The sequence below is a fragment of the Simplicispira piscis genome (genome assembly GCF_054783455.1).
Genome location: NZ_BAAGQN010000007.1, coordinates 1 through 56,931, shown reverse-complemented (window position 1 = coordinate 56,931; position 56,931 = coordinate 1). Strand labels below are relative to the sequence as shown.

Below are 56,931 nucleotides of genomic sequence, written 5' to 3'. Positions count from 1 at the left end.
CCTGCAAGAGGCCGAGCGCGTGCGCCTGCTGGGCTGGCGCGGCCCCATCTTGCTGCTGGAGGGCGTGTTCGAGCCGCGCGACCTGGAACTGTGCTCGCGCCTGGGCCTGTGGCACGCCGTGCACTGCGACGAGCAGATCGACTGGCTTAGCCGTCACAAGACGCAGGTGCCGCACCGCGTTTTCCTGAAGATGAACTCGGGCATGAACCGACTGGGGTTTACGCCCCAACGCTTTCGCAGCGCCTGGGCACGCCTGTCTGCACTGCCCCAGGTGGACGAGATTTCGCTCATGACGCATTTCTCTGATGCCGACGGCCCGCGCGGCATTGCACACCAGATGGCGGCGTTTGCCACCGCCACGCAGGACCTGCCCGGTGAGCGCAGCGTGTGCAACAGCGCCGCCACCCTGCGCCACGCCCAGGACGCGGGCGTGCGCGCCGACTGGGTGCGTGCGGGCATCGTGCTCTACGGCAGCGCGCCCGACTTTCCCGAGCACAGCAGCGCCCACTGGGATGTACAGCCCACCATGACGCTGGCCACCCGTCTGCTGGCCGTGCAGGAGCTGCAGGCGGGCGACACCGTGGGCTACGGCTCGCGCTTCACGGCCGAGGGGCCCATGAGCATTGGCGTGGCCGCCTGCGGCTATGCCGACGGCTACCCGCGCCACTGCGACACCGGCACGCCCGTGCTGGTGAACGGCGTGCGCACCCGCCTGGTGGGCCGCGTGAGCATGGACATGGTCACGGTGGACCTCACGCCGCTGCGGCGCGTCGGCATGGAGGTGGGCTTTGGCAGCGAGGTCACCCTGTGGGGGCGCGCGGGCAACGGCGCCGTGCTGCCCATCGATGAGGTGGCGCAGGCGGCTGGCACGGTGGGCTATGAGCTGATGTGCGCGCTGGCCCAGCGTGTGCCCGTGGTGGCCGACTGAAGCCCCATGACCCAGCCGCGCAGCACCCGCAAAAACAAGTCCAACTGGCGCGCGGTGCGCATGCCGCACCAGGACATCGAGCGCACATTGCACCAGCGCTACAGCCTGCGCTTGCACGGGCTGTGCATTGGCAGCTTCACACTGCTTCTCATGTGGACGACCGCGCACCTGCAGTTGCAGCTGGGCGTCGAATCCCTGGCGCTGCGCTATCTGGTCACGCTGGCCGTGGGCTATCTGGGCTACCTGCTGGTACTGCGCGTCTGGGCGGCGCGGCTGCTGCGCCGGCGCACGGCCCAGGACAGCGGCTTTGACCTGGACCTGCCCGACATCGACTGGCCTAGCGGCGGTCCATCCGGCGGCGGGGAGCGCGTGCCGCTGCCGCGCACCGGCGGGGGCGACTTCGGCGGCGGCGGTGCCTCGGGCGATTTTTCCGAGGGACTGGGCAGGTCAGCCGATGGCAGCGCACTGGGCGACGTGGCAGGCGGTGCACTGGAAGCCGTCGGCAGTGCCGACGAGGGCGCTATCGTCGTCGTGCCCATCGTGGCGATCTTCCTGATCGGCTCTGCCGTGCTGCTGGGCGCCGGCTCGCTGGCCATGGCATTTTTTGGCTGGGACGCCCTGCTGGCCGTAGCAATAGAGCTCGCCTTCTCCGTGGCCACCGCCCGCGCGGCCATGGGCGTCGAGCGCGAGGGCTGGCTGGGCGCCGCCGTACGCCTGACCTGGAAGCCGCTGCTCGGCGCCCTGCTGTGCGCCGTGCTGCTGGGCGCCAGCATCGACCATTTCCTGCCCGACGTGCATTCGCTGCCCGAAGCGGTGCGGCTGCTGCGGCGCTGAGCCGCCCCGCCACAAGGCCTTGGCGCCGCCACCTCACGCACACCAGGCTAGCGCAGGCTTTTCCATAGGGCAGTCCCCCATTCACGGGTGATGGCCCTTGGCCTACGCTCGGAGCGCACATACCAGAAAGCCGCGCGCCACGGACTTTTCAGCCCTTCTTTCACCGCAGACCCCACCATGCCGCACCGCCCAGACACTGCCGACACCGCACCGCCCGCAGGCACGGTGCTTTCTTTGCAGCAACAGCGCCTGCGACAGATTCTGTGGGCCATCATCCTGGCGCTGGGTGTGGTTGCTCTGCTCAGTTTTGCCAGGGGCGCCTACACCAGCGTCGCTCTGGAGCTGGCGGCCATGGGTTTGGTGGCTGGCGCCTTCCGCTGGAATGAAGGCGGTCAGCAGGCGCGTGCAACGGCGCTGATGCTGTCCACCCTGATGGTGATGCTGTGCGCCCTCATGGCCGTCAGCGAAGGGCTGTATGACGAAGCCATCATGGCATTTCCCGGTCTGCTGGTATTTGCCGGCATGTATGGCTCGCGGCGGATGTTCATCGTGCTCCTGGGCTGCATGCTGGTAGCACTGGTCGCGTTGTTTGTGCTGCACCAGGCGGGCGTGCTGCGCAGTGTTGCAGACCCCTTGGGCCTGGGGCGCGCACTCATCCTCTGCACTGTGCTGGCAGTGACGGGATTTTTTGTCTGGCTGCTGTCGGGTGATCTGCGCCAGGCGATGGCCCAGCTCGAATCTGAAAAGCAGGCGCTCATGAACTCCCACGCGCGCATTGAGGTGCTCGCGCACCGGGACCCACTGACCCAACTGCCCAACCGCACCTTGGCCAAGGACCGGCTGGAGCAGCTCCTGCTGCAGGCCCGGCGCGACCGCAACATGGTGGCCGTGATGTTCCTGGATCTGGACAACTTCAAGACCGTGAACGATTCGCTGGGCCACGGGGCAGGCGACCGGTTGTTGTGCATGGTGGCCGAAAGACTGGGCTCCAGCCTGCGCGCCTCCGACACGCTGGCGCGGCTTTCGGGCGATGAGTTCCTGATCCTGCTCGGTGGCATCAAGAGCGAGGAGGCCATCACGGCGGCCACTTCGCACGTCATGCAGCTGCTGGAGCAGACTTTCCCACTCCAGGAGCTGGACGTAGTGGTAACCGGATCGCTGGGCATCGCTGTCTTCCCGCGCGACGGCGTCGGGGTGGAAGACCTGCTCAAGCACGCCGATCTGGCCATGTACCAGGCCAAGGATGCGGGTCGAAACACGTTCCGCTTCTTCGACGCCAGCATGAACGAGAGCGTGGTCGAGCACCTGCACATGGCCTCTGGCTTGCGCACGGCGCTAGACCGCGGCGAACTGCAAGTGCATTACCAGCCCCAGTTCGACCTGCGCAGCGGCGCCATCATCGGCGCCGAGGCCTTGCTGCGCTGGCGGCACCCGGAACTGGGCTTCATTCCCCCCAACAAATTCATTCCCGTGGCGGAGCGCACCGGCCTGATCAACGAAGTGGGCGCCTGGGTGCTGCACCGGGCGTGTAAAGATGCACAGTCTTGGCGCAGCCAGGGGCTGGGCGATCTCACGGTGGCCATCAACGTCTCGCCGGTGCAGTTCCGCCGCGACAACATCGAGCGTGAAGTCGCCAACGCGCTGGCCGCCTGCCAATTGCCACCCAGCGCCATCGAGCTGGAACTGACGGAGTCCTTGCTGGTGGCCGACGCACAGCACCTGAGCGAAGTGCTGCAGCGCCTGCGGGAACTCGGGGTGCAGATCGCCATCGACGACTTTGGCACCGGTTACTCCAACCTGGGCTACCTGCAACGCTTTGCAGTGCACCGCCTCAAGATCGATCAGTCTTTCGTACGCAAGATGTGCACCAGCGCGCATGACGAGGGCATCGTGCGCGCCATCATCGAGATGGCCCACTGCCTGGGCCTGGAAGTGGTGGGCGAAGGCGTGGAAGATCTCGCAATGCTGGACAAGCTGCAAAGCTTCGGCTGCGAATTTGGCCAGGGCTTCCATTGGTCTCCCGCCTTGCCGCTCGATGCCTTCACGGCCTTTGTGCGCCAGCACCAAACCACCGCCACCTGAACGGGGCGGCGGTCTATGGGCCACCGATGGCCCATTAAGCTATTAAAAATATAGCTTGAAGCGCTTATCATATAAGCCTTAGTGGCCATTTTTACCTTAAAATATTTCTGGGCGATTTACGGCCCAAACCTCCCCTGTGCGAGAGCCCAACCATGCCCCAGTTTGCCGCCAACTTGAGCCTGATGTACACCGAGCTGCCGTTTCTGGAGCGCTTTGCTGCGGCCGCACGCGATGGCTTTACGGGCGTGGAATACCTTTTCCCCTACGCATTCGATCCCGTGGAACTGGCCGCGCGGCTGCGCGACCTGGGTTTGCGCCAGGTGCTGTTCAACGCCCCGCCTGGCGGCCACCAGCGCGAGGACATGGCGTCGGCCTGGGACACGGGTGCGCGCGGCACGGCCGCGCTGCCCGGGCGCGAGGCCGAATTTCGCGCCGGCGTGCGGGAGGCACTGCGCTATGCCGAGGCATTGGATTGCCCCCACATCCATCTGATGGCCGGTTGCCTCCCCGAAGGAGCCGACCGTGCGGCGCCACGCGCGTGCTACGTGGACAACCTGCGCTGGGCTGCGCACGAAGCCGGCGCACAGGGGCGCATGGCGTTGATTGAGCCCATCAACCCCCGCGACATACCAGGCTACCTGCTCAACCGCCAGGACGAGGCGCATGCGCTGATCGACCTGGTGGGCTCGCCGCACCTGAAAGTGCAAATGGACCTGTACCACTGCCAGATTGTCGAGGGCGATGTGGCCACCAAACTGCGCCAGTACCTGCCCACAGGCCGTGTGGCGCACCTGCAGATCGCCGGCGTGCCCGAGCGCCAGGAGCCCGACCGGGGAGAGCTGCACTACCCTTACCTGCTGGACCTGATCGATGCACTGGGTTACACCGGCTGGATCGGCTGCGAGTACCGGCCCGCGTCCGGCACCTCCGAGGGACTGGGCTGGCGCGACCGAGCCTGCCTGCCCAGCGCCGCTGCCGTCACGGCGGTACGCGAGACTGCGTAAGGGAATTCGTGTACTGATGTAACAAGCGAACGGCTTTAAAGTCTTGACGTTACGGAAACCTCCGTAATGGATATGGACGTCAGGAGAACCGCCGCATGGCTACACCCACCACCAACAACCGATCCGTCGCACGCCGGGTGACCACCCTGGCCATTGCCCTGGTGGCTCTGGTGTTGATCGTCGTGGGCCTGGCCATCTCGGTGCTGACCGAACGCAGCACGCGCGCCCAGGTCGTGGGCAGTGTGGGCGACACCGCCCGCAGCGTCGCCCAGTCGCTGGACGCGGCCGACGCCACCAACCGCGAGCTGGTGCACCTCAATATGACGGGTTTCCAGCGTAACTTTGAAGCCACCATGCAGCTGGACGAGGGCACAGGCGAGTTGCGCAGCTTCGGCGGCCTGGTCAACGAAGACTACAGCCCGGTCGACAAGTTCACCAAGGAAACCGGAGGCATTGCTACCGTTTTTGCCCGCAAGGGCGATGATTTTGTACGCATCTCCACCTCGGTCAAAAATGCCCAGGGTCAGCGCGACATGGGTACCCCGTTGGAAGCTGGGCCCACCCTGGAAAAAATGCGCAAGGGTGAGCCGTACACCGGCCGCACCGTGGTGGAGGGCAAGCCCTACATGGGTTACTACCTGCCCAGCAAGGATGCAGCGGGCAAGGTGATCGCGGTGCTGTTCATCGGCAACGACATCAGCGTGTTCGAGGGCATGCTGGAGAAGCAGGTGGCGCAGACCAGGTTTTTTGAAAACGGCGGCGCCTACGTCATCGACCCGCGCAGCGGGCTGGACGAGGCCGTGTTTGTGGCCCACCCCACGGCACGCGGCAAGAAGGTGCTGCAGACCTACCCGCAGGCCCGGGCCTTTTTTGATGCCCTGTCAGCGTCGCCCGATGGCTTTGTGCGCACAGCGGCCAGCGTGCTCGACGGCTCGGACCGCGACCCTTGGGCGCTGATGCGCAAAACCCAGGCCGACGGCTGGTGGGTCGTGGCAGAAGTGCCCGACGGCGAGGCCATGGCCAGCCAGTCCCAGGTGGTGATGGCGGTGTGGGCCATGATGGCCGTCGCCGTGGCGCTGCTGGCTGCCGGCCTGTTTGTCATGCTGCGCCGTGGCGTCAGCCAGCCCTTGCGCCAGCTGACCGATGCGGTCACGCTGGTGGCCCAGGGCGACCTGACACAGGCCTTCCACACCACGCAGCGCGACGAAATCGGCGCACTGGTGCAGGAAGTCGATGGCATGCGCCTGCGCTACCTCGAGATGCTGCAGGAGGTGCGCACCGCGGTGGACAACATCAACACCGCCAGCGCCGAAATCGCCAGCGGCAACCAGGACCTCTCGGCCCGCACCGAACAGACCGCCAGCAGCCTGCAGACCACCGCCCAAAGCATGGAGCAGCTCACGGCCACGGTGCGCCAGTCGGCCGACGCAGCCCGCCAGGCCAATCAGCTGGCCGGTTCGGCGGCCGAAGTGGCGGCGCGTGGCGGCCAAGTGGTGGGCGAGGTGGTGACCACCATGGGCGAGATCAACCAAAGCTCACGCCGCATTTCCGACATCATCGGCGTGATCGACAGCATCGCGTTCCAGACCAACATTCTCGCGCTCAATGCAGCCGTCGAAGCCGCCCGAGCCGGCGAACAGGGCCGGGGCTTTGCGGTGGTGGCCAGCGAGGTGCGCAGCCTCGCCGGCCGCTCGGCCGAAGCCGCGCGCGAGATCAAGCAGCTCATTGGCGCCTCGGTCGAAAAAGTTGAATCCGGCGCGCGCCTGGTGCAAAACGCCGGCACCACCATGGATGAGATCGTGGGCTCGGTGCAGCGCGTGGGCGACATCATTGGCGAGATCACGGCAGCAGCCTCTGAACAGTCCGACGGCATTGGCCAGGTGAACCAGGCCATCAACCAGCTCGACCAGATGACGCAGCAAAACGCCGCCTTGGTCGAAGAGTCTGCCGCTGCGGCCCAAAGCATGCGCGACCAGGCGCAGCGCCTCTCGGGAGCCGTGCAGGTCTTCAAGCTGGGCGATGGCGGCGCTAGCAGCATGCCTGCCCTGGGCACTGTGCGGCACACCGCCATTGCGGCGCCCCAGGACATGGAGACCGACGAGCGCTGACCTCCAGGGCGGGGTTCCACGGGCCCGTTGAGTGAGGGTTTTATGACACATGGCCCCCAAAGGCCCGGCAGTGCTGTGAAAATCGGGGCACCATGGAATTGGACGTCCCCACCCTCCTGATGATGCTCGTGCTGACGCCCGTGCTCATCGCACTGGCCATGGTCACCGTGGCCTGGGGGGAACGGCACGAAGGGCTGCAGTTCTGGGCGGCAGGCCTGGGGATCAATGCCCTGGCCTATGTTTTCTTTGGTTTGCGCAACGATATCAGTCCACCCATTTCCATCCTTTTGGGCAATGGACTGACCTCCCTCGCACTGAGTTACCTGCTCGCCGCCGTGCTGCGCTTCCAGCGCCGAGCACTGCACTGGCCGATGCTGTTGCTGCCGCCGCTGCTGCTCTCGTTCGCTTTGCTGGGTTTGCTCGACAACTTCCCACTGCGCGTCGTCGTGGCCAACCTGGTGCTCGCGGGGCAAACAGCGGCCATCTTGCAGGCCCTGTATGTCCGTCGCAGCAGCACGGCCGGGCGCGGTGTGGCACTGGTCATGGCGGGCACGGCACTGCAACTGCTGGTATTGCTGCTGCGCGCCGGGTCGGGCATCACCGGCGCACTGCTGCCACAGTCATTCTTGCAGCCCGGCCTACTGCAAAACCTGACCTTCCTCAGCACGTTTGCCGCATCGCTGATCACATCCCTGGGTTTCGTTTTCATGACCAAGGAGCGCGCCGACGAAGCCAATCGCCGCCTCGCAGCACTGGACGAACTGACCGGCGTGGCCAATCGCCGCTCCATCATTGCTGCACTCGACCGGGATGTGGGCCGCGCCATCCGGACCCGTGAATCCATGGCGGTGATGATGGTGGACATCGATCACTTCAAAGCGGTCAATGACACCCACGGACACCTGGCCGGCGACCAGGTACTGCGCTGCGTGGTGGACGTGATCCAGCACCGCATTCGTGCCCAGGACATCGTTGGCCGTTATGGCGGCGAAGAATTTCTGGTCGTGCTGACCGACACCAGCGCCCAAGGCGCCCAGCAGCTGGCCGAACAACTGCGCGCCGCCGTAGAGGCCACGCACTGCACCTACACCGGTGCAAGCATTTCCGTCACCGTCAGCGTGGGGGTTTTCGGCGGACGCCTGGAGCCTGGCGACAGCTGGGATCAGCTCATCCATGCTGCCGACCTGGCACTCTACCGCGCCAAGCAAGGGGGCCGCAACCGGGTGGAACTGGCGCAGTCGCTTGGCCGGGTCACCCGCGAAGGCGTCACCAGCAGCTCGCCAGAGACCTATCCACCGCCGCTGGCTTAACCGCTGGCTTAAAACGCAAGCGGGCTGCCTGTGTTGGAATAATGATTCTCTGAAACCCCGAGGAGCCTTGTGATGAACGCCCGAATCCCTAGCCACACCCTGCAGCCGGCCCCTGCGCTGGAACGCATTGGCCACGTCTGGGACGAGCGCATCCTGCCGCAGCTCACGGACTACATCCGCATTCCGGCCAAATCGCCCCTGTTCGCCCCTGACTGGGAGCAGCACGGCCTGCTCGAGACCGTGGTGCGCAATGCCGCCGCCTGGGTGGAAGACCAGAAGGTGGCAGGCCTCACGCTGGAGGTGGTGCGCCTGCCGGGCCGCACGCCAGTGCTGTTCTTTGAAATCGCCGCCACGCAAGCTGCCTCGCCCCAGACGGTGCTGATGTATGGGCACCTGGACAAGCAACCCGAATTCTCCGGCTGGCGCGCCGACCTGGGCCCCTGGACCCCGAAGTATGAGGATGGCAAGCTCTACGGCCGCGGCGGCGCCGACGATGGCTATGCGGTGTACGCCAGCATTGCCGCGGTGCAGGAACTCCAGCGCCAGGGCGTGCCGCACCCGCGCATCGTCGGCCTGATCGAGACCAGCGAGGAAAGCGGCTCGCGCGATTTGCCGCCCTACATTGATGCGCTCAAAACCCGTTTGGGCGATGTCGCCCTGGTGGTCTGCCTCGATTCGGGCGCTGGCAACTACGACCAGCTCTGGCTCACCACCAGCCTGCGCGGCATGGCCAGCGGCACGCTGAAGGTGGAAATATTGACCGAAGGCATCCACTCGGGCGACGCCTCGGGCCTGGTGCCTTCGTCGTTTCGCATCATGCGCCAGGTGCTCGACCGGCTCGAAGACAGCGCCACAGGCCGCCTGCTGCCCGCCAGCTTCCACTGCGAGGTGCCGCCCGAGCGGCTGGCGCAGGCCCGCGCCACCGCGGCCATCCTGGGCGAAGAGGTGTACCGGCGCTTTCCCTGGGCGCACTATGACTGCGGCGGCTCCACGGCGTTTGCGCTGCCCACCACGCAAGACCCGGTGCAGGCGCTGCTCAAACGCACCTGGGAACCCACGCTCAGCGTGACCGGGGCCGACGGCTTTCCGGCCCTGCAGGACGCAGGCAACGTGCTGCGCCCCTACACCGCGTTCAAGCTGTCCCTGCGGCTGCCGCCGCTGGTGGATGCCGCAGGTTGCGTGCAGGAGATGAAGGCACTGCTCGAAGACAACGCCCCCTACCAGGCCAGGGTGACCTGGGAGAGCGCCAGCGGTGCCAACGGCTGGAACGCACCCGAGACCGCGCCGTGGTTTGAGAGCGCGCTCAACGCCGCCAGCCAGGCGCATTTCGGCGCGTCCTGCGGCTTCATTGGCCAAGGCGGTACGATCCCGCTGATGGGCATGCTCAGCCAGGGTTTTCCCAAAGCACAGATGATGGTGTGCGGCGTACTCGGCCCCAAAAGCAACGCCCACGGCCCCAACGAATTCCTGCACGTGCCCTACGCCAAGAAACTCACGGCCGCCGTGGCGCAGGTGATTGCGGCGATGCCCTGACGGGTGCCCGTGGCTCGGCTGAACACGCCGGGCCTGTTACATCTATCATGCCAACAGTCTGCATTCACCTGCCCCATGAACCCTGCTGCGCATCCCATGTTCGATACCGCCGACTTCACCCTGACCGCCTACACCGCCAGCGACGGTGAGAACCTGGCGGTGTATGACTGGCCGTTGGCCGATGCCCGGCCCCAGCGCGGCACCGTGCTGCTGGTGCACGGCCTGGGTGAATATGCGGGGCGCTACCACGCAGTGGCGCACCACCTCAATGCCTGGGGTTTTGCCGTGCGCGCCTATGACCAGTACGGCCACGGCCAGTCGGGCGGGCCGCGCGGCGGACTGAACCACGACATGCGCCTGCTCGACGACCTGGCCGACATGGTGGACGCCACACGTGCCCGCACACCCGAAGGCCTGCCGCTGGTGCTGTTGGGCCACAGCATGGGCGGCCTGGTGGCGGCACGTTTTGTTGCCATGCACCTGCGGCCGGTGGACGCACTGGTGCTGTCCTCCCCCGCGCTCGATCCGGGGTTGAACGCAGTGCAAAAAGTCCTGCTGGCCACGCTGCCGGGCGTCGCGCCCAACCTGCGCATCAGCAACGGGCTCGATGCCCAATACCTCTCGCATGATCCGACGGTGGTCGCGGCTTACCAGGCCGACCCGCTGTGCCACGACCGCATCAGTGCACGCCTGGCCCGCTTTATCGCAGACGGCGGCCCCGCCACCGTGGCACGTGCAGCGCACTGGAGCGTGCCCACGCTGCTCATGTGGGCGGGTGACGACCGTCTGGTGCAGCCCGCCGGCAGCGCGGCCTTTGCCGCCGCAGCACCGCGTGGCGTGGTGGAATCACGGTGTTTTGAATCGCTCTGGCACGAACTGTTCAACGAGCAGGATGCCGCGCCGGTCTTCGCAGCGCTGCGCCAGTGGCTGGACGCGCGCTTTCCACTGAAAACAATACAAAAATAAGGCTCCAGCGCTTTATAGACAAGCGCTGACAGCTATTATTTTTGCAGCAAACCACCCAACACCCCCATCAGGTCTGCGGCATTGCCCACCCCCCCTGCCGGTGCCTGGCCGTGCGGGGTCAGCTGGTCGATCAGACCCGGCAGCACCTGCGAGAGCTGGGACGCGGCCTCGCCCGATCCCACGCCCATCCGGGCACCAAGTTGCGAAAACAGGTCGGGGCCCAGGGCACGCGTGAGCTGGTCACCCGTCACGCTCTGGTTGGCACCATTGCCCAGCCAAGAAGCCATCACCTCGCCCAGCCCCGCCTGCTGAAATTTGGTGATCAGCCCGCCCAGACCGCCGTGCGGGCCGTCGTTGGCCAGCATGCCCATGACGGCCTGCACCAACTGGGGATTCTGGGCAGCCATGGCCACCAGGCCACCCAAGGCGCCCAGACCACCTTCGTTGCGGCCGCCTTGCCCTTGCGCATTGATCACGGAACCCAAAACAGAATCAAGCAAGCCCATGGCTCTCTCCAGATAAAAAAAATGCTTCGATAGCGCGACCCGGCGACACCGGTAACGCACACTTCAATGCCATCGACTGCTTGCGCCCAGCGAAGCTTTCGACAGAACTTGCCAGTATGCGCCTGGAAGCGCGCCAACGCAGCCGCTCAACTTGAGGCGCCCGCCGCCGTGCGGCGCTGGCGTGCGATAAGCCACAAGAGCGCGCCGCCCGTGAGCAGCAGCGGCGGCAGCGAAGCCAGGTTCAGCCAGGACCAGCCACTGGTGGTGACCAGCGCCCCCGAAGCCAGCGAGGTCACCGCCATGGTGGCAAAGACGAAGAAGTTGATGGCACCCTGGGCACGGTCCTTTTCTTCGGGACGGTAGGCCGTGATCGCCAGCGTCGTGCTGCCGGTGAACAGAAAATTCCAGCCCACGCCCAGCAGGAACAGGGCGGCGGTGAAGTGCATGATGTCCTGGCCTGACAGCGCAATACCGACACACGCCAGGTTCAGGACCACACCAATGAGCATCACCTGCAGCGTACCCAGGCGTTTAATCAGATGGCCGGTGAAGAAACCGGGAGCGAACATGCCGATCACGTGCCACTCGAGCACCAGCGCGGCCGCATCGAAGCCAAAGCCGCACACCTGCATGGCCAGCGGCGTGGCGGCCATCAACAGGTTCATCACCCCATAGCCCAGCGCAGCGCCCAGCACTGCCACGGCAAAAGCGGGCTGGCGCAGCAACATCCCCAAAGAACGGCCGACGGGCGGTGCGGCAGCACTGGGCGCCGGTGGCGCCATGTCTTCAAAGCGCACTGCGGCCATACAGACCATGGACAGCAAGGCCACCAGCATGAGCGCGATGTAGGCGCCCGCAAACGGTATGGCAAACAACGTGCGCGTGCCACTTGCCAGATTGGGCCCCGCCACGGCACCGATGAGGCCGCCGGCCAGCACCAGCGACACCGCTTTTTCACGGAACGACGGTGCGGCCAGCTCGGCGGCAGCAAAACGGTAGAGTTGGCCGTTGGCGTTGTAGTAACCCGCAATCACCGTGGCCGCGCACAGCAGCCAGAAACTGGCGCTGAAGGCCGCCCAGGCGCACAACGCAGCCGACAGGAAGGCGATGGCCAGCCCCAGTTGAAAAGAGGCACGCCTGCCCCACCGGGCCTGGCTTGCCGCCACCAACGGTGTGGAGAGCGCGCCGCCGACCACGTAGCCCATCACGGGCAGCGTCGCCATCCAGCCAAAAGGCGCCAGTTGCAGCCCGACCAGGCCGTTGATGGCGATAAAGACCACGTTGTTGGTCAATAGAAGGCCCTGGCAGAGGGCAAGCAGCCACAGATTCTTGTTCATAGTGTGTGCACTTATTGTCCGCCACTTCCCTGGAAGCTGCCATCGCTGCCGCGCAGCGGAAACATGTCCGATGCAGGTCATCGGGCATTGCCGGTGATCTTGACAAATGTCAGGACATGGGTATTTGCCGCAGCGTATCGTTGCGCGCTGTGCGATGGCGCCTTTCTGTGCGCCCGCGTCCAAACCCCGACCGCATGCAAACTTTGACCCCCTCCCCCAGCGCACCCGCCCCTGAAGGGGCTGCCGCGCCCTTTGAACTGGTCTGCCCCGCAGGCAGCCTGCCCGCCCTCAAGGCCGCAGTGGACAACGGCGCCAGCTGCGTCTACCTGGGCCTGCGCGACGCCACCAATGCCCGCAACTTCGCCGGACTGAACTTTGACGAAGCCGCCATCGCCAGCGGCATTGCCTACGCCCACACCAAGGGCTGCAAGGTGTTCATGGCGCTCAACACCTACCCGCAGGCCGCCAACCCCGCGCCCTGGCGCGCGGCAGTGGACAAAGCCGTGGACCTGGGCGTGGACGCCGTCATCCTGGCCGACCCAGGGCTCATGCAGTACGCCGCGCTGCACCACCCCCAGCTGCGCCTGCACCTGTCGGTCCAGGGCTCGGCCACCAGTGCCGACGCCATCAACTTCTACCGCGAGCAGTTCGGCATCGTGCGCGCCGTGCTGCCGCGCGTGCTGTCGATGGAGCAGGTGCGGCGTGTGATCGACCGCACGCCGGTGGAGATCGAAGTTTTTGGTTTTGGCAGCCTGTGCGTGATGGTGGAGGGACGCTGCGCCCTGTCGTCCTATGTGACGGGCGAGTCGCCCAACACGCACGGCGTGTGCTCGCCGCCCAAGTCGGTACGCTGGCAGGAAACGCCCAAGGGGCTTGAGTCGCGCCTGAACGGCGTGCTGATCGACCGCTACGCCTCCGGTGAAAACGCGGGCTACCCCACGCTGTGCAAAGGGCGCTTTGACGTGGCCGAAGACACCAACTACTACGCCATCGAAGAGCCGACCAGTCTGAACACGCTGGAGCTGTTGCCCGAACTGATGAAGATCGGCGTGCGTGCCGTGAAAATTGAAGGCCGCCAGCGCAGCCCCGCCTACGCCGCCCAGGTCACCAAAGTCTGGCGCGAAGCCATCGACAACTGTCTGGCCGACCCCTTGCGCTATGCCCCCAAGACCACCTGGATGGCCAGCCTGGACCAGGTCGCCGAGGGCCAGCAGCACACTCTGGGTGCTTACCACCGGCCGTGGAAATGATGAACACTCCCGCTTTGAAACTCTCCCTCGGTGCGCTGCAGTACTACTGGCCGCGCCAGACCATTTTTGATTTCTATGAGGCCATCGCCGCCTCGCCGGTGGACATCGTCTACCTGGGCGAAACCGTGTGCTCGCGCCGCCACGAGCTGCGCTTTTCCGACTGGATCGACATTGCCGACCTGATGCGCGACGCGGGCAAGGAGGCCGTGCTGTCCACGCAGGTGCTGCTCGAATCGGGTGTCGAAGTGGGTGCCATGCACAAGGTCACCGGCAACCTGGATTACCTCATCGAAGCCAACGACATGGGCGCCGTACAGCGCCTGGCCGGTCAGCGCCCTTTTGTCGGCGGCCTGCACCTGAACATCTACAACCAGCCCTCGCTCTCCTGGCTGGCCTCGCTGGGCGCCACGCGCTGGGTGGCGCCGCTGGAGATGAAGCACCAGGACCTTTCCGCCCTGATCGAGGAAGGCCCGAAGGCTCTGCAGACCGAAGTGTTCGCCTATGGCCGCATGCCGCTCGCCTTCTCGGCACGGTGCTTCACCGCGCGCCAGCGCAACCTGCCCAAGGACGACTGCCAGTTCGCCTGCATGGACCATCCCGACGGCCTGATGCTCAAGACGCGCGAGAGCGAGGATTTTTTGGTGCTCAACGGCATCCAGACGCAATCGGCCCGCGTGCACAACCTGATCGACGAACTGCCGCGCATGCAACGCATGGGCGTCGCCGTGGCGCGCATCAGCCCGCAGGCGCAGCACACGGGTGCCATCGTCGCCCTGTTTGATGCCGTGCGCCGGGGCACCCTGGCGCCGCACGAAGCGCGCACGCAACTACAGCCCCTGGTGCCTGACCAGAGCTGCAACGGCTATTGGCACGGCCTGCCCGGGCTGGATCTGGTGGATGCCGAAGCAATGGTTGCAACCTGAAGTCCCTTCTGACACCATTGAAAACACAAGCAAAAACCGCCTCTAACGCATACTGGTAAAGCGCAAGCAGCTATCAAATGTGATGCAACACATCCACAGCAAAGGAACGCCATGAACGCCCCCACCCCCTTCACCCTGCCCGCACCGCTGGCGGCGCTTACCGGGCGGCTGCCGGCGTATCCGGGCTCGCTCCTGCTGGTTACCGCGCTCAACCTGGGGGTGGCGCGCCAGTTGCCGCGTGATGTGGGCGAGATGCTGCTGAACAAACGCCTGCGCATCCAGGTGCGCGATGCACACGTCACTTTTGACTTCACCTGGACAGGCGGCGCCTTTGCTCCCCGCGCCCGCCAGATGGAAACCGACCTGTGTATCAGTGCCAGCGCGCACGATTTTTTGCTGCTCGCACAGCGCCAGCAAGACCCCGACACGCTGTTCTTCAACCGCCGCCTGGTCATGGAAGGCGACACCGAGCTGGGCTTGGTGGTGAAGAACACGCTCGACGCGCTGGAACTGCCCGTGCTCGACCTGCAGCAGTGGGCGCCGCGCCAGGTGCTCTCGCGCCTGGCGAAACTGCGCCCCGGCACGCGCGCCGCCGACCCACTCTATCCCGGTGCCCGGCCATGAGCAGCGCCACCGACCCCCGTCCCCTGGTGTATTCCTGCTCGGGCTGCTCCAGCGCCGCGCAGCTGGCCAACCATGTCGCGCTGCGCCTGGACCGTGCCGGTGTGGCCGAGATGTCGTGCATTGCCGGTGTCGGCGGCGACGTGGCCAGCCTGGTGCGCACCGCGCGCTCGGGCCGCCCCATCATTGCGCTGGACGGTTGCCCGCTCAACTGCGTGCAAGGCTGCCTCTCGCGCCACGGCATCACCGCCGACCGGCATTACCAGCTGCAACAATACGGCGTCAAAAAACGCCGCCACGAAGACTTTGACCCCGTACAGGCGAACACCGTGCTGGAGCAAGTGCAGGCCGACCTGTTGGCGCATCCGCTCGGCGGCCCTGCGGACTCCACCACGGCGGACGCACCCGCCTTGCGGGTCGCATGAGCGCGGCCCAGGCCAGCGCAGCGGCCAGTCCCCAGCGCATCATCGTCGGCATCTCGGGCGCCAGCGGCGCCATCTATGGTGTGCGCCTGCTGCAGGTGCTGCGCGAATGCCCAGGCGCCGAGTCGCACCTGGTCGTGTCGGACGCCGGCTGGCGCACGCTGCGCCACGAGCTGGGCATGGAACGCCCCGCTGTCGAGGCGCTGGCACACCAGGCACACGACGCGCGCAATGTCGGCGCCAGCATTGCCAGCGGCTCGTTTCAATGCGCGGGCATGGTGGTGGCGCCGTGCTCCATGCGCACGCTCGCTTCCGTAGCGCACAGCCTGTCGGACAACCTGCTCACCCGCGCCGCCGACGTGGTGCTCAAAGAGCGCCGCCGCCTGGTGCTGATGGCGCGCGAAACCCCTCTGCACCTCGGCCACTTGCGCAACATGGTCAGCGTGACCGAGATGGGCGCCATCGTCTGCCCTCCCGTGCCCGCCTTCTACCTGCACCCACAAAGCATTGCCGACATCGTGGATGCCAGCGTGGCGCGCGTGCTGGATTTGCTGGGCGTTGCGCACGCGCTCAACAAACGCTGGGAAGGACTGGCCCTCCCCACGAACTGACCCGCCGCAGTCCCTTCACAGGGGCGGCGCCGGCTCCCGCTCCAGGCCCGCACCATCGCCCTCTGCCGGGGGCCCCGAAAGCCCATCGACAGTACCGCCTGCGACCCGGCACCATGGCCCAGCACCGAGCAGCAGCGTGGGCAGGCGCCCTCACAGCAGGCCCATTGCGGTATCGGCATGCAAACGTTCAGCCACGATGCTCCCTCACAATCGCCGCAGGGCCTTTCGCACCCCACGCAGCAACCCGACCACACCAGGCAAGAGCAATCCATGGTGACAACGGGGCTCCAGCGCCCGCTTCGGCAGCTTCCCATGAGGTGAATCAAAAAGAATAGCTGGCCGCGCAATCCACACCGACGCAAAAGCCTGATTTCATCTGAGAATCACCCCATGCCAACGCACGACCTCCGCAGCTTCCTCTCCCAGCTCGAACAGACCGGCGAGCTGCGCCGCATTGCCGAGCCTGTCTCACCGCACCTGGAGATGACCGCCCTGTGCGATCGCGTGCTGCGCGCGGGTGGCCCGGCGCTGCTGTTTGAAAACCCCACGGGCCACAGCATGCCGGTGCTGGCCAACCTGTTCGGCACGCCCGAGCGCGTGGCGCGCGCCATGGGAGTGGACAGCATCGCCGGGCTGCGCCCGTTTGGCGAACTGCTGGCGTCGCTCAAGGAACCCGAGGCGCCCAAGGGCTTCAAGGAAATGGTGGGCATGGGCAGCCTGCTCAAAACGCTGTGGAACATGGCACCCAAGGAACGCAGCAGCCCACCGTGCCAGGAGCTGGTGTGGGAAGGCCAGGACGTGGACCTTACGCGCCTGCCCATCCAGCACTGCTGGCCGGGCGACGTGGCGCCGCTGGTTACCTGGGGCCTGGTCATCACGCGCGGGCCGCACAAGGCGCGGCAGAACCTGGGAATTTACCGCCAGCAGGTCCTGGGCCGCAACAAGCTCATCATGCGCTGGCTGGCGCACCGCGGCGGCGCGCTCGATTTTGCCGAGCATTGCCGCCTCCATCCCGGCGAGCCCTACCCGGTGGCCGTCGCCATTGGCGCCGACCCGGCAACCATCCTGGGCGCTGTGACCCCCGTGCCCGACAGCCTGTCCGAATACCAGTTCGCCGGCCTGCTGCGCGGTGCGCGCACCGAGGTGGCGCCCGCGCTGGGCGTGCCACTGTCGGTACCAGCACATGCCGAGATCGTGCTCGAAGGCCACATTGACCCCGATGCCGCGCATGCCAGCGGCTGGCAGCACGCGCTCGAAGGACCTTACGGCGACCATACCGGCTACTACAACGAGCGCGCAGAGTTCCCGGTGTTCACGGTGGACCGCATCACATTGCGCCGCGACGCGCTCTACCACTCGACCTACACCGGCAAGCCGCCCGACGAACCGGCGGTGCTGGGCGTCGCGCTCAACGAGCTGTTCATCCCCCTCTTGCAGCGCCAGTTCCCGGAAATCATCGACTTCTATTTGCCGCCCGAAGGCTGTAGCTACCGCATGGCATTGGTGCGCATCAGGAAGGCATACCCCGGCCACGCGCGCCGCGTGATGATGGGCGTGTGGAGCCACCTGCGCCAGTTCATGTACACCAAGTTCATCGTGGTGGTGGACGAGGACGTGGACGTGCGCGATTGGAAGGAAGTCATCTGGGCCATGACCACGCGCATGGACCCGGCGCGCGACACCATGATGGTGGAGCACACGCCCATCGACTACCTCGACTTCGCCTCGCCCGTGAGTGGCCTGGGCAGCAAGATGGGCCTTGACGCCACGAACAAGTGGCCCGGCGAGACACAGCGCGAATGGGGCCGCACCATCGCCATGGACGCCGATGTGGCAGCGCGCATGGACGCGCTGTACACCTCGCTGGGCTTGTAATCCGCTACTGTGGCGGCACGGCCGGGGCCGCCATCACGAAAGCATCAGAGAAACAGGCGTCCTCACCCAGGCCCTGGGCAATGAAAGCCGGCACAGCGGTCTCCACCATCTTCACGGAGCCACACAGGTAGACCTCGTTGCCGCTGAGGTCAGGAAAGTCGGCCAGCATGGCCTCGTGCACCAGGCCTGTGCGGCCCGTCCAGCCGTCGCCCTCGGCAGGCTCTGAAATGACCGGCACCACGGTAAAGTTGGAGTGATCGCGCGCCCACTGCTCGCACAGCTCCAACAGGTACAGATCCTTGCGCTGGCGCACGCCCCAATACAGGCGCATGGGGCGCTGCACGCCACGCTCGAAGGCATCCTCGACGATGCTCTTGATGGGGGCAAAACCCGTGGCGCCAGCCACGAACAGAATGGGGTGCGGGCTCTCGCGCAGCGTGAAACTGCCCCGCGGGCCTTCGAAGCGCAGCGTGTCGCCCACGCGCATGCCCTCGAACACATGGGTGGTGAAGCGCCCGCCGGGCACCAGACGGATGTGCAGCTCGATCTGGCTGCTGGCGTGGGGCCGGTTGGCAAACGAAAAGGCGCGGCGCTGTCCGTCTTCGAGCAGGATGTCGATGTACTGGCCCGCAACAAAATCCAACGCCTTGCCCTCGGGCAATTGCAGCAGCACGCGCATGACATCGTCGGCGAGGCGCTCCAGGTGAGCAACGGTGGCGGTGTGCACCTCGGCCGCCTTGGCTGCGGCACCGGTGAAGCCCTCAACGTCAATCACAACATCGCCACGCGGCACAGCGCAGCACATCAGCGCCTTGCCCTGGCCCTTTTGCGCATCCGACAGTGCGCTGCGCTGGTAGGGGCGGTGCTCAATATCGCCATGCTCCACGCTGCACAGGCACAGGCCGCAACCGCCGTTGCGGCATTCATAGGGCAAAGCCAGTCCTTCGCGCAGTCCGGCATCGAGTATGGTTTCCCCCTCGCGCACACTGAATTCGGTGCTGGCACCGTCCACACCGTGCACTACCACCTGGTGGCGGATCTGCTCTCCCCGGCGAAAGCGCGGCGGCCACCAGGGCAGCAGCGCCAGCAGCAGCGACCCGCCCACCACCAAAGCCCAGACGCGGCCCAAGGGCCATTCCGTCAGCAAGGGGAAGATGGCCAGGTAAAACCAGTCAAGTTCGACACTCGTCACGGCCCGGGCCAGGTTGCTGATGCCCCCCTGGCTGTGCACGGGCCACACCAGCGACAACACGAGCATGGTCAACAGCAAGCCAATGACGATGGGGCGCGGCGGCGTGGTGCGCGCCTTGGGCACACGCTGCACGTGGATCCACATCACCATCAACACCACCAAGGGCAGACCCAGGTGCATGAACGACAGCAGGGTGAAAAACCGATCGCCCACGGCCGAGGAATAAATGAAGTTGCGCATCAACGTGCCGCCAAAGCTGGGCAGCCAGTCGAGCCACTCGAAGCTGGTGACGGTGACGTATTGCGCCAACTGGTCCCAAGGCAGCATGTAGCCGTTGATCCCCGTGGCGTAGACCATCCAGACCAGCATCACCCCGGTGATCCACGAGAACCAGCGAAAGCCGTGGTACAGGTTGAAAGCGAAGTAACGCAGCATGTGCAGCACCATGGTCAACACCATGGCGTCGGATGCATAGCGGTGCACGCTGCGCATGATGCCGCCGGCGAACCACTGGTTTTCGGTCAGGGCCACCACCGAGGGGTACGCTACGGACAGCCCGGTTTCAAAAAAAATGTACAGGTACAAGCCACTGGCCCCCACCACCCAGAACAGGAAGAAGGTAATGGACCCCAGGTGGTAGAAGGGATTGATGCGGTCGCCAAAGGCGGCGTTGAACAAACCCTCGACGCGCAGAAAAACCCACTGCAACAGGGCCTGGAATCGTTTGATCATCGTGTCATCCCTTTGGAGCCCGCGGCAGCGGACGTATGTCGCATGGCCTGGGCCACCACCACCACGAACAGCAGTCCGCCGATGATGGCAATCAATCCTCCCAGACCCATCAGGCCCATGCCCGCCACTTCGGCTGTGCTGCGCAGCACCTGCTCTGCGCCCGCCACTTTGCGCTGAACGCCATAGCCACCGGACCAGACGAGCCCGATGATGTGCATGAGCTGGCCCGCTCCATACAACCAGGGCTGGTAAGTGGCCAGGCGGCCCTGGGGCGCCTGGTAGCCCAGGGCGGGCAAGGTCTTGTAGACCACACCCATCAGCGCCAGCGTAACGCCCACGATGCAGCCGTGGTAGTGCGCAGGGATGCGCACATTGCTGCCCTGGATAAAGATACCAATCACCCCACCGGCTGCAAACAGCAGCACCGATGCCAGCAGCGCCGCACGCAGCGGGTGCATGGTGTCGTTTGCCAGCCGCGTCGTGGCGATGGCATAGACCACGGCCATGCCCACAGGCACGATGGCGGGCCCGCCCCCTGCGCGCATGGCCCAGGTGAGCAGGTTGCGGTGCTCTACCGAGGTGATGTCATGTGCCAGGTAGGCATAGGGTGTGATGAAAACGCCCACCAAGGCCAGAGCGAACATCAGCACCACCACGCGCGGGCTCAGCGGGACACGCGCGCCACAGGCGCTGGCCAGCCAGAGCCAGCCCACCAGCATGAGCAAGGTCCAGGTGAACTGCAAGGCATGGCCACCACCCCAGAACAGGATCTCGTAATAGGCCTTGCCATGCAGCGCGGTGGGCAGCACAGCATACGACCAGCCAAAGGCCAGCAGGCCCACCGCAGTGGCAATGGCGGCGCTGCTCAGGCCAAAATCCAGCGCGCCACGGCCGTCATATTCAAGACCCAGCCGGGGGGCAGACAGCAAGCTGCGCAACACCAAAAGGGCCGTGCCTGCACCAAACACCACCAGCCCCCCCAGAAACAGCGGCGACTCCAGCACAGGAATGTAGTTCGCCATGATGGGTTCGCCCCGGTTCAGGAAAGGCGCCAGCGTCATGGCCAGCGTGCCGGCCGCAGCCACTCCCAACGCAAGCCAGCCCCAGCGCACACCACGCTGCGTACCGTGGATGCTCCAGAGCATGCCCCCCTGCGCCACAAACCACACCAGCACCGACAGGTCGACGTGCAGCACCAGCGAAACCTGGAAGAAGTTGGCCGCCGGCAACCATTGGTTGACATAGGGCGTGCGCGAGAGCACCAGCAAAATGGAAAACAGGCCCGAGCCCACCAGGGCCAGCAGACCCAGCCAGAGCCAGCCACGCGCCAGCGCACGCCGCGCATCCTGTGGCACCGTCAGTTCATAGTCCAGCCCCGGCATGGCGGCGGGCAGCGGGCGCCCTACGGCGGCATGCACACCCAGTACGTGAGAAGGCAGCGTACTCATAGCAGAACAATCTCCCCTTTGTCCGGATTGAAATCGATCACCATGACCTGCGCCGGTTGCAGCGTGACGATGGAGTCACGCACATAGGGGAAGTCGGTCAACTTCATGTTGTCCTTCATACGCACGGTGATGCGGTGCTCGCCCGCGGGGACATTGAGCCGCTGGTACACCGTCGAAGCCCCGTCGCGGGAAAAGCCCGAAGGCGTGGCCGTATGCGCATAGACCGAAACGCCATCAATTTCAACTTCGATGCGCACCGGCGAGCGCTCGCGCTCGCACTTCATGGGGGCGCGCATGTTCGGCGCCAGCTTGGCCAGTTCCTCGGCAGTGTAGGGACGGCATTCGGCAAGGCGCGCGCCGTGGTGAATGAAGCTGACCTTGATCTGAGCCTCATTCTGTGCAAGGGGGTGGTAGCTAGGCCAGCGCGAGAAGACGCCAACCACCAGGGCAAAACCGCCATAAAGCAGGGCTTGTCCCGTCCAGTTGAGGACTCGATTCATGGGGTTTTCTCCAAAGAGGGGGTGGATGCGCCGTGCGTGCAATGCACGCGCATTTCATTCAGTGCGGTGACAAGCTGGTTTTCATCGCCCGGGTCGGTCCAGACAAAACGCCAGCGGTCTACAGAAACCGAGGCGCGCAGATGCGGTTCACGTTCGCCAGTCAGGCGCTGCTGCGTCCAGCGCTGGCCCAGGCGAAATTCACACCCCCCCTCGCGGCAGCCGTTGACAAGCACACCGTCGGCGCCACCACGCAAGGCATATTCAATGAAAGAGGGGGGCAACATACCCGCGCAGACCATGCCCAGGTGCAGCACATCGGGGGCATCCAGACGGCTGCGCACGCCCTGGTCGCAGCCAAAAACAACCAGCTTGCGCGGCCCCGGCATGGCAGCGAGGCCCTGCAAGAGGCGCTCACGCAAGGCATCGATGGGCCACTGCGGCATGTCGATGCCAGTCAGCAGCACCTCGGTGCTGCGAAACGGCGTAGAGGATGGGCACGACCCCACACAAATGCCGCAGCTGGCACACAGGTCGGCGCGTACCTCGGCCAATTGCATGCCCCGTCGCCCATTGGGGTGAGGCACCATGGTGATGGCCGAATAGGGACAGTCCTCAAAGCAGCGGCTGCAGCCACTGCAATGGTCGGGATTCACCACGGCCACGGGTTCACGGCGCACCGGCGTGAAGGGCAGTAAAAGCAACCCGGCAAAGACCATGGCCAGCAGTGCCCACACCGCTTGCGCCGAAGTGGCTTCCATCAGCGGGTGAATAAACAGCAAAAACCAGTCCAACGACAGCGACACAGGCACCGACATGAGGTCGGCCGACCCCTGGCTGCGCACCGGCAGCGCCAGGGCAAGCAGCAGCAGCATGACCAGCGTGCCCCACGCCAGTGCGCGCGGCGGAAACACCCGGGCCAGGCTGATGCGCTGGATATGAAACCACAAGGCAAACACCATCAACAGCGGCACGCCCAGGTGCACGAAGACAAACAACGTGAACAACCGTGCGTTCAGGCTGACCCCGCCCAGAAAGTTGCGCGCCAGGGGCGATGCCAGGAACGGCAAGGTATCGAGCCATTCCGCCGTGGACACGGCAGAGAACTGGCCCAGCCGATCCCAGTTCAGCCAAAAGCCGCCAATCGCACTGACAAAGGCCAGCGCCACCAGTGGCACACCGGTCAGCCAGGGCACCCGGCGAAAGCCTTTGAAACGGCCCAGCATCCATTCCCGCAGGAGATGGGCAAACATGACGATCACGAACCCATCGGCCGCGTAGCGGTGCACGCCGCGCAGCATGACGCCCAGCATCCAGGGCACCTGGGCCAAGTCATTGATCGAGCGGTAAGCGCCCTCCACCGAGGTATCGAGCACGGCGTAAAGCACCACACCCGTGGCAACCAGCAGCCAGAAAAACAGAAAACCCAGGGCGCCCAAGTGCTTGAGCGGGTTCAGGGCGGCCCCAAACGGTATATCAAAGGCATGCTCCACAAGCCGATAAATAGCCGCACTGCGGGTAACCGGCGAGAGCGTCAGCGAAACAGGGGACCCTTCGGGAGCGAAGGCTGAACCAGGCAAAGACATGAAAGCGGGCGGGCGTCAGGCGCGGCGCGCCTCCTTGCTGCGGGCATTGCGCCGAACCGAGCGCCATTCGTTGAGAAAGAACAACAACATGGCGATCAGAAAAGTGATACCCCCTGCAATCTGGATAGGCAAGGTGTAGTCGACCCGGTACTGGCCCGTTTTGGGGTCGTAGACCGTGCACAGAATACGCACACGGTCCATCAGACTTTCCAACGCCAGGGAGGGCTCTACCGGCGTGCCGTTGAGCAGCAGCTTCAGGGGCTCTCCGATGTCGCCAGGGCGAATGCTTTCCCCATACACCTGCCGCACGATGCGCCCCTGCGCATCGACCAGCGACACCTGCAGCACATGGTCAAAGCCGGCCGGAGTGGCTTCGTAGACAAAACCAAAATCGCGCGCGAGTGGCCCTACGGTGGTCATGGAGGGGCTCAAAAAATCCCAACTGGGCTGGTTGATGCGGTATTGGGCCGCAAACGCCTTGAGTGCCTGTGGCGAATCATCGGGCTGGTTGAATCCAATGCTCACCACATTGAACTGGTTGGGGCCAAAAGTCTTTTGCAAACCCTCCACCGTTTCCTGCAGCGAGCGCGTGGTGGTGGGGCACACCTGAAAGCACCCCGTGTAGATGAAACTCACCAGCAACGGCTTGCCCCGGTAGGAGGAAAGCCGAACCGGCCGCCCTTCACGGTTCAGCAAGACATGCTCACCCACTTCCCGTCCCAGCGCGGCCTGGCTGGTGCGCAAGGCCTGCTCACGGTCCAGTCCCAGATCAGATCCATGGGAGGACGCCTGCACGAAGGTCGGCGCCAGCAGACCCAGTGCGAGGCACAGCACGACCCCAGGCATCCTTGCAAAACGTACTGTGGCGCGCATCAGCATCCGTCCTGCGGGCCCTAGCGCATGAAAGCGTCAATGCACGCCGCCACGAGCAGCACACTGAGCTGGATCAGCGAGGCAAAGAACGAACCCATGGCGGTGGAGCGGCTGGGCTGGCGCACCAGAAGCCACGACTTGTGCACGAAGTGCAGGCCCCCAGCCAGTGCACCCACGGCATACACCGGCCCGGCACCAAACCCCAGGGGCAGCAGCGAAGCCACGAACAAGGCCACCGTGCTGCCCAGGACGATGCGCGCAGCACGCTCGGTGCCCACGACGACCGGCAGCATGGGCACGCCCGCGTCGGCATAGTCGGTCTTGTTGGCAATCGCCAGACTCCAGAAATGCGGCGGCGTCCACAAGAACAGCACCAGAGCCAGCAGCACGGGCAGCGGACCCAGGCCCGGATCGATGGCAGCAGCCCCGGCGAGCACTGCAAAGCTGCCCGCCAGACCACCGATCACAATATTGAGCGCCGTGCGCCGCTTGAGCCACAGGGTGTAGACCACCCCATAGAAAAAGGCACCCAGAAAGACATACAGCGCTGCCGCTGCATTGAGCACCAGCCAGGCTGCCGCCACAGCCCCTGCCAGCAGCACGGCCATGAGGACGAGCCAGGCAGGATGGTGGGGCAGTGCACCCGTGACAAACGCACGCTTGCGCGTGCGCGCCATCAGGCGATCACTCTCGTGCTCGACATACTGGTTGAACGCACCCGCGCTGGCGGATGCGACCAGCACCGACAGCGCCAGCACGAGCACCTGTGCCAGGCCAGGTGCCGGGCCTGGCGAGACCGCCATGCCCACAAGCGCCGTAATCATGATCAGCACACCGATGCGCAGCTTGAACAGCGAGATGACGTCGCGCGTCAACTGCGCTGCACTGCGCCCGGCGGGATGGAGCGTGGTGGTGTGCATGGCGCAGTGTCCCGCTTAGCTCAGGCCCCAGAGCTGGCCCAGGTACTTCCAGTTGATGAAGTAGTACAGCACGAAGGACACAAGGAAGAACATGGCCAGCACGAAGGTGCCAGGGGCCACGAACCCTGCCGAGCCGTAGGTTTGCGCGGCGGCGGTAGGCGCTGCGCGACCCACCGGGGTGAACTTGGGGCTCACGACGCCGGTATCGAGCTTCTTGCCCCACAGAATGGAGCCGACCGTGACATAGATGTAGATGCCGCCGCCCACGATGGCTGCAATACCCCCGATGCCGACCAGGCCCATCATCAGATACGCCGCGCCGGGCCATTCATAGGCCAGGGCTGCGCCGCTGAAGGCCATGTCCCAGTGCCGACGGGACACACCCAGCGTACCGGCGCCCATCATCACGAGGCAGAAGAAGTACATCGAGAAGCCAAAGAGGTACGGCTGGATCTTGGCCAGACCGGGCGAGATCATCTCGCGGCGGAACAGCACCGGAATCAGGAAGTACGTCAGGGCCATGAAGGTCAGCGTGGTACCAATCACCACCGTGGCGTGGAAATGGCCTGGCACGTAGATGGTGTTGTGGATCAGCAGGTTGAGCTGTTCCGTGCCCATCATCACGCCGGAGATGCCGCCCAGGAAACCAAAGCCGACGAGCGATATGAACACACCCGAGAAAGCCGGGTTACCCCACGGTGCCTTGCGCAGCCACTCGAACAGGCCTTTGTTGTAGCCTTTGGCACGCTGCGCGACTTCCATGGCGCCCGGGATGGACAGCGCGTGGATCATCGAAGCGAGCACGGCGAAGTACATGAAGTAGCTGGTGTTCACCACTTTCCACTCGGTGCTGATGCCGGGGTCGGCCAGCAGGTGGTGGGCACTGGCGAGCTGCAGGAACAGGATGTACAGCAGGAAGGCGCCACGGCTCACGCGCTCAGACATGGGCTTGGCACCGAAGGCGATGGCCGCCACGGCGTACCAGATCGAAATGTGCGCTGCCACGTTGATCTGCTGCGACGAGTGGCCAAAGGCCCACCAGATGGTGCGATAGATCAGCGGATCCACTTCATTGACCAGACCAATGGCCATCAGGTAGGTGGGAATCAGGATGATGGCACCCGAAACGATGGTGAACACTGCAATGATGGCGGCCGTAATGGCGCCAAAGGTCACCAGGGGCACCGAGCCTTCGTAGGTTTTTTCGCGTTTGGCGACCACCAGCGTTCCAAAGAACACAAAGCAGGCCACCAGAGCACCCACGGCGAACAGGATGAGCCCCAGGTAAAACCAGGACGATGCCATCATGGGTACGTAGGACGTCATCATCACGCTGGAGCCACCCTGGAACACCGTGAGGTTGTTCATCACTGCGCCGATGAGCATCAGCGCAAAGCCTGCCCAGGCGATCTTGGGTGTGGCAATGCGGCATCGCAACAGCGTGGAAGAGGCGAAGTACAGGACCGCGACCTCGAAGAAGATGATCCAGAAGATCAGCATGTCGATGCCGTGGGCGGTGAGCACCATGTAGAAGGTGTCGGCCGCCAGCCAATGCACGGCAGGCCAACGGGTCAGCACCACGCCAATGGCCAGAAGGCCGCCCACGAGTAGCGCTACGACAGCGGCGACGGCGTTGGCGATCATCAGCTTTTCAGCCTGGGATTCGAATTGCAGGCCCGAACGCGGGCAGGTACGGTAAGTGGTTGCAGTCATGTCCTTGCTCCTGCTACTTCACGTACATGCGGCCCACCATGGTGTGGTGGTTGATACCGCAGAATTCGTTGCAGACAATGGAAAAAGTGCCGGACTCGTTGGGCGTGACCTTGATCACATGCTCATATCCCGGCACCACCTGGATGTTGATATTGGTGGGTTGCAGCGAGAAACCGTGGTTGTAGTCCAACGAGGTCAGGTGCAGCTTGTAGGATTTGTTTTTTTCCAATTCCAGAATCGGCCACCAGTTCCACAGGCGACCAATCAGGTAAATGTCACTGCCCTCAGGCGGGTGCACTACAGGAATGTTCTGGTCGGTTTCCGTACGAACGGTGTATTTGTCCACCATGGCCTGGGTCGAGACGGTGAACTTTTCCGGCGTGGTTTTGTAGGTCTCGGTCGCAAGGTTCTGCTTACCGTAGACGTGCCAGAAAACCATCATGAAAAACATGACCATGCACCAGATGAAGGCGATCACGATCCAGACGGCTTCGAGACGGTCCAGCGGGTGTTTCCACCACAACCGCTCTGAGGGGGGAAGAATGGCGCTCATGTGCGTTGCTCCCTTATTTGGCCACCGGAATGGTCAAAATATCGATAACGCCCCAGAGCGAATATACGATCATGGGAATCATCACACCTAAAAACAGCAATAGGAACGGGTTGTCCAATAGCTGTTGCATAAGCGGAACTTTTTCGTTCTCGTCGTCGTGCTGGCTCATGTCTTCTCCTTGGTAAAGCGGACAGTACCTGACATTTTTTATCGACTACTCCGACTTAAACATGATTTCAATCAATAGTTAAGAGGCCCCGGGTAAGGGTAAACGCTTGGTTTTTGAATATTCGGGTGCTTTTAATCGCAGTTTTCGTGCGCCATCCGGGTTTTCCCGTACTCTGATTTATTTCTTTCCAAATCGGCACCTGATTTCGTTTGGTGCGTTTTTATCTCGCGCTGTTATGGTTTCTCACCACATGACCTCTTCTGATCAGCCCATCACAGCAGCTCCAGCAATTCGACGGCTACGGTTACTGCAGCGCATGGCCTGGGTCTGTGCCGCGCTGGTGCTGGCCATCACCAGCCTGAGTGCGTATATCCGCCTGTCCAAAGCGGGCCTGGGCTGCGAGCCCTGGCCGCAGTGCTACGGGCAATCACTGCGCGCACAGCAGCAGGGCGAACCGCCCCTGCCAGCAGCGGATCCCGCCATCGCCAATGCACGGCTTGCGCACCGGGTCATTGCCTCGACGGCGCTGCTGCTTGTCCTGGTCATGGTGATGGCGGCGCTGGCGTCAAAGCCGGTGTTGTGGTCCCAGGGACGGCTGGCGCTGGGGCTGTTGGTGCTGGCACTGTTCCTGGCCGTGCTCGGGCGCTGGACGGCACAAGCCCGCATGCCTGCGGTCACCCTGGGCAACCTGCTGGGCGGATTTGCCATGTTCGCCTTGAGCGTACAGATGGCGCTGGCCAGCAACACCGTCACCGCACCGGGTGGCACGCCTTCGCGCCTGGCGCGCTGGGCCTGGTGGGGCGCGGCCCTCCTGCTGGTGCAGGTGGCGCTGGGCGGGCTGGTCAGTGCCGGGCAAGCCGGGCTGAGTTGCACCGGCTTGTCCGGCTGTGACCTGAATGCAGGCACCTGGGGCGCCTTCAACCCATGGCAGGAACCTCAGGTCGGTGCCGCATTGCCGCATAACCCGGCAGGAGCCTGGGTGCACCTGCTGCACCGCATGGGTGGACTGGTGGTCGTGGCGGTTCTGTTTCCGCTGGCGGTTGCGGCCTGGCGCAATGGGCTGCGCGCCGTCGCTCTATGGCTTCTGGCAGTGTTGGCACTACAGTGGGCACTGGGCGTGGCTTTGGTGACCCTGGGTCTCCCGCTGGGCGTGGCGCTGGCGCACAACATGGCGGCAGCGGTGTTGCTTGCTGTGCTGTTGAGCATTCCCGTGCTGGTGCGCCAGCACCCGCTGTCGCCTGCGTTGTGACGACGGCGCCGCGGCCGCCCACAATGCCGTATGGACTTTGCCCCATCCCCCCGCGCACAGGATCTGCACCAGCGCCTTGACGCCTTCGTGCGGCGTTACCTGTTGCCACACAACGCAGCATGGCACCGTTCTGTGCAGGACGGAGTCTTCCCTCCCCCCTTCCTCGATGACCTGAAGGCGCTGGCACGCGAAGAAGGGCTATGGAACCTGTTTTTGCCCGGCCTGCGCCCGCAGGACCCGGGCACGCGCCTGTCCAACCTGGACTATGCGCCCCTGGCCGAGTGCATGGGCCGCCTGCCGTGGGCATCAGAGGTTTTCAATTGCAGCGCACCCGACACCGGCAACATGGAATTGCTCCACCGTTTCGCGAGCGATGCGCAGCGGGCCCAATGGCTGCTTCCCCTGCTTCACGGCGAGATCCGCTCGGCGTTTGCGATGAGCGAGCCGGATGTCGCGTCGTCTGACCCCACCAACCTGCAGACGACCGTACGCCGCGAGGGCGACGGCCTGGTGGTAAGCGGCCGCAAATGGTTCATTACCGGTGCGGCGCACCCGCACTGCAGGCTGCTGATTGTGATGTGCCGCAATGCCGAGGAAGACACCGGCGAAGGCAACGGCGCCCACCGTCGCCACAGCATGGTGCTGGTGCCGCTCGACGCGCCGGGCGTGCAGGTGCTGCGCAATATTCCCGTGCTGCACCACCACGCTCCTGAAGGGCATTGCGAGATTCTGCTGCAGAGCGTTCGTGTACCGCAGGAATCATTGCTGGGCGAATGGGGAGCCGGTTTTGCGATGGCGCAGGCGCGCCTGGGGCCCGGGCGTGTGCACCATTGCATGCGCACGATTGGCCAGTGTGAGCTGGCCTTGCAACTGGCCGCCGAGCGCACGCTGGAGCGCCAGATGTTCGGCCGCTATGAATCTGAGTTTTCCAACGTGCAGGACTGGCTGGCCGAGTCGCGCATCGAGATCAACCAGGCGCGCTTGCTGGTGCTGCACACGGCCTGGCTGCTCGACCAGGGTAGCGCGGTGGACGCCGCGGCGACACGCGCCCAGGTCGCAGCCATCAAGGTCGTGGCCGCACGCCTGCAAAGCCGTGTGGTCGACCGTGCCATGCAGGTCTTTGGTGCCATGGGCCTCTCACCCGACACCCCGCTGGCGCAATTCTGGAGCTGGGGCCGGGCACTGCATCTGATGGATGGGCCGGATGAAGTGCATTTGCGCAGCGTGGCGCGGCACGAAATCGCCCAGGCGCGGGCCCGGATGGGTGAAAGCGCCGCATGGTTTACGACGCCAGAGCAGATGCAGGCTGTGCCGCGGATTCGCTGATCAGCTATAATTTTTATAGCTGATGGCGCTTTACCGATAAGCTCTAAAGGCCATTTTTATATATAAGGCCGGTGCCCCACCACGGTTCGCGCTGTTTCCTCGTGTGCTTCGCCGTCGTACACCACCTGGTTGCGCCCTTTTTCCTTGGCGCGGTACAGGGCCTGGTCAGCACGCTCCAGGGTGCGTTCGACGGCTTCTCCCGGCTCGCCCAACGCCAGCCCTGCGGAAACCGTAACGCTGAGCGTGCGAGCGCCTACGGTCACCTCCATCGCCTCCACGCTGGTGCGCACCCGCTCCAGCAGATGGGCAGCGCCACGTGCGTCGGTGTCGTACAGCATCAGTATGAATTCCTCACCGCCCCAACGCGCCAGCACATCGGTACTGCGCAAAACGCCTTGCACACAGGCCACAAACGCTCGTAGCACCTCGTCGCCTGCCGCGTGGCCATGGCGGTCATTGACCAGCTTGAAGTGGTCCAGATCCAGGAGCGCCAGCGCAAGCGGGCGGCGGCCGCGCTCGCAGCGCTGTCGCTCGGCCTCCATCAACTCGGTCATGCGGCGGCGGTTGATCAGGCCCGTGAGTTCGTCATGCGTCGCCAGGTGGCCGATCTGTTCGAGCGCTACGGTCAGGGCGTTCTTTTGCTCCGTCAGGCGACGCCGGATGTGCTGCATGCGGATGGCAATGAAAGTGCTTCCCACGAGCACCAGAAAGACCATCACGGCATAGGCCATCTCCACCCAGGGATTGCCCGCCAGACCCAGCCAGAACACCACGGCAATGGCAGCGCCAAAGCTCAGCAGTGCAAACAGCATATTGATGGTCATCTGCCGGATCGACATTCCGAAGATACCGAACATCAGAATCAGCGACAGAATGACCGGCGTGATGCCCCGCGCCTCGCCCAGGATGACATACCCCACCGCATTCGAAGCCAAGGCATAACGGATCTGAAACTGCGTCAGCGCTGGGTCGGGCAGTCGCAGCGACCAACCACTGCGGATCAACACCAGCACAGCGACCAGTACCGTCACGGTGACCAGTGTCCACCAGCGCACGCCGTCGGGGCGTGCCAGCCCGGCCAGTGCCAGGAAGTTGAGCAAGGCGGCGCAGGCCAACATCAAAAACGACGCTACAGCCGCCATAGACATGCGGATGCGCATGTGTGGATCGCTCCCCAGCACCCCATTGACCCACGCCTTGCAGCGGGCACCCAGACCCATGTTGTTGCCTTTCAACGACCCCCGGGCAGAAACGCCACCCGCACGTCCACGCTCCTCAGCCCATTCTAGGTGGCAGCGGCCTCTTTCTGGATGCGTATAGCCGCACACAAAACCCTAAACCCCCAACCCTGACGAACGCAAGGGCTTCCCAAAATGCTTGCCTATCAACAAACACATCTCTTAAGATAGTAATCAATTACTTACTGCCAAATAAATCTGATCCATGTCCACCCGTGCCAAGCCCCTGCCTGCGGACGAGCGCCGCGCCGCCACCGTGGAGGCGGTCGTGCAACTGGCCGCCACGCAGAACCCCAGCGACATCACCACCAGCGCCATCGCCAGCCACATGCATTTGACGCAAGGCGCGCTGTTCCGGCACTTCCCCTCCAAGGACGCCATCTTGCAAGCCGTGATGGAGTGGGTGGCTGAGCAGTTGCTGGCCCGTGTGGAGCGGGCTGCACAAGATGCCCCCACGCCCCTGGCGGCGCTCGAAGCCATGTTTCTGGCCCACGCCGGTTTCATCGCCGAGCATCCTGGCGTACCGCGCATGATGTTTGGCGAACTCCAGCGCACTGGCGACAGCCTGCCACGGCGCATGGTGCGTACGCTGCTGGGGCGCTACGGCGAGCGCCTGCAGCAATTGTTCGCGCAGGGCAAGGCACAGGGCCAGATCGACCCCGATCTGGACACCGAAGCCGCAGCCACGCTGTTCATCGGCACCATCCAGGGCCTGGTCATGCAATCGATGCTGTCCGGCGACGTAGAACGCATCCGCCGCGATGCGCCGCGTGTGTTTGCCATTTACCAACGCGGTATTCGGAGCGTGCCATGAGCCGACTCCCCCTGCAACGCCGCACCCTGGCCCTATTGGCCGTGGTGGTGCCCCTCGCCGCTCTGTTTATTTATGTTGTGCTGCGCTCAGGCCCACTCGCCCCGGTGGCCGTCACTGTGGCCACGGCCCGGCAGCGCGCCATCACGCCTGCCCTGTTCGGCATTGGCACGGTGGAAGCGCGCACTACCTACCACGTGGGTCCCACAGTAGCCGGGCGCGTGCTGCGCCTATCGACGGAAGTGGGCGAGCGCGTTACGGCAGGCCAGGTGCTGGGCGAAATGGATGCGGTGGATTTTGACGAACGCCTGCGCGCCCAGGCCGCCGCCGTACAACGCGCCCAGGCCAGCCTGAAGGACGCACAGGCCCGCCAGCAGCAGGCACAGACCCAGGCCACGCGCTACGCCGAGTTGCTGGCCGTGCGTGCCACCAGCGAAGAGACCGCCACCGCGCGCCAGCAAGACTTGGCCAGCGCCAACGCCGCTCTGGCAGGTAGCCAGGCCGAGGTGGCGCGCCTGCGCGCCGAGCTGGAAGCCTTGCGCACGCAGCGTGGCCAACTGCGCCTGCGCGCCCCGGCGGACGCCCTGGTCACCGCCCGCCTGGCCGAACCCGGCAGCACCGTGGTGCCCGGGCAGGCCGTCGTGGATTTGGTAGACCCGGCCAGCCTGTGGGTCAACGTGCGCTTTGACCAAACCAGTTCTGCGGGCCTGCGCGCCGGCCTGCCCGCCCAGGTGCTGCTGCGCTCGGACACTGGTACGCCGCTGGCCGCCCGTGTGCTGCGCGTCGAGCCTCTGGCCGATGCGGTGACCGAAGAGACGCTGGCCAAGGTGGTACTGGCCACCCTGCCCACGCCCTTGCCACCGCTGGGCACGCTGGCGGAAGTGACCATCACCCTGCCGGAACTGGCCGCCGCGCCCACCATTCCCAACGCCGCCCTGCGGCGCGTGGGCGGCAAGATGGGCGTATGGGAACTGGGCGCGGACGGCCTGCGCTTTGCCCCCCTGGTGCTGGGCCAGGCTGATCTGGACGGCCAGGTGCAGGTGCAGAGCGGTTTGAAGGAAGGCGCGCGCATCGTTGTCTACAGCGAGAAAGAACTGAGCGCCCGCAGCAACACCCACGTGGTGGACCGCATCACCAAGGGGGCGCCGTGATCAGCCTGGCGGGCCGCGACATCCTCCATGCCTGGGGCAAGTTTGTCTTCACCGGCATTGGCCTGGGGCTGCTGATCGGCGTCACGCTCACCATGGCCGGGGTGTACCGCGGCATGGTGGACGACGGGCGCGCGCTGCTGGACAACAGCGGCGCCGACATCTGGGTGGTGCAGCAGGGTACGCTGGGGCCGTATGCCGAGCCATCGAGCCTGAACGACAGCACCTGGCGCAGCCTGCGGGCGCTGCCCGGCGTGCAGGACGCCGCCAACGTCACCTACCTCACCATGCAGGTGCAGCGCCTAGCGGGCAACACTGGCGCTGCGGGCGCCGCCGGAGCCGTCAGCGATGTGCGCGCCATGGTCGTCGGCATCGCACCGGGCGGCAGCGGCACACCCGGCTGGCCGCCCTACCTGGTGGCGGGGAGACAAATTACGCGCAGCCACTACGAGGCCGTGGCAGACATCGCCAGCGGCCTGGCGCTGGGCGAGCGCATCCAGATCCGGCGCAATAGCTACACCGTGGTCGGGCTCACGCGGCGCATGGTGTCTTCGGGGGGCGACCCGATGGTGTTCATTCCGCTCAAGGATGCGCAGGCCGCGCAATTTCTGCGCGACAACGACGCTCTTTGGCAAAGCCGCCACCGCACCGCCGCCAACCCCGTATTCAACCGCCCCGGAGTACCCGGCCTGCTCGACGCAGTGATTGCCTCGCAAAGCAGCAACCCTTCGGTCAACGCCGTGCTGGTGCGGGTACGGGCCGGGCACGATGCGCAAGAGGTGGCGGATTCCATTCACCGCTGGCAGCGCCTCACAGCCACCACGCGCGCGCAGATGGACGGCATCCTGGTCGGCAAACTCATTGCCACCTCGGCCAAGCAGATCGGTATGTTCCTGGCCATTCTGGCGCTGGTCAGCGCGGCCATCGTGGCCTTCATCATCTACACGCTCACCCTGGGCAAGATCCGCGAGATCGCGGTGCTCAAACTCATCGGCACCAAGAACCGCACCATCGTCGGCATGATCGTGCAGCAGGCGCTGGGCCTGGGGTTGATCGGCTTCGTGGTGGGCAAGATCTCTGCCACGCTGATGGCGCCCGCCTTCCCCAAATACGTGCTGCTGGTGCCGCAGGACACCGCCGCCGGGCTGGCGGCCATTCTGGCCATCTGCGTGCTGGCCAGCGGCGTCGCCATCCGCGCCGCGCTGCGCGTCGATCCCGCCGAAGCGGTGGGAGGCTGACATGGCAGGTCGAGGGATTCTCATCGAAGGCGTGCGCAAGCGCTACGGGCAGGGCGATACCGCCGTGGACGCGCTCAAGGACGTCAACATGGTCGTCGCGCCGGGCGAGGTCGTCGGGCTGATCGGGCCATCCGGCTCGGGCAAAAGCACGCTGCTCAAATGCCTGGGCGCGGTGATCGAACCCAGCGCCGGGCGCATGACGCTGGGCGATGAAGTCATCTACGACAACGGCTGGAAGATTCGCGACCTGCGCGCGCTGCGGCGCGACCGCATCGGCTTCGTGTTCCAGGCGCCCTACCTGATTCCGTTTCTGGACGTGACCGACAACGTCGCCCTGCTGCCCATGCTGGCCGGGGTGCCGAACGGCGAGGCGCGCCAGCGGGCACGTGACCTCCTGGATGCGCTGGACGTGGGCCACCGCGCCCGCGCCATGCCCGCGCAGCTGTCGGGCGGCGAACAGCAGCGCGTGGCCATTGCACGCGGCCTCGTCAACCGCCCGCCCGTGGTGCTGGCCGACGAGCCCACGGCGCCGCTCGACAGCGAACGCGCCATGGCGGTGATCCGCATCCTCAACGACATGGCGCAGCGGTTCGAGACCGCCGTGATCGTAGTCACGCACGACGAGAAGATCATTCCGACCTTCAAGCGGATTTACCACATCCGCGACGGCGTGACGCACGAGGAAGCGGGCGAAGGACGCGCACCATGAATTTGCAACATCTCCCGGAGGCCACCCCTATGAATGCCCTTCTGCAACGCAATCCCTGGCTGCGCGGTGCCAGCGTGTTCGCTGTGCTCTTTGGCCTGCTGACCCTCAAGGAGGGCGGTACCGTGCTGTTCGGCGGCGAAGCCGCACGCACCGCTGCCGGGGCCTATGTGCCGTTTGTGCTCTGGTTCAACTTTCTGGCCGGTTTTGCCTACGTGGCCGCAGGCCTTGCGCTGTGGCGGCGCCTGGGCTGGGCAGCGTGGCTGGCGCTCTGCATTGGCCTGGCCAGCGCCCTGGTGTTTGCGGTTTTCGGAATCCATGTGCTGACGGGCGGCGCCTTTGAGGTGCGCACCGTCGCCGCCATGGCACTGCGCACCGCGGTGTGGCTGGGCATCGGCGCCCTGGCTTTGCGCCTGCGGCCCGGCCGATCTGTCCGGCGGGAGGCCACGCCATGAAGACCCCTTTGCTGCACCGGCTGCCCGGCGGGCACCCTGCCTGGGCCCTGTTGCTGACTGCCCTGCTCACAGGCTGCGCGGCAGGCCCGGATTACCAAGCCCCTGGGCCCCTGGCAGACAACGCACTGCCGCACCCGGCCCCAGCCGTACAGAACAGCGCCAGCGAAACCGCTTTTGGCGCAGCGCAGACATGGCGCGCCGACATGGACCTGGAGGCGCCCTGGTGGCAGCAGCTCGGCGCCCCCGGCCTGGACGCGCTGATCGCCGAGGCCCTGAAGGCCAGCCCGACGCTGGCAGCGGCGCAGGCCCAACTGCGACAGGCGCAGGAGCTGCAAGGTGCGCAGGAGCGCGCCACGCAGCTACCGCGCGTTGACCTTGGTGTGGGCAGTGGGCGCCAGCACATTTCGCCCAGCGCGCAGGGACTGCCGGGCGACGGGCGCACCTTCAGTCTGCACAGCGCCAGCGTGGGCGTGCAGTACCAGCTCGATCTGTCGGGCGGCAACCGGCGGGCCCTGGAAGCCCTCGCGGCACGCACCGACTACCGTCGCTACCAGCTCGCCGGAGCCCGTCTGGACCTGGCTGCACGCCTGGCCAGCACCGCCATCACCCAGGCCCGTATCGCTGCCCAGGCCGAAGCACTGGAGGCGATTGCACGCAACCAGGAGGCGCAAAGCGCCCTCGCCCGTGAGCGCGTGCGTCTGGGCCAAGCCATGCCTGCTGATGAGCAAGCCTTTCAGGCCGCGCTGGAGCAAACCCGCGCGTCCATTCTGCAATTGCGCAAACAGGCAGTGCAAAGCGGCCACCTGCTGGCCGTGCTGGCCGGGCGCACGCCCGGCTCAGTACCGCTGCCCGCCTTCACCCTGCACGATTTCACACTGCCCGCTGCGCTGCCGCAGGTGCTGCCCTCTGAACTGGTGCGCCAGCGTCCTGACATCCAGGCTGCCGAAGCGCTGGTGCAGGCGGCCAGCGCAGACCACGGCGTGGCCGTGGCGCGCATGTACCCACAGCTTCGCCTCAGCGCCAGCCTGGGCAGCCAGGCGCTGACCGCGGGCGCCCTGTTTGGCGGCGGCTCCGCCGTGTGGGGCCTGATTGCCCAACTCACCCAGCCCCTGTTCGACCCGGCCCTGCCGGCGCAGCAGCGCGCCGCGCTGGCAGGCCTGGACGCCGCTGCCGCCCAGTACCAGGGCGTGGTGCTGGACGCGCTGCGCAACGTGGCCGATGCCCTGCGCGCCACCGAGGCCGATGCGCAAGTGCTCGCCACGCTGGAGCGCGCCGATGCCGCCGCGCAAGCCAGCCTGCAGGCCACGCAGCAACAACTGGCGCTGGGCGCCGCCAGCCACCTGCAATGGCTGGTGGCCCAGCAACAGGCCCTGCAACTGCGCAGCAGCCTGGTGGCCGCGCAGGCGCAGCGCCTGGCCGACAGCGCGGCGCTGTTCCAGGCCGTGGGAGCGGGCGGGCGCTTCGCTATGTCTATGTAATGGCCGACGGGGGGAAACTGCGCTCGCTGCTCAAGCGCTCGAAATGGCGGCTGATATGGCCGCAGACGCCGTCGCACAGCACATCCACCGACGGGTCGGCGCGCCGGTACCAGGCGCTGTGACCGCGCATCTCGCGCTGCACCAGGCCATGGCGCGTAAGCAAGGCCAGGTGGCGCGAAACATTGGCCATGCTGCAACCGCACAGCACGGCCAGCGCCCCCACTGTGTGCTCGCCTTCGCCCAGCCACTGCAACAGCTGCAGCCGCGTGGGTTCACCGAGCACCCGGAAGTACGCAGCCACCGTCTCCAGCGCCGCATCGGGCAGCTGGCCCATGCGGTCACCACTGGCAGGCGCAGCAATGGATTTCATGGCATTTAAAAACGGTCAAAAATCAACTTGTTGACTATTTAGTTAGTTGCGCAAATAATAGTCCAACACTTCCTGATTGACCAGACCCGCCTTGTAAAGCGGGGCGTGCGAAAGAGAACCATGCAGAAAATCCACCCCCTCATGAAGGCATTGGCTGTAGTGCTGGCACTGGCCGGCACGGCCAATGCAGCCGATGTGCAGACCGCTCCGGCGCAGGCGGCGGCCCTGCAGGGCCGCACCGGCTTTGACGGCGTGGTCGAGGCCGTGCGCCAGACGGTGGTGGCCGCGCAGATGCCCGGCGCCGTGGTGGAACTGAACGTCAAGGCGGGCGACACCGTCAAGGCGGGGCAATTGCTGCTGCGCATTGACGCCCGCGCCGCCGACCAAAGCGCCGCCGCCGTTGATGCCCAAGTGCAGGCGGCCCGTGCTTCGCTGGACGTGGCCACGCGGGAGTACGAACGGCAAAAGCAGCTGTTCCAGAAGAAATACATCAGCCAGTCGGCACTCGACCAGGCCGAATCCGGCTACAAGGCCGCCCGCGCCCAGGTGGCGGCCCAGGCGGCACAGGCCGGCGCGGCGCGCACCGGGGCGGCGCTCAACATCGTGCGTGCGCCCTATGCCGGCGTCGTGGCCGAAGTGCCCGTACAACTGGGCGACATGGCCATGCCGGGCCGCACCCTGCTCTCGCTCTACGACCCCAGCAGCCTGCGCGTGACGGCCGCCGTGCCGCAGTCGCTGGCACCGCGCGTGCAAGCAGACGCCGTGCGCGTGGAACTGCCCGGCCTGCCCGCCGCGCAACAGTGGCCCCAGGCCGCACGCGTGCAGGTGTTGCCCACCATCGACGCCGCCACGCACACCGTGCAGGTGCGTGCCGAGCTGCCCGGTACCGTGCAAGGTGTGGTGCCCGGCATGTTTGCCCGCTTGTGGCTGCCAGCCGCTGGCGGCAGCGAGCAGGCCAAAAGCGTGACGGTGCCGGTGTCCGCCATCGTGCGGCGCGCCGAGATGACCGGCCTGTATGTGCAGGACGCCCATGGCAAACCGCTGCTGCGCCAGGTGCGCCTGGGCCGGGTCGATGGCGACCGTGTGGAAGTGCTGACGGGCGTGGCGCCCGGCGAAGCGGTGGTGCTCGACCCGCAGTCCGCCACCCGCGCACGCTGAAAGGCCCGACATGCAAGAGCAGAAACACAAGAGCATGGGCATTTCGGGGCGCATTGCGGCGTTCTTCCAGAGCGCGCAAATCACGCCGCTGCTGGCGCTGCTGGCGCTGCTGCTGGGCGCTTTCGCCGTGATGGTGACGCCGCGCGAAGAAGAACCGCAGATCAACGTCACCATGGCCAACGTGCTGATTCCGTTCCCTGGCGCCAGCGTGCGCGACGTGGAGCAAATGGTCGCCATTCCCGCCGAGCAGGTGCTCTCGCAAATCACCGGCGCCGAGCATGTGATGTCGCTCTCGCACCCCGGCATGGCCATTCTCACGGTGCAGTTCAAGGTGGGTGTGCCGCGCACCGAGGCACTGGTGCGCCTGTACGACACCGTCAACTCCAACGCCGACTGGCTGCCCCAGGGCCTGGGCGTAATGGCCCCCATCATCAAGCCCAAGGGCATTGACGATGTGCCCATCGTTTCACTCACGCTGTTCAGCGACCAGCCGGACACCGGCGCCTTTGACCTCGAGCGCGTGGCGCACAGCGTGGAAGCCGATTTGAAGCGCGTGCCCGGCACGCGCGAAGTCACCACCATCGGCGGCCCCGGCCGCGCCGTGATGGTGGAACTGGACCCCGCCCGCATGGCGGGGATGGGCGTCACCGTGGCCGACCTGCGCATGGCGCTGCAATCGGCCAACCTGGGCCTGCCCGTGGGCGAATTGCTGGGCGGCAACCGCTCCGTGGCCATCGAGTCCGGCCCCTTCCTGCAGGGTGCCGATGACGTGGCCGACCTGGTGGTCGGCGTGCGCAGTGGCAAGCCCGTGTTCCTGCGCGAAGTGGCCCAGGTGCGCGATGGCGCGCCGCCGCCCAGCCGCTATGTGTGGCATGGCACGGCGGGCGAGAAGGCGGCAGAGTACCCGGCCGTCACCATCGCCATCACCAAGAAGCCCGGCGAGAACGCCATCGACGTGGCCAATGCCGTGATGACACGGGTCGAAGCGCTAAAGAACACCGTGATTCCCGCTGCGGTGCAGGCGGCCGAAACGCGCAACTACGGCGCCACCGCCAACGACAAAGCGCAAAAGCTGATCCAAAAGCTGCTGTTCGCCACCACGTCGGTCGTGGCGCTGGTGTTCATCGCCCTGGGGCGGCGCGAGGCGGCCATCGTCGGCACGGCCGTGGTGCTTACGCTGACCGCCACGCTGTTTGCGTCCTGGGCCTGGGGCTTCACGCTCAACCGGGTGTCGCTGTTTGCGCTCATCTTCTCCATCGGCATCCTGGTGGACGACGCCATCGTGGTGGTCGAGAACATCCACCGCCACCAGAAGTTAGAGCCTGGCAAGACGCTGGCGCAGATCATTCCCGGCGCGGTGGACGAAGTGGGTGGCCCGACCATCCTCGCCACCTTCACCGTGATTGCCGCGTTGCTGCCCATGGCGTTTGTCTCGGGGCTGATGGGCCCGTACATGAGCCCCATCCCGATCAACGCCAGCATGGGTATGCTGCTGTCGCTGGCGATTGCCTTTGTCGTCACGCCCTGGCTGGCGCGCCTGTGGATGAAGGCGCACCACGGCGAAGCCGAGCAAGGCCACGCCCAGCCCTCGGGCATGGCGCGGCACATCACGCCGCTGTTCACGCGCATCTTCACTCCGCTGCTCGACGACCGACGCGGCGGGCGCAACCGCGGTTTTCTGGGCCTGGGCGTGGCGCTGCTGATCGCCATCTCTGTGGCACTGCCTGCCACCGGTCTGGTGCTGCTCAAGATGCTGCCCTTTGACAACAAGTCCGAATTCCAGGTGGTCGTGGACATGCCCGCGGGCACGCCGGTCGAGCGCACCGCCGCGCTGATGCACGAGCTGGGCGCGTACCTTGCAACAGTGCCCGAAGTGACCGATTACCAGGCCTACGCAGGCACGGCGGCACCGATCAACTTCAACGGCCTGGTGCGCCAGTACTACCTGCGCACCGGGGGCGCGGTGGGTGATATCCAGGTCAACCTGGTGGACAAGCACGCACGCACCGACCAGAGCCACGCCATTGCCACGCGCGTGCGCCCGCCGCTGCAGACAATAGCCAAACGCTTTGGCGGCAACGTGAAGGTGGTGGAAGTGCCGCCCGGCCCGCCCGTGCTCTCGCCCATCGTGGCCGAAATCTATGGCCCCGACGCGCAGGGCCGCCGCCAGGTGGCCAAGGCGGTGCGCAGCGTGTTCGACAAGGCCGAAGGCCTGGTGGACGTGGACGACAGCAGCATTGCCGACGCCCCGCGCACCCTGCTGCTGGTCGACCGCCGCAAGGCCGCCATGCTGGGCGTGCCGCAGCAGGCCATCGTGACCACACTGCGCGCCGGGCTGGCCGGCGAAGCAACGGCCTATGTGCACGACCAAAGCAAATACCCTGCCGCTGCCACGCTGCAGCTGCCGCCGCAGGATCAGGGCAACCTGGCTGCGCTGCTGCAGCTCACGGTGCGTTCGGCCAGCGGTGCGCTGGTGCCGATCCGCGAACTGGTCACCGTGAGCGACACGCTGCGTGAGCAGCCGATTCACCACAAGGATTTGCTGCCGGTGAACTACGTCGTGGCCGACATGGCGGGCAAGGTGGACAGCCCGCTCTACGGCATGTTTGCCATGCGCGGCGACATCGCCCAGTTGCCCATGCCCGACGGTGGCACGCTGGAGGAATACTTCATCCACCAGCCGCAGGACGCCTGGCGCGGCTACGCCCTCAAGTGGGACGGCGAGTGGCAGATCACCTACGAGACCTTCCGCGACATGGGCGCCGCCTATGCCGTGGGCCTGGTCCTGATCTACCTGCTGGTGGTGGCGCAGTTTGGCAGCTACCTCACGCCGCTGATCATCATGGCGCCCATCCCGCTGACCATCATCGGTGTGATGCCCGGCCACGCGCTGCTGGGCGCGCAGTACACCGCCACCAGCATGATCGGCATGATCGCGCTGGCCGGCATCATCGTGCGCAACTCCATCTTGCTGGTGGACTTTATCAACCTGCAGGTGCGAAGCGGCATGGACTTCAAGCAGGCCATCGTCAACGCGGCCATCACACGCGCGCAGCCCATCGTGCTGACCGGGCTGGCCGCCATGCTGGGCGCCTTCTTCATCCTGGACGACCCGATCTTCAACGGGCTGGCGATCTCGCTGATCTTTGGCATCGCCGTCTCCACCGTGCTCACGCTGGTGGTGATTCCCACCCTGTACTACGCGGCCTACCGCAAGCGCCTGGGCGCGCTGGCACGGGATGAAGAACTATCAACTTCATAGCTATTAGCGCTTACTCCATAAGCGCTGGATGCCATTTTTATTGAAAATCATGACCACCAGCTACCTGACCCTAACGCAAGAAACCTCGGCCCAGATCGCGCAGCTGCGTGCCGACATCCCCGACACCCTGCGCGGCTTCTCCGCCATGGCCCAGGCGGCCGGCAAGGACGGCGTGCTTGACAAGAAAACCAAGGAGCTGATTGCCCTCGCCCTCTCGGTGGGCGCGCGCTGCGACCCCTGCGTGGGCTACCACGCCCAGGCGCTCGTCCAACTCGGTGCCACCCGCGAAGAAGTCGCAGAAACGATGGGCATGGCCGTCTACATGGGTGGCGGGCCATCGCTGATGTACGCCGCCAAGGCCACGGCCGCCTTTGAAGAATTCAGCACCCTGGCTGTAAAGGCCACGGCATGAGCTGCAACAGGGCAATGCTGAACAAGTCAGCCACGCGTCGCGCATCCGTGGATCGGGCGGTCTGCGGCGCGCGCCATCGCGGGATCTTGTCCAGTATTGCCCTTGCTGGGCGCGGCACGGCGCAAATTTTGTGCGCTGGCTGCAATCCCTGCTGACCCGTGGGAGATAACACCATGCACCACTTCATTCGCCTTCTCCTCCTCGCCGCCGCCTGCGCCACACCAACTGCCTGGGCCACTGATTTGCTGCAGGCCTGGCAGGCCGCACAGCAAAACGACCGCGAGCTGGCCGTGGCCCGCGCCGCGCACGGTACGGCGCAACCGCAGCGCGACCAGGCCGCGGCGCTGTGGCGCCCCGGCGTCGCGTTGACCGCATCGGCGGGCCTGGCGACCAACGAAAACGAGATGCGCGGCGCGCAGTTCTCGGCACCGGGCCTGGGCCAGTCCAACGGCGTGAACTTCGCCACCTCGGTGACGGGCGGCACCGCCACCCGCTGGGCACTGCAGGCCAGCCAGCCGCTCATCAACCCGGTGCGCAGCGCACAGCAGCAACAGCTCGGCCTGCAGGCCGACATGACCGACCTGCAATGGCAGGCCGCAAGCCAAGCCACCATGCTGCGCACCGCACAGCGCTATTTCGACGTGGCTGTGGCGCAGGAGGCTTTGCAGGTGCTTGACCGCCAGCTACAAGCCGTGCAAAAGGCCAGCACCGAGGCCCTGGACCGCTACGAACTGGGCAGCCTGCCCATTACCGACACCCACGAAGCCCGCGCGCGCCTGGCGGGCCTGCGCGCCCAGCGCCTAGCCGCCCAAACCGACCTCGACGTGAAACGCCGCCTGCTGGCCGACAGCACCGGCCTGCCCGGCAGCAGCCTGGCGGTGCAACTGCCGGGCAACATCGAGGCCACAGCGCCCCGCGACCTGACGGCCTGGCAAAGCGATGCCGAGGCCAACAACCCGTCCCTGCGCATGCAGGCCCTGGCGCTGGACATCGCCAAGGCCGAGGCCCAAAAACACAGCCTGCGCGCCGCCACCACGGTGGACCTGGTGGCCCAGGCCGGGCAGGACCGCCTGCACGGCAGCGGCGACTTCGGCAGCGCCCGCAACAAGAGCGTGAACGCCATGGTGGGCGTGCAGATCAATGTACCGCTTTACACCGGCGGCTGGCGCAGTGCCAAGCAAGACGAAGCCCTGGCGCTGCAAGCCAAGGCCGAGGCGCAGGTGCAAAGCACGCGCGAGCAGGTGGCGCAGCAGGTGCACAGCGCCTGGCTGGGCCTGTCCGTGGGTGCAGGCCGGGTGCAGGCGCTGGGCGAGGCGCTGGCCGCCAGCGAAGCGCGCCTGGATGCCACCCGGCTCGGCCACGAGGTGGGCCACCGCACCTTGCTCGACGTGCTGAACGCCGAAAACGACGCCGCCGCCGCACGCCTGGCCCTGGCGCAGGCGCGCACCGGTTTGCTGCTCGACCGCCTGCGCCTGGCCGCGCTGGCCGGGCAGCTTGATGAAGACACGCTGCACAGCGCCAACCAAGTGTTGACACGCGCACCCTGACGAGAAGAAGAAAGAACCCAGGTTTCAGCCACCCCGCCGGAGAACCCGGCACCACCCCAGGAGACAAGCATGGCCCATATCGTGATTCTCGGCGCAGGCACCGGCGGCATGCCGGCGGCCTATGAGCTGCGCGCCAAAATCGACAAGTCGCACAAGATCACCGTGATCAACGCGGTGGACTACTTCCAGTTCGTGCCATCGAACCCCTGGGTGGCCGTGGGCTGGCGAGAACGCGGGGACACCACCATTCCGATCCGCCCCTACCTGGAGAAAAAGGGCATCGATTTCATTGCCCAGCGCGTGGACCGCATCGACGCCGAGGTCAACCAGTTGACGCTGGAGGGCGGTGCGCAGGTGGCTTACGACTACCTCATCATCACCACCGGCCCCAAGCTGGCTTTTGATGAAGTGCCGGGCGCCGGCCCCGGCGGCTTCACGCACTCCATCTGCACCGTGGACCATGCCGAGAAGACCTGGGCCGATTACCAGGCGTTCATCCAAGACCCCGGCCCGGCCATCATCGGCGCCATGCCGGCGGCCTCGTGCTTCGGTCCGGCCTATGAATTCGCCTTCATCTTCAACAAGGACCTGCAGCGCCGCAAACTGCGCAACAAGGTGCCGCTGACCTTCATCACCGCCGAGCCCTACATCGGCCACATGGGCCTGGGCGGCGTGGGCGACTCCAAGGGCATGCTCGAGAGCGACCTGCGCAACAACGACATCAAGTGGATCTGCAACGCCAAGGTGACCAAGGTGGAGGCGGGCAAGATGTTCGTCACCGAGCTGGGCGAGGACGGCCAGGTGAAAAAGGAGCACGAGCTGCCCTTCAAGTTCAGCATGATGCTGCCCGCCTTCAAGGGCGTGGACGCCGTGGCCCAGGTCGAAGGCCTGTGCAACCCGCGCGGCTTTGTGCTGATCGACGAGTTCCAGCGCAGCAAGAAGTACCGCAACATCTTCTCGGCCGGCGTGTGCGTCGCCATCCCGCCCGTCGAAGTGACGCCCGTGCCCACCGGCGCGCCCAAGACCGGCTACATGATCGAGAGCATGATCACGGCCATCGTGCACAACATTGCCGCTGAAATCGAAGGCAAGCCTGCCGACGCCAAAGGCACCTGGAACGCCATCTGCCTGGCCGACATGGGCGACACCGGCGCCGCCTTCGTGGCGCTGCCGCAAATCCCGCCGCGCAACGTCAACTGGTTCAAGAAGGGCAAGTGGGTGCACCTGGCCAAGGTGGCGTTTGAGAAGTACTTCATGTACAAGATGAAGAACGGCACCTCGGAGCCCCTGTACGAAAAGCATGTGCTCAAGGCGCTGGGCATCGAGCGGCTGGAGAAGTAACGCATTCACTATTTTATTGATAGCTTATAGCGCTTACCCAGAAAGCGTTAGAGGCACTTTTTACTAATATTCCAGAAAGACCGGTCATGTCCCCCTCCTATGCCTTTGCCATCACCCTCGCGCAACCCCTGCCCGCCGCCGTGGAAACCTTGCGCGCAGCCCTCGCGGCCGAGCAGATGGGCATCGTCAGCGAGGTGGACATGCAGGCCACACTGAAAGCCAAGCTGGGCATCGACAGCGCGCCCCAGCGCCTGCTGGGCGTGTGCTCGCCCAAGGTGGCGCACGCGCTGGTCACGGCAGAGCCCGACATCGCCGCGCTGCTGCCCTGCGGCGCCAGCGCGCACGAGGCCACCCCCGGCCAGACGCGCGTGCTGCTGCAGGACCCGCGCGTGATCCTCGCCGCCAGCGCCAGCCAGAACCCCGCCGTGCGCGACGCGCTGGAAAGCGCACGCGCCGCCCTGCTGCGGGTCGTGGCCGCCCTGGGCGGCCACGGCGCCTAGTCATGGCAAGCCAGCGCATCACCGTCCTGGGCAGCGGTTTTGGCGCGCTTTCGACCGTGCGCGAACTGCGCGCACGCGGCTCCAAGAACGAGATCACCCTGGTCTCACCGCGCAGCGAGCTGCACTACCTGCCCGGCACTATCTGGATTCCCAGCGGCCTGCGCACGCGCGAGCAGCTCGTCGTGCCGCTGGCACCTTTCTTCCAACGCATGGACGTGCGCCATGTGCTGGCCGAGGTAACCGGCCTCTCGCCCGATGGCCGCAGTGTGCAGACCACGGCGGGCGAGGTGGCGAACGACGCCCTGGTGATGGCCACCGGCGGGCGCTTCATCAAAAAACTGCCCGGCATCGAACACGCCATCACCCCTTGCGAGGGCATTGCCGCAGCCGAGCAGATTCGCGACCGGCTACGCGCCATGCAGGGCGGCACCATTGCCGTGGGCTTTGCGGGCAACCCCCAGGAACCGACGGCAGTGCGCGGCGGGCCAATGTTCGAGTTTTTGTTCGGCATCGACGCGCAGTTGCGCCGCGAGGGGCGGCGCGACAAGTTCGAGCTGGTGTTCTTCAACCCCTCCAAGGAGCCCGGCGCCCGCCTGGGTGCCAAGGCCGTGGCGCACCTGTTGGCCGAGATGGCGCGCCGCAACATCGCCACGCACCTGGGCCACAAGATGGTGCGCTTGGAGGCCGACAAGGTGGTGACCGAAGGTGGCGAATTTGCCGCCGACCTGATCTTGTTCATGCCCGGCATGACCGGCAACGCCTGGTTCGACGAAACCGCCCTGCCGCGCTCGCCCGGTGGCCTGCTGCAGGCCGACGCCCAGTGCCGCGTGCCGGGGTTCGAGCACGTCTACGTGGTGGGCGACTCCGGCAGCTTCCCCGGCCCCGACTGGATGCCCAAGCAGGCCCACATGGCCGACCTGCAGGCTGCCGCCGCTGCACAGAACCTGATCGACGGCCTGGCCGGACGACCGCAAACCACGGGTTTCAAGGTCGAGCTGGCCTGCATCATCGACGCACTGGGGACCGGCACGCTGGTGTGGCGCACCGAGCAGCGCAACCTGCTGCTGCCCCCCCTGCGCCTGATGCACTGGGCCAAGCGGGGGTTTGAGCGGCGCTATCTGGCACGGTATCGGTGACTCCAGCGACCTGTGGCGTGCGCAATGATGAGGGCAGAAATTACCCCCGATTTGATCTCTGCCAGAGAGAGCCCCGCGCTTTGCGGGACAATACGAGGAATACCCGCATCGTGCGTCGTCTCTGGTTCCAGTCCACCGTGACGCGCTGCGCGCACCTGTTTCCAACATCCCTGCCAACACACCATGAGCGCTTTTCTTGAAGAACGCGTGCTGTCGGTTCATCACTGGACCGACCGCCTTTTCAGCTTCACCACCACCCGCGACCCGGCCTTGCGCTTCTCCAACGGGCACTTCACCATGATTGGCCTGAAGGTCAACGACAAGCCCCTGCTGCGCGCCTACAGCATCGTCAGCGCCAACTACGAGGAACACCTCGAATTCCTGAGCATCAAGGTGCCCGACGGCCCGCTGACCTCGCGCCTGCAGCACATCCAGGTGGGCGACACCATCATCGTCGGCAAGAAGCCCACGGGCACCCTGCTGATCGACTACCTGCTGCCGGCCAAACGCCTGTACCTGCTGTCCACGGGCACGGGGCTGGCGCCGTTCCTGAGCGTGATCCGCGACCCCGAGACCTACGAGAAGTTCGAGGAAGTGATCCTGGTGCACGGTGTGCGGCAGGTGAACGAGCTGGCCTACCACGACTACCTGACCCAGGAGCTTCCCGCCCACGAGATCCTGGGCGAGATGGTGAGCCAGCAGCTCAAGTACTACCCCACGGTGACGCGCGAACCCTTCAAGAACCAGGGCCGCATCAACGACCTGATCGAAAGCGGCAAGCTGTTCACCGACCTGGGCGTACCCCCGCTGGATCCGCTGACCGACCGCGTGATGCTCTGCGGCAGCCCCGAGATGCTGGCCTCGCTCAAGACGCTGCTGGAAAAGCGCGACTTCGAAGAAGGCAATACCACCAAACCCGGCGACTTCGTGATTGAACGGGCCTTCGTGGAGAAATAAGCACCCCTGAGAAACGGCCCCTGTGCAAGCGGGCGTTTCTTCGGGCTGACGCCGCATGGCGTCAGCGGTTTTTTTGTCATCGTGGTGTTTTCGTTCTTTCACCTCAGGAAACACCCATGCCCAGATTCCGATTCGGTACAGGGGTTCTGTGCGCGCTGGCGTTGTCCTGCGCGCCACTCCAGGTGCAGGCCTAATCGGCCCCGCTCCTGCTCAGGAGCGCCAGCATGCAGACATCGCCTAGCTTCCTGGCCGGGGTTCTCGACAAGGCCAGGAACACCCCGTTTCGGACGCAAAATCAGCGGGGAGGTGATACACCACCGGTTCGCACAGGCAGGGCTTCCTCCAGCGCCTGCGCACAGCTGGCGGAAAACAGCAGGATGGCCGACGAAAAATAGATCCACATCAGCAGCACCACCAGCGAGCCGGCCGCGCCATAGGCCGATACGACTGCTGCCGTGGACAGGTACCAGGCCAGCAACTGTTTGCCCACCGTGAACAGCGTTGCGCCAACCACCGCACCCAGCACCAGGTAACGCATCGCAGGCTTGCGCCCCACGCCAATGCGCATGAGGCCCACAAACAGGGTGACGGCAAAGCCGAAGGCCACGCTTTCGTTCACGAGGCGCAGCAGCGGACCCAGTGGCGCCATGGCCAGGCGCGCACTCGCCCAGTCGGCAAACAGGTTAATGAGTGTCGACAACGCCAGGGACACCATCAGCAGGAACCCGAGCGCCAGCACATAGGCCAGACCCCGCAAGCGCAGCGACGCCATGCGCCACCAGGCGGCCCTGGACTGCGCGGGCACGCTGCCTTGCTGCCACAGGCGTTCCAGTGCCGATTGCAGCTCCACAAACACCCCGGTCGCGCCGGACAAGAGCACCACAAAGCCCAGCGCCGAGGCCAACCGCCCCTCGGCCGGTGCCTGTGCGCTGGCCATGGCCTGGCGCACCACAGCGGCCACTTGCGGGCCCATCACCGACTGAACCTGCGCAATCAGACTGCTCTCCAGCATGTTGCGGTCCATCCACCACGCAAGCACGCCCACCAGCAAAAGCAACAGTGGCGCCAGGCTCAGCATGCCGTAGAAAGACATGGCGGCGCTCATGCGCAGGCCGTCAGCGTCCAGCCACATTTGCATGGCGCGCCACAAAGGCCGCCACCACCGGGAAAGACGTTGAGCAAGGGAAGGCATGTGCATGGCCCAAGCCTAAACCCTGAGTGCAACGCCGTCGACCGGCATGGGGCGACGATGGAGGTAGGAGCGATCCCACGGCGCGGCGATGTACCTGGAGCCGACCTTTACACTCAACACCCAGGACTCTGGCGCTTCGGATGCGGAATGCGCGGCTGCGCCAGAAGGGAAACAACAGGACATTTATGCAGATTCGCTGTGCACTGGTCGGCATGCCCGGCTCTGGAAAATCCACCGTGGGCCGACAACTGGCCCACCGGCTGGGGCTGCCCGTTGTAGACCTGGACCATCGTATCGAGCAGGTGCTGGGCACCAGCATCCGCGAGTATTTCGATGCAGAGGGCGAAGAGCGTTTTCGTGACCTGGAAACGCAGGTGCTGGCCGACGTGGCCGCGCTGCCCGGCGGCATGGTGTTGTCCACGGGCGGCGGCGCCGTGCTGCGCCCTGAAAACCGCGAAACCCTGCGCCAGTTTGGAACGGTGCTGTATCTGCGCGCCTCACCCGAGGATATTTACCGCCGGGTGCGCCACGACCGCACGCGCCCCTTGCTGCAAGTGGCCAACCCGCTGGAGCGCTTGCGTGAACTCTATGCCCAGCGCGACGGCCTGTACCGTGAAACCGCGCACTTTGTGATTGAAACCGGGCGGCCGACGGTCAGCACCCTGGTCAACATGGTGATGATGCAGCTGGAGATGGCCGCCAGCGCGCAGGGCAGCGGCGCGCACACGCCAGCGGATGTTTAGACGGCCACCGCACTGCGCAGGCGCAGCCACGCCAGCAGCTCCCCCACAGGCAGGGGGCGGGCATAGAGATAGCCTTGCGCACCATCGCAGCGCTCATCGGCCAAAAAGGCCCATTGCTCGGGCGTCTCCACCCCTTCGGCCATGGTGACCAGTCCCAGGCTGCGGCCCAGGGCCACCACGGCACGACAGATGGCGGCATCGTTCGGGTCCACCAGAATGTCGCGCACGAAAGACTGGTCGATCTTGATCTGGTCGAGCGGCAGGCGTTTGACGTAGTACAGCGACGAATAACCCGTACCGAAATCATCGAGCGCGAAGCTGACCCCCAGGTCCCTGAGCGCGCGCATGGTGGCAATGGTCTGCTCAATGTCGTGCACCAGCATGCTTTCCGTAATCTCCAGCTTGAGCCGCCCTGGCCCGATGGCATAGCTGTACAGCAGCGCCCGGACCTGCTGGACAAAATCGCCCTCGCGCAACTGGCGTGCGCTGACGTTGACGGCGATGCCCAGGTGTGCGGTCAGCGGATCGGCCTGCCAGGCCTGCAATGTGCGGCAGGCCTGGGCCAGCACCCAGTGCCCGATGGGGAGAATCAACCCTGTTTCCTCGGCCAGCCCGATGAAGTCGAGGGGAGACACCAGGCCCCGCAGGGGGCTGTTCCAGCGCACCAAGGCTTCCACGCCGGTGCAGCGGCCCTGTGGGTCCACCTGCGGTTGGTAGTGCAGCACCAGTTCATTGCGCTCCACGGCGTGGCGCAGCTCGTTCTCCATGGCGGCGCGGGCATTGATCCGCTCCTGGATGGCTGGCTCAAAAAACCGCACGGCGTTGCGCCCCGCAGCCTTGGCCTGGTACATGGCCTGGTCAGCGCGCTGCAGCAGCTCGTCGGCGGGCACCGTCTGCCCAACAAACAGGGCAATACCCACGCTGGTCGTTCCCTGGTAGGCCGCACCGCCCAGATTGCAAGGCTGGGCCAGGCAGGTGACGATTTTTTCTGCCACTGCACCCGCCTGGGACACCGCGGTCTCCAGGTTCTCTCCCAGCTGCTGGATGAGCAGCACGAATTCGTCGCCGCCCTGGCGTGCCACGGTGTCGCCCTCGCGCACGCAGGCGCGCAACCGTCCCGCCACCTCGACCAGCAGGCGGTCGCCCATCTCGTGGCCACGTGTGTCGTTGAGGTTCTTGAAATGGTCCAGATCGAGGTAGAGCACGGCCCGGTGCTTGCCGCTGCGCGAACTGGCGGCCATGCCCTGCTGCAACCGGTCCAGCAGCAGGCGGCGGTTGGGCAATCCCGTCAGCGGGTCGAAGTAGGCCAGCTGGTAGGCCTCTTCCTGGGCCTGCTTGCGGTCCGTGATGTCACGCCAGACGCAGTAGAGCACTGCATGGCCCTGCAGCTCGAGCCGCGCGAGCGTGACTTCGACCGAGAGGAAAGAGCCGTTGGCGCGGCAGTGCTCCCACTCGAAACGGACCACGCCCTCTTGCAGAGCACGTTGCATCAGCTCTTGGGCCTTCTCAAACGAAAGTCTTCCATCGGGCTGGCGCTCCGGGGAGAGCCGCGAGGGATGCTGCAGGATGTCTTCGCGCCGCGTGTAACCCAGCATGTGGATCGCTGCACAGTTGCAGTGGGTAAAAATGCCGTTCTCGATCAGCCAACAGGGGTCAGGCGAGTTATCAAAGAGTTCGCGGAACCATTTTTCACTGTGCTGGAGTGCCAGCGACCGCGCCTGGACTTGCTGTGTGAACGCACGCAAACGGCGCTCCTCCAGCAGATGCGCCAGCGCTGTTGCAAAGTGCCCCAGCGCCTCTGCATGGGTCAGCCACAGCGCCGGATCAAGGGCGCGCAGACACAGGACGCCATGGTCGCTGCCATCGCCGCTCCCGGCCACCAGCGGCAAACACAGCCACCGGGCGTCCTGCGCGGCATCGGGTACAGGCAGATCGGTGGTGAAGCGGGCCTCCGCCACCCCCTGCAGGGCGGCCAGTTCGCGCGCCAGCCCGGCTGGAAAATCGCCATCTGGCAGCAAGGCCGCCCTGCACAGCAAGCGCAGGAGCTGCTGCGCGTCGAGGGGCGTGTTGTTGGTGGCTGTCATGCGCGAAGGGAAGAGTTCGCACGAGTCTGGCGCCCCGGGGGGACCCCGTCAATACGGAGACACCAGATTGAGAAGGGCGCACAAAACCCAGCGATCCGCCGGATTTTTGTGCGCTGCGCCTACAGGATGGGTGCCAGCAGGCGCCGCAGCTCAGCCTCATCCATGCCGCGGCGCTGCGCCATGTCTTTCAGCTGGTCTTCGCCAATCTTGCCCACGCTGAAGTACGTGCTGTCCGGGTGGCCAATATAAAACCCGCTGACGCTGGCGGCTGGGGCCATGGCCATGCTGTCGGTCAGCTCCATGCCCACCTCTCCGCACTGCAGCACGCGGAACAGCTCGCGCTTGGCGCTGTGGTCCGGGCAGGCGGGGTAGCCGGGCGCGGGGCGGATGCCCTGGTACTTTTCAGCGATCAGTGCGTCGTTCGACAGCTTCTCATCGTGCGCATAGCCCCACAGGTCGGTGCGCACGCGCTGGTGCAGGCACTCGGCAAACGCCTCGGCCAGGCGGTCGGCCAGGCTTTTGAACATGATGGCGGAATAATCATCCAGGTCGTCCAGAAAGAACTTCTCTTTCTTCTCGACGCCCAGGCCCGCCGTCACCGCAAACAGACCGGCGTAGTCGGCAATGCCGCTGTCCTTGGGGGCCACAAAATCGGCCAGGCAGCGGCTGGGGCGCATCACACCCTCTACCGCATGTTTTTCAGTTTGCTGGCGCAGGCCGTACCAGGTGGTCAGTACTTCGCTGCGGGTCTCGTCGGTATAGAACTCGATATCGTCGCCCACGCTGTTGGCGGGGTACAGCGCCATGACGCCACTGGCCTGCAGCCAGCGCCCGTCAATCATTTTTTTCAGCATCGCCTGGCCGTCGGCGAACACGCGCGTTGCCTCCTCACCCACGACCTCGTCCTTCAAGATCGCGGGATAGGGGCCAGCCAGGTCCCAGGTCTGGAAGAACGGGCCCCAGTCCATATAGGGCACCAGTTCGTTCAGATCGAAATTCTTGAACACGCGCCGGCCCAGCGCACGCGGTGGTGTGGGCGTGAAAGTGGTCCAGTCGATGGCGGTGCGGTTGGCACGCGCCTGCGCCAGCGTCCATAGGGGCGTCTGTTTCTTGTTGGCGTGCTGCTGGCGCACCTTGTCATAGTCCGCGCTCACTTCTTTCAGAAACGCTTCTGCCCCATCGCCCAGCAGGCTTTGCGCCACACCCACGCTGCGCGACGCATCGGGCACGTACACCACGGGGCCGTCGTAGTGCGGCGCGATCTTGACGGCGGTGTGCACGCGACTGCAGGTGGCACCACCGATGAGCAACGGTATTTTCTTCACGCGGAAGTGGTCGTCCTTGTGCATCTCGGCGGCGACGTACTGCATCTCTTCGAGGCTGGGCGTGATCAGGCCCGACAGGCCGACGATGTCGGCGCCCTCGGCCTTGGCGCGCGCCAAAATCTCGTGGCAAGGCACCATCACGCCCATGTTGATGACTTCAAAGTTATTGCACTGCAAGACCACGGTGACGATGTTCTTGCCGATGTCGTGCACGTCGCCTTTGACGGTGGCAATGACGATTTTTCCCTTGGTGCGCACGTCGCGCCCAGCCAGCTCGTCCTGGCGTTTTTCTTCTTCGATGTAGGGGATGAGATGCGCCACGGCGAGCTTCATCACGCGCGCGCTTTTCACCACCTGGGGCAGGAACATCTTGCCCTGGCCAAACAGGTCGCCGACGATGCTCATGCCGTCCATCAGCGGGCCTTCAATGACGTGCAGCGGGCGTCCGCCCTGGGCCAGAATTTCCTGGTATGCCTCTTCGGTGTCCTCGACGATGAAGTCGGTGAAGCCGTGCACCAGCGCGTGCGACAAGCGCTCGCCCACGGTCTTGGGCGATTCGGGTGTACCGCGCCATTCGAGTTTTTTGCTCTCGTCCTTGGCTCCGCTCTTGGCGGTTTCGGCCACTTCGAGCAGCCTTTCCGCCGCGTCAGGACGGCGGTTGAGGATGACGTCTTCCACACGCTCGCGCAGCACCGGGTCGAGGTCGTCGTACACACCCACCATGCCGGCATTGACGATGCCCATGTCCATGCCGGCCTGGATGGCGTGGTACAGGAACACGGTGTGGATCGCCTCACGCACCGGGTCGTTGCCGCGGAAGCTGAACGATACGTTCGACACACCGCCAGACACCTTGGCGCCGGGCAGGTGGGCCTTGATCCAGCGTGTCGCTTCGATGAACTCAACCGCGTAGTTGGAATGCTCCTCGATGCCGGTGGCCACGGCAAAGATGTTGGGGTCGAAGATGATGTCTTCGGGCGGAAAGCCCACCTCGTCCACCAGGATGCGGTAGGCACGTTCACAGATCTGGATCTTGCGCGCGAAGGTGTCTGCCTGTCCTTGTTCGTCAAACGCCATCACCACGGCAGCGGCGCCGTAGCGGCGCACTAATTTTGCATGGTGCTTGAAGGCCTCCACGCCTTCTTTCATGCTGATCGAGTTGACGATGGGCTTGCCCTGGATGCAGCGCAGCCCCGCCTCGATCACCTCCCACTTGGAGCTGTCGACCATGATGGGCAGGCGCGCAATGTCGGGCTCGGACGCAATCAGGTTCAAAAAACGCACCATGGCCGCCTTGCTGTCGAGCATGGCCTCGTCCATGTTGATGTCGATGATCTGCGCGCCGTTTTCGACCTGCTGGCGTGCCACGGCCAGCGCGTCCTCGAACTGGCCGTTCAAAATCATGCGGGCAAAGGCCTTGGAGCCGGTGACGTTGGTGCGCTCGCCGACGTTGACGAACAACGTGCCAGCGCCAATGGAGACGGGCTCCAGGCCCGACAGCCGCATGGGAGGGACGGAAATTTCAGACATGGGAACTCACCTGTATTTCTGATAGCCCGGAACAGGTGAGCGTCGTTGCGGGGGCCTGGCATTCCAAGCCTGACAGTCCGCGCGGGACTGCTGCAACGCTCCTTGGAATGGATCGATTTTAGGGCGGCGCAAATGCCCAGGAGTACACAAGCTTATGCCGCGGAGGCGGGCAAGCCAAAAACCTGGTCAAAACCCCAATTAAAGACAAAGGTGTAGCACAGGAAAAACACCACCAGCCCCAGGTCCATCACCAGCGCCTGCCACAGGCTGATGTCGAACCACCAGGCAAACAGCGGCACCAGCGTAAACACCAGTCCGCCCTCGAAGCCCACCGCATGCGCCAAGCGGCGGCGCAGGCTGCGACCGCGCACCACCTGACGGGCTTCCCAGCGCTCAAAAAGGGCATTGAAGACCAGGTTCCAGGCCACGGCGATGGCCGACGAGGCCACAGCCATCACCCCGGCATGTCCCACACCCTGGCTGGAAAACTGCGCGAGCCCGAAAGTGGCGACGGCAATGGCGATCAATTCGTAAATACTGACGTAGACCACGCGGCGGCGCACGCCGTGCAGGCCGGGGATGAGAGGCGAAGATGACATGGCATCGAATTTATCGGCTCTAGGCTGATAATTAAAGTCAGCTTATTTCAGTTTTATTGATAGATGGCCTTTTCCTCCGACAGCGTACAGCTCTTTCTGGCCGTACTCGACCACGGCTCCTTCTCCGCCGCCGCGCGGGCCCTGGGCCGGGTGCCCTCGGCCGTGAGCATGGCCATGGGCCACCTGGAGGCAGAGTTGGACATGGCGTTGTTTGACCGCCACGGACGCGAGCCACGCCCCACCGCAGCGGCTCGCGCCCTCGAGCCCCAGGCCCGCTTGCTGGCGGGGCAGCTGCTGCAGCTCAATGCGCAGGCCCTGGCGCTCACCCAGGGGCTGGAGGAACGCCTGACGCTGGCCATTGCCCCCGAGCTGCTGGCTGCCCGCTGGACGGGGCCGCTGGCGGCCCTGGCCCACGAATACCCGCTGCTGCAGGTGGAGGTACTGACCGCACCGCAAGGCGATGCGCTGGCGCTATTGCACTCGGGCCGCGCGCAGCTGGCGCTGGTGTTCGAGCGGCCCAGCATCGATGGGCGCGAAGGTTTTCAGGAGGTGGGCACCGAAACCCTGGTGGCTGTCATGGCCCCCAATCACCCGGTACTGGTGAATGCCCGCGCAGCCGCCACGGCCCGGGGCGAGGCCCCCGCCCGCGCCTTGCTGCGCGAGGAACACCTGACCACCACGCGCCAGATCGTCGTGGCCAGCCGCGACTTGGCGCAGACCGACCCGCGCTTTGTCTTTGCCCGCCACCACTGGCGCACCGACAACCACCTGGCCGCGCTGGGCCTGATCGAAGCCGGGCTGGGCTGGGGCTGGCAGCCGCGCGCACTGGTACAGCCGCGCATCGAGGCCGGGCGGCTGGTAGAGATGCCGTTTGAGAACCTGAGCAATGGCACCGCGCTGTGGGTGGATGTGGTGTGGTCCAAAGAGCGGCCGCTGGGCCTGGGCGCCGCGCGGTTTGTGGCGCTGATGCGCAGTGACAAAGACAAGGGGCGCGTTGCCACGCTGGCAGGAACATAAGTAAAAATGGGCTCCGGCGCTTTATTCATGGGCGCTAACAGCTATCATTTTTGCTTGATTAGCAAGAAGTCTCAGGCTGTCTAAGTTGCGAGATAGCGATAGGTGGTGTGAGGGTG

Annotated in this window: 49 protein-coding genes and 1 riboswitch (1 of these 50 only partly in view); of the genes, 32 read left to right on the top strand and 17 right to left on the bottom strand. The window is 65.3% G+C overall.

The genetic code is table 11. The features are described 5' to 3' along the window. The 8 genes from alr to ACYVOC_RS03515 all read left to right on the top strand — a co-directional run. A protein-coding gene (gene alr, locus ACYVOC_RS03550; protein ID WP_461160907.1) for an alanine racemase crosses the window boundary here: on the top strand, positions 1 to 928 show its 3' portion. The gene continues 179 nt to the left of window position 1, outside the view; only the last 928 of its 1,107 coding nucleotides appear in the window; its start codon lies beyond the left edge, outside the window; it ends in the stop codon at positions 926 to 928. Between the two features lie 6 nt (positions 929 to 934). Next, positions 935 to 1,762 (top strand): hypothetical protein, encoded by an 828-nt coding sequence (locus tag ACYVOC_RS03545; RefSeq protein ID WP_461160906.1) that lies wholly within the window; start codon positions 935 to 937, stop codon positions 1,760 to 1,762. Between the two features lie 177 nt (positions 1,763 to 1,939). Further along, entirely contained in the window at positions 1,940 to 3,844 is a 1,905-nt protein-coding gene (locus tag ACYVOC_RS03540) for a putative bifunctional diguanylate cyclase/phosphodiesterase (RefSeq protein ID WP_461160905.1), read from the top strand. A gap of 152 nt (positions 3,845 to 3,996) precedes the next feature. Further along, a complete protein-coding gene (otnI, locus tag ACYVOC_RS03535) occupies positions 3,997 to 4,848 on the top strand; it encodes a 2-oxo-tetronate isomerase (protein ID WP_461160904.1) in 852 nt (283 codons plus the stop codon). Positions 4,849 to 4,943: 95 nt separating this feature from the next. Further along, positions 4,944 to 6,956 (top strand): methyl-accepting chemotaxis protein, encoded by a 2,013-nt coding sequence (locus ACYVOC_RS03530; RefSeq protein ID WP_461160903.1) that lies wholly within the window; start codon positions 4,944 to 4,946, stop codon positions 6,954 to 6,956. Positions 6,957 to 7,048: 92 nt separating this feature from the next. Next, entirely contained in the window at positions 7,049 to 8,266 is a 1,218-nt protein-coding gene (locus ACYVOC_RS03525; protein ID WP_116005670.1) for a GGDEF domain-containing protein, read from the top strand. A gap of 72 nt (positions 8,267 to 8,338) precedes the next feature. Further along, the gene (locus tag ACYVOC_RS03520) at positions 8,339 to 9,799 is read left to right on the top strand and encodes a M20 family metallopeptidase (protein ID WP_461160902.1); all 1,461 of its coding nucleotides are present in this window, start codon (positions 8,339 to 8,341) and stop codon (positions 9,797 to 9,799) included. A 75-nt stretch (positions 9,800 to 9,874) separates the two neighbouring features. Beyond that, complete coding sequence (locus ACYVOC_RS03515) at positions 9,875 to 10,765, top strand: lysophospholipase (RefSeq protein WP_461160901.1); 891 nt, start codon at positions 9,875 to 9,877, stop codon at positions 10,763 to 10,765. 35 nt (positions 10,766 to 10,800) lie between these two features. Here ACYVOC_RS03515 and ACYVOC_RS03510 read toward each other — a convergent pair whose 3' ends face one another. Beyond that, complete coding sequence (locus ACYVOC_RS03510; protein ID WP_461160900.1) at positions 10,801 to 11,271, bottom strand: YidB family protein; 471 nt, start codon at positions 11,269 to 11,271, stop codon at positions 10,801 to 10,803. A 146-nt stretch (positions 11,272 to 11,417) separates the two neighbouring features. After that, complete coding sequence (locus ACYVOC_RS03505) at positions 11,418 to 12,608, bottom strand: MFS transporter (RefSeq protein WP_116005667.1); 1,191 nt, start codon at positions 12,606 to 12,608, stop codon at positions 11,418 to 11,420. A gap of 194 nt (positions 12,609 to 12,802) precedes the next feature. On the opposite strand from ACYVOC_RS03505, the gene ubiU reads away from it, so the two are divergent. The 6 genes from ubiU (at position 12,803) to ubiD (ending at position 18,310) form a co-directional block, all read left to right on the top strand. Next, on the top strand, positions 12,803 to 13,858 hold the full coding sequence (gene ubiU, locus ACYVOC_RS03500) for a ubiquinone anaerobic biosynthesis protein UbiU (protein ID WP_116005666.1): 1,056 nt from the start codon (positions 12,803 to 12,805) through the stop codon (positions 13,856 to 13,858). A gap of 14 nt (positions 13,859 to 13,872) precedes the next feature. After that, positions 13,873 to 14,781: a U32 family peptidase gene (locus ACYVOC_RS03495; RefSeq protein WP_461160899.1), complete on the top strand. Its 909-nt coding sequence runs from the start codon at positions 13,873 to 13,875 to the stop codon at positions 14,779 to 14,781. 111 nt (positions 14,782 to 14,892) lie between these two features. Continuing rightward, the gene (gene ubiT / locus ACYVOC_RS03490) at positions 14,893 to 15,405 is read left to right on the top strand and encodes a ubiquinone anaerobic biosynthesis accessory factor UbiT (protein WP_461160898.1); all 513 of its coding nucleotides are present in this window, start codon (positions 14,893 to 14,895) and stop codon (positions 15,403 to 15,405) included. Further along, a complete protein-coding gene (locus ACYVOC_RS03485; RefSeq protein WP_461160897.1) occupies positions 15,402 to 15,827 on the top strand; it encodes a putative zinc-binding protein in 426 nt (141 codons plus the stop codon). Before ubiT ends, ACYVOC_RS03485 begins: the two co-directional genes overlap by 4 nt. After that, positions 15,824 to 16,435: a UbiX family flavin prenyltransferase gene (locus ACYVOC_RS03480; protein ID WP_461160896.1), complete on the top strand. Its 612-nt coding sequence runs from the start codon at positions 15,824 to 15,826 to the stop codon at positions 16,433 to 16,435. The genes ACYVOC_RS03485 and ACYVOC_RS03480 overlap by 4 nt, the downstream gene beginning before the upstream one ends. A 390-nt stretch (positions 16,436 to 16,825) precedes the next feature. After that, on the top strand, positions 16,826 to 18,310 hold the full coding sequence (gene ubiD, locus ACYVOC_RS03475; protein ID WP_461160895.1) for a 4-hydroxy-3-polyprenylbenzoate decarboxylase: 1,485 nt from the start codon (positions 16,826 to 16,828) through the stop codon (positions 18,308 to 18,310). Positions 18,311 to 18,314: 4 nt separating this feature from the next. Here ubiD and ACYVOC_RS03470 read toward each other — a convergent pair whose 3' ends face one another. Genes ACYVOC_RS03470 through ACYVOC_RS03430 form a run of 9 tightly spaced genes read right to left on the bottom strand, consistent with a single transcriptional unit; the run spans position 18,315 to position 27,993 of the window. Further along, entirely contained in the window at positions 18,315 to 20,234 is a 1,920-nt protein-coding gene (locus ACYVOC_RS03470; protein ID WP_461160894.1) for a 2Fe-2S iron-sulfur cluster-binding protein, read from the bottom strand. Continuing rightward, the gene (locus tag ACYVOC_RS03465) at positions 20,231 to 21,682 is read right to left on the bottom strand and encodes a cbb3-type cytochrome c oxidase subunit I (RefSeq protein WP_116005660.1); all 1,452 of its coding nucleotides are present in this window, start codon (positions 21,680 to 21,682) and stop codon (positions 20,231 to 20,233) included. Before ACYVOC_RS03465 ends, ACYVOC_RS03470 begins: the two co-directional genes overlap by 4 nt. Continuing rightward, the gene (locus tag ACYVOC_RS03460; protein WP_116005659.1) at positions 21,679 to 22,182 is read right to left on the bottom strand and encodes a hypothetical protein; all 504 of its coding nucleotides are present in this window, start codon (positions 22,180 to 22,182) and stop codon (positions 21,679 to 21,681) included. Before ACYVOC_RS03460 ends, ACYVOC_RS03465 begins: the two co-directional genes overlap by 4 nt. Continuing rightward, complete coding sequence (locus ACYVOC_RS03455) at positions 22,179 to 23,765, bottom strand: hydrogenase iron-sulfur subunit (protein ID WP_116005658.1); 1,587 nt, start codon at positions 23,763 to 23,765, stop codon at positions 22,179 to 22,181. Before ACYVOC_RS03455 ends, ACYVOC_RS03460 begins: the two co-directional genes overlap by 4 nt. Positions 23,766 to 23,780: 15 nt before the next feature. Continuing rightward, positions 23,781 to 24,638, bottom strand: a complete 858-nt coding sequence (locus ACYVOC_RS03450; protein ID WP_233521196.1) for an SCO family protein — start codon at positions 24,636 to 24,638, stop codon at positions 23,781 to 23,783. A gap of 20 nt (positions 24,639 to 24,658) precedes the next feature. After that, positions 24,659 to 25,558 carry a heme o synthase gene (gene cyoE, locus ACYVOC_RS03445; RefSeq protein ID WP_116005657.1) on the bottom strand — a complete coding sequence of 300 codons (900 nt, stop codon included), beginning with the start codon at positions 25,556 to 25,558 and terminating at the stop codon, positions 24,659 to 24,661. Between the two features lie 15 nt (positions 25,559 to 25,573). Next, complete coding sequence (locus ACYVOC_RS03440) at positions 25,574 to 27,271, bottom strand: cbb3-type cytochrome c oxidase subunit I (RefSeq protein ID WP_116005656.1); 1,698 nt, start codon at positions 27,269 to 27,271, stop codon at positions 25,574 to 25,576. Positions 27,272 to 27,284: 13 nt separating this feature from the next. Beyond that, entirely contained in the window at positions 27,285 to 27,824 is a 540-nt protein-coding gene (locus ACYVOC_RS03435; RefSeq protein ID WP_116005655.1) for a cupredoxin domain-containing protein, read from the bottom strand. Positions 27,825 to 27,837: 13 nt separating this feature from the next. Further along, on the bottom strand, positions 27,838 to 27,993 hold the full coding sequence (locus tag ACYVOC_RS03430; protein ID WP_461160893.1) for a hypothetical protein: 156 nt from the start codon (positions 27,991 to 27,993) through the stop codon (positions 27,838 to 27,840). Positions 27,994 to 28,243: 250 nt separating this feature from the next. On the opposite strand from ACYVOC_RS03430, the gene ACYVOC_RS03425 reads away from it, so the two are divergent. Both ACYVOC_RS03425 and ACYVOC_RS03420 read left to right on the top strand, forming a co-directional pair. Beyond that, on the top strand, positions 28,244 to 29,242 hold the full coding sequence (locus ACYVOC_RS03425) for a COX15/CtaA family protein (protein ID WP_461160892.1): 999 nt from the start codon (positions 28,244 to 28,246) through the stop codon (positions 29,240 to 29,242). A 30-nt stretch (positions 29,243 to 29,272) separates the two neighbouring features. Then, positions 29,273 to 30,568 carry an acyl-CoA dehydrogenase family protein gene (locus ACYVOC_RS03420; protein WP_461160891.1) on the top strand — a complete coding sequence of 432 codons (1,296 nt, stop codon included), beginning with the start codon at positions 29,273 to 29,275 and terminating at the stop codon, positions 30,566 to 30,568. 56 nt (positions 30,569 to 30,624) lie between these two features. Here ACYVOC_RS03420 and ACYVOC_RS03415 read toward each other — a convergent pair whose 3' ends face one another. Then, complete coding sequence (locus ACYVOC_RS03415) at positions 30,625 to 31,788, bottom strand: GGDEF domain-containing protein (protein ID WP_233521195.1); 1,164 nt, start codon at positions 31,786 to 31,788, stop codon at positions 30,625 to 30,627. Between the two features lie 223 nt (positions 31,789 to 32,011). Here ACYVOC_RS03415 and ACYVOC_RS03410 point away from each other — a divergent pair, with 223 nt between their 5' ends. From ACYVOC_RS03410 to ACYVOC_RS03385, 6 genes are read left to right on the top strand one after another with little or no spacing between them, the layout of a single operon-like run. Then, on the top strand, positions 32,012 to 32,620 hold the full coding sequence (locus ACYVOC_RS03410) for a TetR/AcrR family transcriptional regulator (protein WP_116005652.1): 609 nt from the start codon (positions 32,012 to 32,014) through the stop codon (positions 32,618 to 32,620). Then, positions 32,617 to 33,768, top strand: a complete 1,152-nt coding sequence (locus ACYVOC_RS03405; RefSeq protein ID WP_461160890.1) for an efflux RND transporter periplasmic adaptor subunit — start codon at positions 32,617 to 32,619, stop codon at positions 33,766 to 33,768. Before ACYVOC_RS03410 ends, ACYVOC_RS03405 begins: the two co-directional genes overlap by 4 nt. After that, complete coding sequence (locus tag ACYVOC_RS03400) at positions 33,765 to 35,003, top strand: ABC transporter permease (protein WP_461160889.1); 1,239 nt, start codon at positions 33,765 to 33,767, stop codon at positions 35,001 to 35,003. Before ACYVOC_RS03405 ends, ACYVOC_RS03400 begins: the two co-directional genes overlap by 4 nt. A 1-nt stretch (position 35,004) precedes the next feature. Beyond that, complete coding sequence (locus ACYVOC_RS03395) at positions 35,005 to 35,712, top strand: ABC transporter ATP-binding protein (RefSeq protein WP_461160888.1); 708 nt, start codon at positions 35,005 to 35,007, stop codon at positions 35,710 to 35,712. Positions 35,713 to 35,741: 29 nt separating this feature from the next. Next, entirely contained in the window at positions 35,742 to 36,164 is a 423-nt protein-coding gene (locus ACYVOC_RS03390) for a hypothetical protein (RefSeq protein WP_461160887.1), read from the top strand. Further along, complete coding sequence (locus ACYVOC_RS03385; protein ID WP_461160886.1) at positions 36,161 to 37,642, top strand: efflux transporter outer membrane subunit; 1,482 nt, start codon at positions 36,161 to 36,163, stop codon at positions 37,640 to 37,642. The genes ACYVOC_RS03390 and ACYVOC_RS03385 overlap by 4 nt, the downstream gene beginning before the upstream one ends. On the opposite strand, the gene ACYVOC_RS03380 is transcribed toward ACYVOC_RS03385, so the two are convergent. Beyond that, entirely contained in the window at positions 37,635 to 38,012 is a 378-nt protein-coding gene (locus tag ACYVOC_RS03380) for an ArsR/SmtB family transcription factor (RefSeq protein WP_461160885.1), read from the bottom strand. The genes ACYVOC_RS03385 and ACYVOC_RS03380 overlap by 8 nt on opposite strands. A gap of 120 nt (positions 38,013 to 38,132) precedes the next feature. Between ACYVOC_RS03380 and ACYVOC_RS03375 the strand changes: the two genes are divergently transcribed. The 8 genes from ACYVOC_RS03375 (at position 38,133) to ACYVOC_RS03340 (ending at position 48,325) form a co-directional block, all read left to right on the top strand. Continuing rightward, positions 38,133 to 39,170, top strand: coding sequence for an efflux RND transporter periplasmic adaptor subunit (locus ACYVOC_RS03375; RefSeq protein WP_461160884.1), 1,038 nt, complete (start codon positions 38,133 to 38,135; stop codon positions 39,168 to 39,170). A gap of 10 nt (positions 39,171 to 39,180) precedes the next feature. Continuing rightward, positions 39,181 to 42,432, top strand: coding sequence for an efflux RND transporter permease subunit (locus ACYVOC_RS03370; RefSeq protein ID WP_461160883.1), 3,252 nt, complete (start codon positions 39,181 to 39,183; stop codon positions 42,430 to 42,432). A 49-nt stretch (positions 42,433 to 42,481) separates the two neighbouring features. Further along, positions 42,482 to 42,844 (top strand): carboxymuconolactone decarboxylase family protein, encoded by a 363-nt coding sequence (locus tag ACYVOC_RS03365; RefSeq protein ID WP_116005644.1) that lies wholly within the window; start codon positions 42,482 to 42,484, stop codon positions 42,842 to 42,844. 173 nt (positions 42,845 to 43,017) lie between these two features. Next, a complete protein-coding gene (locus ACYVOC_RS03360; RefSeq protein ID WP_116005643.1) occupies positions 43,018 to 44,391 on the top strand; it encodes a TolC family protein in 1,374 nt (457 codons plus the stop codon). Positions 44,392 to 44,460: 69 nt separating this feature from the next. Further along, on the top strand, positions 44,461 to 45,732 hold the full coding sequence (locus tag ACYVOC_RS03355; RefSeq protein WP_116005642.1) for an NAD(P)/FAD-dependent oxidoreductase: 1,272 nt from the start codon (positions 44,461 to 44,463) through the stop codon (positions 45,730 to 45,732). A gap of 86 nt (positions 45,733 to 45,818) precedes the next feature. Then, positions 45,819 to 46,232, top strand: a complete 414-nt coding sequence (locus tag ACYVOC_RS03350; protein WP_461160882.1) for a DUF302 domain-containing protein — start codon at positions 45,819 to 45,821, stop codon at positions 46,230 to 46,232. 2 nt (positions 46,233 to 46,234) lie between these two features. Beyond that, the gene (locus ACYVOC_RS03345) at positions 46,235 to 47,368 is read left to right on the top strand and encodes an NAD(P)/FAD-dependent oxidoreductase (RefSeq protein WP_461160881.1); all 1,134 of its coding nucleotides are present in this window, start codon (positions 46,235 to 46,237) and stop codon (positions 47,366 to 47,368) included. A 183-nt stretch (positions 47,369 to 47,551) separates the two neighbouring features. Next, positions 47,552 to 48,325, top strand: a complete 774-nt coding sequence (locus ACYVOC_RS03340; protein WP_116005639.1) for a ferredoxin--NADP reductase — start codon at positions 47,552 to 47,554, stop codon at positions 48,323 to 48,325. A 295-nt stretch (positions 48,326 to 48,620) separates the two neighbouring features. Here ACYVOC_RS03340 and ACYVOC_RS03335 read toward each other — a convergent pair whose 3' ends face one another. Continuing rightward, positions 48,621 to 49,523, bottom strand: a complete 903-nt coding sequence (locus ACYVOC_RS03335; protein WP_461160880.1) for a YihY/virulence factor BrkB family protein — start codon at positions 49,521 to 49,523, stop codon at positions 48,621 to 48,623. Between the two features lie 179 nt (positions 49,524 to 49,702). Here ACYVOC_RS03335 and ACYVOC_RS03330 point away from each other — a divergent pair, with 179 nt between their 5' ends. Continuing rightward, positions 49,703 to 50,260, top strand: a complete 558-nt coding sequence (locus tag ACYVOC_RS03330; RefSeq protein WP_461160879.1) for a shikimate kinase — start codon at positions 49,703 to 49,705, stop codon at positions 50,258 to 50,260. Here the strand turns inward: ACYVOC_RS03330 and ACYVOC_RS03325 are convergent. The 3 genes from ACYVOC_RS03325 to ACYVOC_RS03315 all read right to left on the bottom strand — a co-directional run bounded on the left by ACYVOC_RS03325 (position 50,257) and on the right by ACYVOC_RS03315 (position 55,798). Continuing rightward, the gene (locus ACYVOC_RS03325; RefSeq protein WP_461160878.1) at positions 50,257 to 52,344 is read right to left on the bottom strand and encodes a putative bifunctional diguanylate cyclase/phosphodiesterase; all 2,088 of its coding nucleotides are present in this window, start codon (positions 52,342 to 52,344) and stop codon (positions 50,257 to 50,259) included. The genes ACYVOC_RS03330 and ACYVOC_RS03325 overlap by 4 nt on opposite strands. A gap of 119 nt (positions 52,345 to 52,463) precedes the next feature. Continuing rightward, positions 52,464 to 55,199, bottom strand: a complete 2,736-nt coding sequence (gene metH, locus ACYVOC_RS03320) for a methionine synthase (RefSeq protein ID WP_461160877.1) — start codon at positions 55,197 to 55,199, stop codon at positions 52,464 to 52,466. Positions 55,200 to 55,229: 30 nt separating this feature from the next. Continuing rightward, a riboswitch (S-adenosyl-L-homocysteine riboswitch) is annotated at positions 55,230 to 55,309 on the bottom strand. A 42-nt stretch (positions 55,310 to 55,351) separates the two neighbouring features. Next, positions 55,352 to 55,798: a PACE efflux transporter gene (locus tag ACYVOC_RS03315; RefSeq protein ID WP_461160876.1), complete on the bottom strand. Its 447-nt coding sequence runs from the start codon at positions 55,796 to 55,798 to the stop codon at positions 55,352 to 55,354. Between the two features lie 63 nt (positions 55,799 to 55,861). On the opposite strand from ACYVOC_RS03315, the gene ACYVOC_RS03310 reads away from it, so the two are divergent. Further along, a complete protein-coding gene (locus ACYVOC_RS03310; RefSeq protein WP_461160875.1) occupies positions 55,862 to 56,815 on the top strand; it encodes a LysR family transcriptional regulator in 954 nt (317 codons plus the stop codon). Positions 56,816 to 56,931: the final 116 nt, after the last annotated feature.

Excerpts from the sequence above, each read along its gene's own strand:
- ACYVOC_RS03540 (WP_461160905.1), top strand. The coding sequence starts at position 1,940 with ATGCCGCACCGCCCAGACACTGCCGACACCGCACCGCCCGCAGGCACG.
- ACYVOC_RS03375 (WP_461160884.1), top strand. The coding sequence starts at position 38,133 with ATGCAGAAAATCCACCCCCTCATGAAGGCATTGGCTGTAGTGCTGGCA.
- ACYVOC_RS03545 (WP_461160906.1), top strand. The coding sequence starts at position 935 with ATGACCCAGCCGCGCAGCACCCGCAAAAACAAGTCCAACTGGCGCGCG.
- ubiT (WP_461160898.1), top strand. The coding sequence starts at position 14,893 with ATGAACGCCCCCACCCCCTTCACCCTGCCCGCACCGCTGGCGGCGCTT.
- ACYVOC_RS03345 (WP_461160881.1), top strand. The coding sequence starts at position 46,235 with ATGGCAAGCCAGCGCATCACCGTCCTGGGCAGCGGTTTTGGCGCGCTT.
- ACYVOC_RS03385 (WP_461160886.1), top strand. The coding sequence starts at position 36,161 with ATGAAGACCCCTTTGCTGCACCGGCTGCCCGGCGGGCACCCTGCCTGG.
- otnI (WP_461160904.1), top strand. The coding sequence starts at position 3,997 with ATGCCCCAGTTTGCCGCCAACTTGAGCCTGATGTACACCGAGCTGCCG.
- ACYVOC_RS03390 (WP_461160887.1), top strand. The coding sequence starts at position 35,742 with ATGAATGCCCTTCTGCAACGCAATCCCTGGCTGCGCGGTGCCAGCGTG.
- ACYVOC_RS03310 (WP_461160875.1), top strand. The coding sequence starts at position 55,862 with ATGGCCTTTTCCTCCGACAGCGTACAGCTCTTTCTGGCCGTACTCGAC.
- ACYVOC_RS03335 (WP_461160880.1), bottom strand. The coding sequence starts at position 49,523 with ATGCACATGCCTTCCCTTGCTCAACGTCTTTCCCGGTGGTGGCGGCCT.
- ACYVOC_RS03350 (WP_461160882.1), top strand. The coding sequence starts at position 45,819 with ATGTCCCCCTCCTATGCCTTTGCCATCACCCTCGCGCAACCCCTGCCC.
- ACYVOC_RS03405 (WP_461160890.1), top strand. The coding sequence starts at position 32,617 with ATGAGCCGACTCCCCCTGCAACGCCGCACCCTGGCCCTATTGGCCGTG.
- ACYVOC_RS03330 (WP_461160879.1), top strand. The coding sequence starts at position 49,703 with ATGCAGATTCGCTGTGCACTGGTCGGCATGCCCGGCTCTGGAAAATCC.
- ACYVOC_RS03480 (WP_461160896.1), top strand. The coding sequence starts at position 15,824 with ATGAGCGCGGCCCAGGCCAGCGCAGCGGCCAGTCCCCAGCGCATCATC.
- ACYVOC_RS03325 (WP_461160878.1), bottom strand. The coding sequence starts at position 52,344 with ATGACAGCCACCAACAACACGCCCCTCGACGCGCAGCAGCTCCTGCGC.
- ubiU (WP_116005666.1), top strand. The coding sequence starts at position 12,803 with ATGCAAACTTTGACCCCCTCCCCCAGCGCACCCGCCCCTGAAGGGGCT.
- ACYVOC_RS03425 (WP_461160892.1), top strand. The coding sequence starts at position 28,244 with ATGACCTCTTCTGATCAGCCCATCACAGCAGCTCCAGCAATTCGACGG.
- ACYVOC_RS03355 (WP_116005642.1), top strand. The coding sequence starts at position 44,461 with ATGGCCCATATCGTGATTCTCGGCGCAGGCACCGGCGGCATGCCGGCG.
- ACYVOC_RS03340 (WP_116005639.1), top strand. The coding sequence starts at position 47,552 with ATGAGCGCTTTTCTTGAAGAACGCGTGCTGTCGGTTCATCACTGGACC.
- ACYVOC_RS03435 (WP_116005655.1), bottom strand. The coding sequence starts at position 27,824 with ATGAGCGCCATTCTTCCCCCCTCAGAGCGGTTGTGGTGGAAACACCCG.
- ACYVOC_RS03395 (WP_461160888.1), top strand. The coding sequence starts at position 35,005 with ATGGCAGGTCGAGGGATTCTCATCGAAGGCGTGCGCAAGCGCTACGGG.
- ubiD (WP_461160895.1), top strand. The coding sequence starts at position 16,826 with ATGCCAACGCACGACCTCCGCAGCTTCCTCTCCCAGCTCGAACAGACC.
- metH (WP_461160877.1), bottom strand. The coding sequence starts at position 55,199 with ATGTCTGAAATTTCCGTCCCTCCCATGCGGCTGTCGGGCCTGGAGCCC.
- ACYVOC_RS03380 (WP_461160885.1), bottom strand. The coding sequence starts at position 38,012 with ATGAAATCCATTGCTGCGCCTGCCAGTGGTGACCGCATGGGCCAGCTG.
- ACYVOC_RS03460 (WP_116005659.1), bottom strand. The coding sequence starts at position 22,182 with ATGAATCGAGTCCTCAACTGGACGGGACAAGCCCTGCTTTATGGCGGT.
- ACYVOC_RS03485 (WP_461160897.1), top strand. The coding sequence starts at position 15,402 with ATGAGCAGCGCCACCGACCCCCGTCCCCTGGTGTATTCCTGCTCGGGC.
- ACYVOC_RS03315 (WP_461160876.1), bottom strand. The coding sequence starts at position 55,798 with ATGTCATCTTCGCCTCTCATCCCCGGCCTGCACGGCGTGCGCCGCCGC.
- cyoE (WP_116005657.1), bottom strand. The coding sequence starts at position 25,558 with ATGCACACCACCACGCTCCATCCCGCCGGGCGCAGTGCAGCGCAGTTG.
- ACYVOC_RS03520 (WP_461160902.1), top strand. The coding sequence starts at position 8,339 with ATGAACGCCCGAATCCCTAGCCACACCCTGCAGCCGGCCCCTGCGCTG.
- ACYVOC_RS03510 (WP_461160900.1), bottom strand. The coding sequence starts at position 11,271 with ATGGGCTTGCTTGATTCTGTTTTGGGTTCCGTGATCAATGCGCAAGGG.
- ACYVOC_RS03465 (WP_116005660.1), bottom strand. The coding sequence starts at position 21,682 with ATGAGTACGCTGCCTTCTCACGTACTGGGTGTGCATGCCGCCGTAGGG.
- ACYVOC_RS03410 (WP_116005652.1), top strand. The coding sequence starts at position 32,012 with ATGTCCACCCGTGCCAAGCCCCTGCCTGCGGACGAGCGCCGCGCCGCC.
- ACYVOC_RS03525 (WP_116005670.1), top strand. The coding sequence starts at position 7,049 with ATGGAATTGGACGTCCCCACCCTCCTGATGATGCTCGTGCTGACGCCC.
- ACYVOC_RS03415 (WP_233521195.1), bottom strand. The coding sequence starts at position 31,788 with ATGGGTCTGGGTGCCCGCTGCAAGGCGTGGGTCAATGGGGTGCTGGGG.
- ACYVOC_RS03515 (WP_461160901.1), top strand. The coding sequence starts at position 9,875 with ATGAACCCTGCTGCGCATCCCATGTTCGATACCGCCGACTTCACCCTG.
- ACYVOC_RS03530 (WP_461160903.1), top strand. The coding sequence starts at position 4,944 with ATGGCTACACCCACCACCAACAACCGATCCGTCGCACGCCGGGTGACC.
- ACYVOC_RS03370 (WP_461160883.1), top strand. The coding sequence starts at position 39,181 with ATGCAAGAGCAGAAACACAAGAGCATGGGCATTTCGGGGCGCATTGCG.
- ACYVOC_RS03450 (WP_233521196.1), bottom strand. The coding sequence starts at position 24,638 with ATGCGCGCCACAGTACGTTTTGCAAGGATGCCTGGGGTCGTGCTGTGC.
- ACYVOC_RS03430 (WP_461160893.1), bottom strand. The coding sequence starts at position 27,993 with ATGAGCCAGCACGACGACGAGAACGAAAAAGTTCCGCTTATGCAACAG.
- ACYVOC_RS03365 (WP_116005644.1), top strand. The coding sequence starts at position 42,482 with ATGACCACCAGCTACCTGACCCTAACGCAAGAAACCTCGGCCCAGATC.
- ACYVOC_RS03360 (WP_116005643.1), top strand. The coding sequence starts at position 43,018 with ATGCACCACTTCATTCGCCTTCTCCTCCTCGCCGCCGCCTGCGCCACA.
- ACYVOC_RS03455 (WP_116005658.1), bottom strand. The coding sequence starts at position 23,765 with ATGTCTTTGCCTGGTTCAGCCTTCGCTCCCGAAGGGTCCCCTGTTTCG.
- ACYVOC_RS03420 (WP_461160891.1), top strand. The coding sequence starts at position 29,273 with ATGGACTTTGCCCCATCCCCCCGCGCACAGGATCTGCACCAGCGCCTT.
- ACYVOC_RS03440 (WP_116005656.1), bottom strand. The coding sequence starts at position 27,271 with ATGACTGCAACCACTTACCGTACCTGCCCGCGTTCGGGCCTGCAATTC.
- ACYVOC_RS03505 (WP_116005667.1), bottom strand. The coding sequence starts at position 12,608 with ATGAACAAGAATCTGTGGCTGCTTGCCCTCTGCCAGGGCCTTCTATTG.
- ACYVOC_RS03470 (WP_461160894.1), bottom strand. The coding sequence starts at position 20,234 with ATGATCAAACGATTCCAGGCCCTGTTGCAGTGGGTTTTTCTGCGCGTC.